54 protein-coding genes and 1 pseudogene (2 of these 55 only partly in view) are annotated in these 57,671 nt (G+C 50.2%); 39 read left to right on the top strand and 16 right to left on the bottom strand.

The genetic code is table 11. The features are described from left to right. From ACR64Q_RS13035 to ACR64Q_RS13015, 5 genes are all read left to right on the top strand, one after another. Positions 1 to 166 carry the final stretch of a flavin reductase family protein gene (locus ACR64Q_RS13035; protein ID WP_313732234.1) on the top strand. 323 nt of this gene lie to the left of the window's left edge, so only the last 166 of its 489 coding nucleotides appear in the window; its start codon lies beyond the left edge, outside the window; its stop codon occupies positions 164 to 166. 219 nt (positions 167 to 385) lie between these two features. After that, positions 386 to 604: a Nif11-like leader peptide family natural product precursor gene (locus ACR64Q_RS13030; protein WP_020482391.1), complete on the top strand. Its 219-nt coding sequence runs from the start codon at positions 386 to 388 to the stop codon at positions 602 to 604. Positions 605 to 738: 134 nt separating this feature from the next. Beyond that, positions 739 to 1,557: a dihydropteroate synthase gene (gene folP / locus ACR64Q_RS13025; protein WP_313732235.1), complete on the top strand. Its 819-nt coding sequence runs from the start codon at positions 739 to 741 to the stop codon at positions 1,555 to 1,557. Beyond that, positions 1,533 to 2,468 (top strand): 1-aminocyclopropane-1-carboxylate deaminase/D-cysteine desulfhydrase, encoded by a 936-nt coding sequence (locus ACR64Q_RS13020; RefSeq protein WP_313732236.1) that lies wholly within the window; start codon positions 1,533 to 1,535, stop codon positions 2,466 to 2,468. The genes folP and ACR64Q_RS13020 overlap by 25 nt, the downstream gene beginning before the upstream one ends. 89 nt (positions 2,469 to 2,557) lie before the next feature. Continuing rightward, positions 2,558 to 3,607 carry a hypothetical protein gene (locus tag ACR64Q_RS13015; protein WP_313732237.1) on the top strand — a complete coding sequence of 350 codons (1,050 nt, stop codon included), beginning with the start codon at positions 2,558 to 2,560 and terminating at the stop codon, positions 3,605 to 3,607. Between the two features lie 4 nt (positions 3,608 to 3,611). On the opposite strand, the gene ACR64Q_RS13010 is transcribed toward ACR64Q_RS13015, so the two are convergent. The 5 genes from ACR64Q_RS13010 to ACR64Q_RS12990 form a co-directional block, all read right to left on the bottom strand. After that, positions 3,612 to 3,821: a dodecin gene (locus ACR64Q_RS13010; RefSeq protein WP_033157405.1), complete on the bottom strand. Its 210-nt coding sequence runs from the start codon at positions 3,819 to 3,821 to the stop codon at positions 3,612 to 3,614. Between the two features lie 5 nt (positions 3,822 to 3,826). Then, complete coding sequence (gene thiE / locus ACR64Q_RS13005) at positions 3,827 to 4,453, bottom strand: thiamine phosphate synthase (RefSeq protein WP_313732238.1); 627 nt, start codon at positions 4,451 to 4,453, stop codon at positions 3,827 to 3,829. Continuing rightward, a complete protein-coding gene (gene thiD / locus ACR64Q_RS13000; RefSeq protein ID WP_313732239.1) occupies positions 4,450 to 5,235 on the bottom strand; it encodes a bifunctional hydroxymethylpyrimidine kinase/phosphomethylpyrimidine kinase in 786 nt (261 codons plus the stop codon). Before thiD ends, thiE begins: the two co-directional genes overlap by 4 nt. Continuing rightward, positions 5,232 to 7,187, bottom strand: a complete 1,956-nt coding sequence (locus ACR64Q_RS12995; protein ID WP_313732240.1) for a BRCT domain-containing protein — start codon at positions 7,185 to 7,187, stop codon at positions 5,232 to 5,234. Before ACR64Q_RS12995 ends, thiD begins: the two co-directional genes overlap by 4 nt. A 194-nt stretch (positions 7,188 to 7,381) precedes the next feature. Continuing rightward, a complete protein-coding gene (locus tag ACR64Q_RS12990; RefSeq protein ID WP_313732241.1) occupies positions 7,382 to 7,894 on the bottom strand; it encodes a transcriptional repressor in 513 nt (170 codons plus the stop codon). Positions 7,895 to 8,092: 198 nt separating this feature from the next. Between ACR64Q_RS12990 and ACR64Q_RS12985 the strand changes: the two genes are divergently transcribed. Further along, the gene (locus ACR64Q_RS12985; protein WP_313732242.1) at positions 8,093 to 9,328 is read left to right on the top strand and encodes a diguanylate cyclase; all 1,236 of its coding nucleotides are present in this window, start codon (positions 8,093 to 8,095) and stop codon (positions 9,326 to 9,328) included. A gap of 42 nt (positions 9,329 to 9,370) precedes the next feature. Here the strand turns inward: ACR64Q_RS12985 and ppdK are convergent, their stop codons facing one another. Then, positions 9,371 to 12,109 (bottom strand): pyruvate, phosphate dikinase, encoded by a 2,739-nt coding sequence (gene ppdK / locus ACR64Q_RS12980; protein ID WP_313732243.1) that lies wholly within the window; start codon positions 12,107 to 12,109, stop codon positions 9,371 to 9,373. 143 nt (positions 12,110 to 12,252) lie between these two features. Between ppdK and ACR64Q_RS12975 the strand changes: the two genes are divergently transcribed. Both ACR64Q_RS12975 and ACR64Q_RS12970 read left to right on the top strand, forming a co-directional pair. Beyond that, on the top strand, positions 12,253 to 13,434 hold the full coding sequence (locus ACR64Q_RS12975) for a BaiN/RdsA family NAD(P)/FAD-dependent oxidoreductase (RefSeq protein ID WP_313732244.1): 1,182 nt from the start codon (positions 12,253 to 12,255) through the stop codon (positions 13,432 to 13,434). Between the two features lie 564 nt (positions 13,435 to 13,998). After that, positions 13,999 to 14,859 (top strand): hypothetical protein, encoded by an 861-nt coding sequence (locus ACR64Q_RS12970; RefSeq protein ID WP_313732245.1) that lies wholly within the window; start codon positions 13,999 to 14,001, stop codon positions 14,857 to 14,859. Positions 14,860 to 15,045: 186 nt separating this feature from the next. Here ACR64Q_RS12970 and ACR64Q_RS12965 read toward each other — a convergent pair whose 3' ends face one another. Further along, a complete protein-coding gene (locus tag ACR64Q_RS12965) occupies positions 15,046 to 15,591 on the bottom strand; it encodes a flavodoxin (RefSeq protein ID WP_020482376.1) in 546 nt (181 codons plus the stop codon). Between the two features lie 430 nt (positions 15,592 to 16,021). Between ACR64Q_RS12965 and ACR64Q_RS12960 the strand changes: the two genes are divergently transcribed. The 8 genes from ACR64Q_RS12960 to queA all read left to right on the top strand — a co-directional run bounded on the left by ACR64Q_RS12960 (position 16,022) and on the right by queA (position 22,340). Then, positions 16,022 to 17,329 carry a citrate synthase gene (locus ACR64Q_RS12960; protein WP_313732247.1) on the top strand — a complete coding sequence of 436 codons (1,308 nt, stop codon included), beginning with the start codon at positions 16,022 to 16,024 and terminating at the stop codon, positions 17,327 to 17,329. A gap of 3 nt (positions 17,330 to 17,332) precedes the next feature. Further along, on the top strand, positions 17,333 to 17,524 hold the full coding sequence (locus ACR64Q_RS12955; protein ID WP_483823333.1) for a DUF1674 domain-containing protein: 192 nt from the start codon (positions 17,333 to 17,335) through the stop codon (positions 17,522 to 17,524). 36 nt (positions 17,525 to 17,560) lie between these two features. Beyond that, positions 17,561 to 17,932: a succinate dehydrogenase, cytochrome b556 subunit gene (sdhC, locus tag ACR64Q_RS12950; RefSeq protein ID WP_036275646.1), complete on the top strand. Its 372-nt coding sequence runs from the start codon at positions 17,561 to 17,563 to the stop codon at positions 17,930 to 17,932. A 13-nt stretch (positions 17,933 to 17,945) separates the two neighbouring features. After that, on the top strand, positions 17,946 to 18,326 hold the full coding sequence (sdhD, locus tag ACR64Q_RS12945) for a succinate dehydrogenase, hydrophobic membrane anchor protein (RefSeq protein WP_313732248.1): 381 nt from the start codon (positions 17,946 to 17,948) through the stop codon (positions 18,324 to 18,326). A 3-nt stretch (positions 18,327 to 18,329) separates the two neighbouring features. Then, the gene (gene sdhA, locus ACR64Q_RS12940) at positions 18,330 to 20,114 is read left to right on the top strand and encodes a succinate dehydrogenase flavoprotein subunit (protein ID WP_313732249.1); all 1,785 of its coding nucleotides are present in this window, start codon (positions 18,330 to 18,332) and stop codon (positions 20,112 to 20,114) included. Further along, entirely contained in the window at positions 20,114 to 20,896 is a 783-nt protein-coding gene (locus ACR64Q_RS12935) for a succinate dehydrogenase iron-sulfur subunit (RefSeq protein ID WP_026601241.1), read from the top strand. Before sdhA ends, ACR64Q_RS12935 begins: the two co-directional genes overlap by 1 nt. Further along, positions 20,893 to 21,135, top strand: a complete 243-nt coding sequence (locus tag ACR64Q_RS12930; protein ID WP_313732250.1) for an FAD assembly factor SdhE — start codon at positions 20,893 to 20,895, stop codon at positions 21,133 to 21,135. The genes ACR64Q_RS12935 and ACR64Q_RS12930 overlap by 4 nt, the downstream gene beginning before the upstream one ends. Positions 21,136 to 21,320: 185 nt before the next feature. Beyond that, positions 21,321 to 22,340 carry a tRNA preQ1(34) S-adenosylmethionine ribosyltransferase-isomerase QueA gene (gene queA / locus ACR64Q_RS12925; RefSeq protein ID WP_313732251.1) on the top strand — a complete coding sequence of 340 codons (1,020 nt, stop codon included), beginning with the start codon at positions 21,321 to 21,323 and terminating at the stop codon, positions 22,338 to 22,340. 20 nt (positions 22,341 to 22,360) lie between these two features. On the opposite strand, the gene ACR64Q_RS12920 is transcribed toward queA, so the two are convergent. The 6 genes from ACR64Q_RS12920 to ACR64Q_RS12895 form a co-directional block, all read right to left on the bottom strand. After that, entirely contained in the window at positions 22,361 to 22,822 is a 462-nt protein-coding gene (locus tag ACR64Q_RS12920; protein ID WP_081733758.1) for a type IV pilin protein, read from the bottom strand. A 183-nt stretch (positions 22,823 to 23,005) separates the two neighbouring features. Continuing rightward, on the bottom strand, positions 23,006 to 28,048 hold the full coding sequence (locus ACR64Q_RS12915; RefSeq protein WP_026601237.1) for a PilC/PilY family type IV pilus protein: 5,043 nt from the start codon (positions 28,046 to 28,048) through the stop codon (positions 23,006 to 23,008). Positions 28,049 to 28,100: 52 nt separating this feature from the next. Further along, positions 28,101 to 28,601: a pilus assembly PilX family protein gene (locus ACR64Q_RS12910; protein ID WP_026601236.1), complete on the bottom strand. Its 501-nt coding sequence runs from the start codon at positions 28,599 to 28,601 to the stop codon at positions 28,101 to 28,103. Between the two features lie 8 nt (positions 28,602 to 28,609). After that, positions 28,610 to 29,650 (bottom strand): PilW family protein, encoded by a 1,041-nt coding sequence (locus tag ACR64Q_RS12905; RefSeq protein ID WP_026601235.1) that lies wholly within the window; start codon positions 29,648 to 29,650, stop codon positions 28,610 to 28,612. Next, positions 29,647 to 30,117, bottom strand: a complete 471-nt coding sequence (gene pilV / locus ACR64Q_RS12900) for a type IV pilus modification protein PilV (RefSeq protein ID WP_026601234.1) — start codon at positions 30,115 to 30,117, stop codon at positions 29,647 to 29,649. Before pilV ends, ACR64Q_RS12905 begins: the two co-directional genes overlap by 4 nt. A 6-nt stretch (positions 30,118 to 30,123) precedes the next feature. After that, positions 30,124 to 30,756, bottom strand: a complete 633-nt coding sequence (locus ACR64Q_RS12895; protein WP_313732253.1) for a GspH/FimT family pseudopilin — start codon at positions 30,754 to 30,756, stop codon at positions 30,124 to 30,126. A 413-nt stretch (positions 30,757 to 31,169) separates the two neighbouring features. Between ACR64Q_RS12895 and ACR64Q_RS12890 the strand changes: the two genes are divergently transcribed. The 13 genes from ACR64Q_RS12890 to ACR64Q_RS12830 all read left to right on the top strand — a co-directional run bounded on the left by ACR64Q_RS12890 (position 31,170) and on the right by ACR64Q_RS12830 (position 43,681). Then, positions 31,170 to 31,532 carry a response regulator gene (locus tag ACR64Q_RS12890; RefSeq protein WP_026146892.1) on the top strand — a complete coding sequence of 121 codons (363 nt, stop codon included), beginning with the start codon at positions 31,170 to 31,172 and terminating at the stop codon, positions 31,530 to 31,532. A 39-nt stretch (positions 31,533 to 31,571) separates the two neighbouring features. Continuing rightward, on the top strand, positions 31,572 to 33,650 hold the full coding sequence (locus ACR64Q_RS12885; RefSeq protein ID WP_483823332.1) for a chemotaxis protein CheA: 2,079 nt from the start codon (positions 31,572 to 31,574) through the stop codon (positions 33,648 to 33,650). A gap of 19 nt (positions 33,651 to 33,669) precedes the next feature. Then, the gene (locus tag ACR64Q_RS12880) at positions 33,670 to 34,185 is read left to right on the top strand and encodes a chemotaxis protein CheW (RefSeq protein WP_020482360.1); all 516 of its coding nucleotides are present in this window, start codon (positions 33,670 to 33,672) and stop codon (positions 34,183 to 34,185) included. A gap of 42 nt (positions 34,186 to 34,227) precedes the next feature. After that, the gene (locus ACR64Q_RS12875) at positions 34,228 to 36,573 is read left to right on the top strand and encodes a methyl-accepting chemotaxis protein (RefSeq protein ID WP_313732256.1); all 2,346 of its coding nucleotides are present in this window, start codon (positions 34,228 to 34,230) and stop codon (positions 36,571 to 36,573) included. Between the two features lie 45 nt (positions 36,574 to 36,618). After that, entirely contained in the window at positions 36,619 to 37,125 is a 507-nt protein-coding gene (locus ACR64Q_RS12870; protein WP_020482358.1) for a chemotaxis protein CheW, read from the top strand. After that, the gene (locus ACR64Q_RS12865; protein ID WP_020482357.1) at positions 37,122 to 37,883 is read left to right on the top strand and encodes a ParA family protein; all 762 of its coding nucleotides are present in this window, start codon (positions 37,122 to 37,124) and stop codon (positions 37,881 to 37,883) included. Before ACR64Q_RS12870 ends, ACR64Q_RS12865 begins: the two co-directional genes overlap by 4 nt. Next, positions 37,883 to 38,392, top strand: a complete 510-nt coding sequence (locus ACR64Q_RS12860; RefSeq protein ID WP_313732257.1) for an STAS domain-containing protein — start codon at positions 37,883 to 37,885, stop codon at positions 38,390 to 38,392. The genes ACR64Q_RS12865 and ACR64Q_RS12860 overlap by 1 nt, the downstream gene beginning before the upstream one ends. 24 nt (positions 38,393 to 38,416) lie before the next feature. Next, entirely contained in the window at positions 38,417 to 39,253 is an 837-nt protein-coding gene (locus ACR64Q_RS12855; RefSeq protein ID WP_026601228.1) for a CheR family methyltransferase, read from the top strand. Next, on the top strand, positions 39,250 to 39,888 hold the full coding sequence (gene cheD / locus ACR64Q_RS12850; protein ID WP_020482354.1) for a chemoreceptor glutamine deamidase CheD: 639 nt from the start codon (positions 39,250 to 39,252) through the stop codon (positions 39,886 to 39,888). The genes ACR64Q_RS12855 and cheD overlap by 4 nt, the downstream gene beginning before the upstream one ends. A gap of 9 nt (positions 39,889 to 39,897) precedes the next feature. Further along, the gene (locus tag ACR64Q_RS12845; RefSeq protein ID WP_020482353.1) at positions 39,898 to 40,959 is read left to right on the top strand and encodes a protein-glutamate methylesterase/protein-glutamine glutaminase; all 1,062 of its coding nucleotides are present in this window, start codon (positions 39,898 to 39,900) and stop codon (positions 40,957 to 40,959) included. Between the two features lie 4 nt (positions 40,960 to 40,963). Next, on the top strand, positions 40,964 to 42,166 hold the full coding sequence (locus tag ACR64Q_RS12840; RefSeq protein ID WP_020482352.1) for a methyl-accepting chemotaxis protein: 1,203 nt from the start codon (positions 40,964 to 40,966) through the stop codon (positions 42,164 to 42,166). Positions 42,167 to 42,211: 45 nt separating this feature from the next. Further along, positions 42,212 to 42,511 carry an STAS domain-containing protein gene (locus ACR64Q_RS12835; protein ID WP_026601227.1) on the top strand — a complete coding sequence of 100 codons (300 nt, stop codon included), beginning with the start codon at positions 42,212 to 42,214 and terminating at the stop codon, positions 42,509 to 42,511. 72 nt (positions 42,512 to 42,583) lie between these two features. Next, positions 42,584 to 43,681: an AI-2E family transporter gene (locus ACR64Q_RS12830; protein WP_020482350.1), complete on the top strand. Its 1,098-nt coding sequence runs from the start codon at positions 42,584 to 42,586 to the stop codon at positions 43,679 to 43,681. A 5-nt stretch (positions 43,682 to 43,686) separates the two neighbouring features. On the opposite strand, the gene ACR64Q_RS12825 is transcribed toward ACR64Q_RS12830, so the two are convergent. After that, entirely contained in the window at positions 43,687 to 45,099 is a 1,413-nt protein-coding gene (locus tag ACR64Q_RS12825; RefSeq protein ID WP_026601226.1) for a PhoH family protein, read from the bottom strand. A 323-nt stretch (positions 45,100 to 45,422) separates the two neighbouring features. Between ACR64Q_RS12825 and ACR64Q_RS12820 the strand changes: the two genes are divergently transcribed. The 9 genes from ACR64Q_RS12820 to rluB all read left to right on the top strand — a co-directional run bounded on the left by ACR64Q_RS12820 (position 45,423) and on the right by rluB (position 53,479). Further along, positions 45,423 to 45,962: a hypothetical protein gene (locus ACR64Q_RS12820; protein WP_313732258.1), complete on the top strand. Its 540-nt coding sequence runs from the start codon at positions 45,423 to 45,425 to the stop codon at positions 45,960 to 45,962. 106 nt (positions 45,963 to 46,068) lie between these two features. Beyond that, positions 46,069 to 46,710 carry a tetratricopeptide repeat protein gene (locus ACR64Q_RS12815; protein ID WP_313732260.1) on the top strand — a complete coding sequence of 214 codons (642 nt, stop codon included), beginning with the start codon at positions 46,069 to 46,071 and terminating at the stop codon, positions 46,708 to 46,710. Then, positions 46,710 to 48,668 (top strand): DNA repair helicase YoaA, encoded by a 1,959-nt coding sequence (gene yoaA, locus ACR64Q_RS12810; RefSeq protein ID WP_313732261.1) that lies wholly within the window; start codon positions 46,710 to 46,712, stop codon positions 48,666 to 48,668. Before ACR64Q_RS12815 ends, yoaA begins: the two co-directional genes overlap by 1 nt. Positions 48,669 to 48,729: 61 nt before the next feature. Continuing rightward, positions 48,730 to 49,416, top strand: coding sequence for a tRNA (adenosine(37)-N6)-threonylcarbamoyltransferase complex dimerization subunit type 1 TsaB (gene tsaB / locus ACR64Q_RS12805; protein ID WP_313732262.1), 687 nt, complete (start codon positions 48,730 to 48,732; stop codon positions 49,414 to 49,416). Between the two features lie 101 nt (positions 49,417 to 49,517). Further along, positions 49,518 to 50,138 carry an L-threonylcarbamoyladenylate synthase gene (locus ACR64Q_RS12800; protein ID WP_026601221.1) on the top strand — a complete coding sequence of 207 codons (621 nt, stop codon included), beginning with the start codon at positions 49,518 to 49,520 and terminating at the stop codon, positions 50,136 to 50,138. Between the two features lie 7 nt (positions 50,139 to 50,145). Beyond that, positions 50,146 to 50,799 (top strand): site-2 protease family protein, encoded by a 654-nt coding sequence (locus ACR64Q_RS12795; protein WP_026601220.1) that lies wholly within the window; start codon positions 50,146 to 50,148, stop codon positions 50,797 to 50,799. A gap of 2 nt (positions 50,800 to 50,801) precedes the next feature. Continuing rightward, positions 50,802 to 51,623: a segregation and condensation protein A gene (locus ACR64Q_RS12790; RefSeq protein ID WP_313732263.1), complete on the top strand. Its 822-nt coding sequence runs from the start codon at positions 50,802 to 50,804 to the stop codon at positions 51,621 to 51,623. Positions 51,624 to 52,032: 409 nt separating this feature from the next. Beyond that, on the top strand, positions 52,033 to 52,731 hold the full coding sequence (scpB, locus tag ACR64Q_RS12785) for an SMC-Scp complex subunit ScpB (RefSeq protein ID WP_483823331.1): 699 nt from the start codon (positions 52,033 to 52,035) through the stop codon (positions 52,729 to 52,731). A gap of 25 nt (positions 52,732 to 52,756) precedes the next feature. Next, positions 52,757 to 53,479 (top strand): 23S rRNA pseudouridine(2605) synthase RluB, encoded by a 723-nt coding sequence (gene rluB / locus ACR64Q_RS12780; RefSeq protein ID WP_081733903.1) that lies wholly within the window; start codon positions 52,757 to 52,759, stop codon positions 53,477 to 53,479. Positions 53,480 to 53,546: 67 nt separating this feature from the next. Here rluB and ACR64Q_RS12775 read toward each other — a convergent pair whose 3' ends face one another. Further along, positions 53,547 to 54,653, bottom strand: a complete 1,107-nt coding sequence (locus tag ACR64Q_RS12775; protein ID WP_313732265.1) for a hypothetical protein — start codon at positions 54,651 to 54,653, stop codon at positions 53,547 to 53,549. Between the two features lie 424 nt (positions 54,654 to 55,077). Between ACR64Q_RS12775 and ACR64Q_RS12770 the strand changes: the two are divergent. Beyond that, positions 55,078 to 55,597, top strand: a pseudogene (locus tag ACR64Q_RS12770) (REP-associated tyrosine transposase). Positions 55,598 to 55,644: 47 nt separating this feature from the next. Here ACR64Q_RS12770 and ACR64Q_RS12765 read toward each other — a convergent pair. Next, positions 55,645 to 57,671, bottom strand: the 3' portion of a protein-coding gene (locus ACR64Q_RS12765; protein WP_313732266.1) for an error-prone DNA polymerase. 1,261 nt of this gene lie beyond the right edge of the window; the window shows 2,027 of its 3,288 coding nt (coding positions 1,262–3,288); its start codon lies beyond the right edge, outside the window; its stop codon occupies positions 55,645 to 55,647.

Raw genomic sequence — 57,671 nt, 5'->3', positions numbered from 1 at the left:
GATTTTGAGCGAAGCCCTGGCGGTACTGGAGTGCCGGGTAGTGCAGCAAGTTCAGGCCGGTAGCCACTGGGTGATTATTGGTGAAGTCGATAGTGTGGTTTGCCGGGAAGGGGATCCATTGTTGTATTACCATTCTGCGTATCGCACGGTTGCTATACAAGGCTAAAGATTTACTGTCGTTGGCTACGTCTATACGCTCCGACAATTGTTGTATTTGCTACAAATGCCGCATGAATTGTAGGTGAATAGCTGTCGTTTTTGGCGACACTTTTTTGGTAATGTCTTGAACTGCAAACGAAATAACGGCTTTTAAAAAAACTGGCCGTTATTTTGCTTAGATAACTTTGAGTTTTATCCAACCTTCAGAGTTATCACGGAGTTATCAATGTCAATTAAGGTCATCAAAGAATTTTCTGAAAAAGCCAAAGGCGATGAGGGGCTGAAAGAAAAACTGAAAGCCTGCGTCAAGATTAAGGAAATGCTGTTATTGGCTAAGGAAAGCGGGTTTGAAATTGAGGAGGATGAGCTGTATCCACCTAACGAACCACAATTTGTTGAAGAGCAGCTTTCAGAAAAATTGGCTAAAGCGCTACTAAGAGTTTAACAATTGAGTGCCATCCTGCCCTCGGCGGGATGGCCGCCCGTTATCGGCATAGCGTAAAACGGTAGCCGGTAAATTCTAAAAACGACTCGACAACGGTAAACTACGCGTTTGCTGCTATCGAGGAGTTTTCAAACATGTTCAATGCTGTCAATAGTCCCCAACTGATGGGGATACTCAACGTCACCCCCGATAGTTTTTCCGATGGCGGTAAATTTACCGGTGTGGCGGCAGCTATAGCTCAAGCTGAAAAAATGATAGCCGAAGGTGCCGATATTATCGATGTCGGCGGTGAGTCGACTCGGCCCGGTTCCGATCCTGTTGCCGCGGACGAGCAAATTCGCCGGGTGGTGCCGGTGATTACTGCGATCCGTGCAAGCTATCCTCAAGTGCAAATCAGTATAGATACCACGTTAAGCCAGGTTGCTTCAGCAGCGGTGGTGGCGGGGGCGAATATCATCAACGACGTCTCGGCCGGTCAGGGCGATCCCAATATGTTGGCTTTTGCGGCATCCGCTCAAGTTCCCATCATACTGATGCATATGCAGGGTACGCCGAAAACCATGCAGGACCAGCCGCATTACGACGATGTGTTAGTCGATGTGATCGCCGCTTTGCAACAACGTATTGCCGAAGCGTTAGCGGCCGGCGTGTTGGCGGAAAATATCGCGATAGATCCCGGTATTGGTTTTGGCAAAGGTAAGCAAGACAATATCGATCTTTTGGCGCATTTGCCCAGTTTTGTCGATTTGGGTTACCCGGTGTTGCTGGGCACCAGCCGCAAGCGTTTCATGGGCAGTATCTGCAATGTCAGCGAACCTGCCGAATTAGTCACTGCGACCGCGGTAACCACTGCGTTGGGCGTGATGGCGGGGGTGCAGATGTTCCGGGTTCATGATGTCAAAGCCAATCGTCAGGCTGCGGATGTGGCGTGGGCTATCAAGCAGGCGCAGTGACCGATTTACATCCGCGTCTACAGGTGTTGCAGGCGAAATTGGCCGCTTCGCCGCTGACCAGGATTAACAACCCGGAATTAACCGACCGGCAGTTAGAATTGTGGATCAAGCGCGACGACTTGCTGCATCCGATTATCTCCGGCAATAAATGGCGCAAACTCAAATATATCCTCAATCATGCCTTATATGCTGGCGCCGATTGCATCGTCAGCATGGGCGGAGCCTATTCGAATCACCTACATGCCCTGGCTTTTAGCGGTAAAGCTTTGGGATTGAAAACCATAGGCTATATTCGTGGCGAGCGGCCCGCGCAACTCAACGCTACGCTGCATGATCTGCTTGACTGGGGCATGGAGCTGCGTTTTGTGTCACGTAGCCACTATCGTCAGTTGCGTGGCTATCAAGGCCACGACAGTTTACCGGAACTCCAGCCCGGCCAATATTGGTTGCCGGAAGGTGGAGCCACATACTTGGCTTTGCAAGGCGTTGCCGAGCTGGTCGATGAAATCGAAATCGATTTCGACATACTGGCCGTAGCATGCGGTACCGGCACCACTCTAGCAGGCTTGCTGGCCTCGCCGTTAGCTCAACACGCTATCGGCGTAGCCGCGATGAAGGGTGGCGACTTTCTAATTAACGATGTTGAGCAATTACTGGAAATGCAGGGAATGTCCAGTCACGCAGACCGGCGAATTCTAGTGGATTACCATTTCGGCGGTTTCGCCAAAACAACGCCGACCTTGCTGGCGTTTATGCAGGATTTTCAGCAGCGGCACGGCATCGAATTGGAGCCAATCTACACCGGAAAATTGCTGTTTGCGCTCTACGATTTAATCCGGCGGGACTATTTCCCCGCCGGGCAGCGGATAGTAGCAATCCACACCGGCGGTTTGCAAGGCAAGCGCAAGTAGTATTCCCGGTTAAAAATCAGATAGATATTGAGTCATTACTCAAAATGGTGATAATAGCCGCTGCCTAAAAATAATAAAAAGGTGGCACCGTGGTTGCGCAGATCATTTCATTCCCCGAGCAAAAAAGTAGCAATAAACTGGCGGTGTCTTTCCGCTTTTTACTGAGTTTGTATGCCATTGTGCCGCTGTGTTTAGTGGTGCTTTGGCTAGACAAATTCGGCTTTAATTTCGCGCTACGCAATATGCTGCCCAGTAGCCCGACCCACTTTTTGTTGTTTCAAATTTTGTTCGGTACCCCGCATATCATCGCCAGCAATCTATTGTTGGTAGGTCACCCTGACTATCTGCAAGCCTTTAAACGCAAATTAATCGCCATGACTTTGTTTATCATGGTTTTTTTTGGCATCGGCAGTTTGTTTATTTCCTACCGTGCGCTATACATCATTACCGCGTGCTGGACCGTGTATCACGTTTTGAAGCAACAGCAGGGCATCGCCAAGGCGGTGTGTCGGTTGCCGAGTTGGGCGTTTTATCTGCAATTGTGGCTCAGCGTTAGTGCCGGGATTTTTATCTATATGGGGATATTTCTAAAAAATAGTCTGGAGCCGGAGCAAGCGGCGTTAGTTTTACAGGTTGCTAGCTTGCTGACTTTGGGTTTATTGCTGAGCACCTTATGGTGTCAACGCTATGTTCCTAGTCGATTTGGATTGTATTTTCTGTGGGCCAATACTCTACTGGTCGCCAGCAGTTGGTATGTTTACAGCCAGCAGTATTATTTTCTGGCGATCTTGATGCCGCGCTTGGTGCACGATATTACCGCGTATAGTTTTTACGTGACACACGATGTGAACCGTCACGGCGAACAGCCGCAGAATAGTTTGTTCCGGGCGGCATCGGCGATTCGATTACCGATTTGGCTGGTATTGCCGTTGTTATCGTTTGTTTTGACCTATCTGTTGCAAGCTTATGGCGATGATTTGGTCAATCTATTGCTGCAAACCTTGTTTTCCACGCAAATCTATAAAGCCGTAACCTTGGGTTTTCTGGGATATTTGGCCTTGATGCATTACTACACCGAGGCCTTCGTCTGGGCCGCCGGCTCGCCGCTAAGGCGCTACATTCGGTTTAGCGGCATCTAGTGGCTTAATGCGGCAGCGTGTAACCCACTTTAATGGTCACCTGCCAATGCGCTACTTTGCCATTGTCGATATGACCGCGGGTTTCTACCACTTCAAACCAACGCATATTCTGGATAGTCTCGCCGGCTTTGGCGACGGCGTTCTCGATGGCTTGCTGGATGCCTAGGCTGGATGAGCCGGTTAGTTCGACTTTTTGATAGACATGTTCTGGCATGCGGTTTACTCCGGTTGATGGTTGAATAAGGCTTGGTAGGCGCGCGCAGCGCTTTCCGGTTCACGGTCGAATATACCGCCTATTACAGCTAATAAGTCTGCCCCAGCGGCTAATAGCTGTCCACCGTTTTCCGGCAGAATGCCGCCGATAGCGACTATGGGCACACCTATCGATTGTTTGGCGCGTTGCAGGCTGACAATCTCGGCGGGTGCAGCCAGAGGTTTCGATCCGGACGGGAAGAAGCGGCCAAATGCCACGTAATCCGCGCCGGCCTGGGCCATACTCTGCGCTTTTTCCACGTCGTTATAACACGATACGCCTATGATAGCGTTTGGTCCAAGCAAGCGTCGTGCTTCGGAAATATCGCCGTCGTCGCGGCCCAGATGAACGCCGTCGGCACCGACCGCCAATGCCAGTTCGATACTATCGTTGATTAACAGCGGAGCATCGTAGGCATGGCAAACTTCCAACAAACGACTCGCTAGTTGTCGCGCGTCCAGCGGATTTTTATCGCGGTATTGAATCACTGTTGCGCCGCCGCGCAAGGCAGCCTCTACGTCTTTCACCACTTGGGCAATAGTTTTGTTTTCGGGTTGGGTAATGGCGTACAAACCCTGGCGCGGAAATTTCATGCTTCCACCCAAAATAGCCGATCCGGATTGTATTGACCTTGACCGGGACGATAGGCTGCGGCCAACGATTGCCAAGTGAATTCCTGGGCTTCGCTAACGGCAGTAAACACATCCAGACCTTGGGCGAGGAGCGCGGCGCTGGCGCTAGCCAGTGTGCAACCCGAGCCGTGATAGCTGTGTGGTAAGCGCTCCCAGTTGAAGGTTTCTTGAAGATTTTCTGGCATGTACAAGCGGTTATGCACCAGCTCCGAGCTTTCGTGGGTGCCGGTAATCAGCACGTATTCGGCGCCCTTGCTTTGCAAGAAACGGCCGCAGTCGCCAAGATCGTTTTGCTCGGACAAGCGGCGGGCTTCTTCGCTGTTGGGGGTTAATAAGGTGGTCAACGGCAGCAGTTGCTCGACGATGACATCAAGCAATTGCTGGCCGGCCAATACGGTGCCGCCGCCCGCTGCCAGTACCGGGTCTAGTACTACCGGAATAGCTGGATGTTGACGCAAAATTTGCGCTATGGCTTCGGCAACGCCGGCATCGCCGATTAGGCCGATTTTGAACGCGGAGACTTTAAAGTCAGCCAACAACGTTTGGGCTTGATTGATAACTTCCGCAGGCTGTTGTGGAATCAGCTTGTTGACGTTGCGGCTGTCTTGTTCGGTTAATGCAGTAATCACACTAGCCGCATGGCATTGGTGGCTGACGATGGCTTCGATATCGGCTTGCACGCCGGCGCCCCCGCTAGGATCGTGGCCGGAAAAGCAAAGTACCACTGGGCGGTTGCGGCTCATGCGTCTGCTCCTTCCAGTAATTTTAGAAATTCCTGCTCGGTAATCACACTGACGCCTTTCTCGCGAGCGGCGTTGGTTTTGTTGGCGCCCACATTATCGCCGGCTACCAAATAGTCGGTCTTCGCCGATACCGAGCTACCGACTTTGGCACCTTTGGCTTTGGCTTGCTTGCTCAAGTCGTCGCGGCTGCCGCTGTGTAAGGTGCCGGTGAATACCAAGGTTTTGCCGGCTAGCGGATGGCCGTTGTCGGTGGCTTGGTTTTGCGTCGGGGTGAGATTGAAGCCCAGCGACATCAGGCTATCGAACAAGGGTTTGATCTTGGCAAAGCCTTCCGTGATTACCGCCGCGGTTTTTTCCGCGAAACCTTCGATAGCGACGATGTCAGCTTCGCTTAGATTGAAAATCTCCGCCAAGGTGTAATGCGCCAACAGCCGTTCGCAGTTGCCCAAGCCCATCCGAAACACGCCGAATGCGGACAAGAAACGCCAGTCCTCGACGGCTTCGTTGCGGCTGCGCACCAATTGATCGACCAGGTTTTGCGATTGCTTGGGGCCGAAGCCCATACTTTCGAATTGCTCGGCGGTTAAAGCATAAATCTGGTCGACGCGGCGGATGCCATGTTCGTAAAGTTTTTTGATGGTGGCAGCGCCGAAGCCGTCGTTGTTTTTAAGTACCCGGAAGAAATGCTCCATGCTGTTGCTGATTTGCGCCGGGCATTCCAGGTTGTTCGGACAGATCAGGTAGTCGTTATCCCAAATCAATGCATGGCCGCAGCTAGGGCAGGCGCTGGGTATTGCCGGCTCGGCTGGACGTAGCACTTCCTCGATTTTGGGGATGACCTCACCGGAGCGGGCCAAACGGATCAGCGCGCCGGCGCCTATGCCTTTATCCAATACCATTTTGTAATGATGGGCGGTGGCTCTGGATAATAACGCACCGCTAAGGCGCACCGGTTCCAGCTCGGCGACCGGGGTGATGCGGCCGGAGCGCGAGGTTTGCGGGGTGACGCCAATGACGGTGACTTCGGCGGTTTCCAGATTTTCTTTGTAAGCCAGTTGCCAGCGGTGATGGTGGCGGGTGGCGCCCATCGCTTGTTTCAGTTGTTCATCGACGATTTCCAGGATGACGCCGTCGACGTCGTAATCCAGCTTATGCCAGATGTCTTTGACGATGGTTTCGAAGTTGTCGATCAGATCCTGCCAGACGCCGTTCCAGCAGGGCAGGATCGCAAACGGATAAAACACCGCCGCATGATCGGCGATGGCGCGTTCGGCGTGCTCGTCAAGTTCCTTTTCCTTGATGACGCTGGCCTGGAAGTTACGGGCGTTGTCAAAAAACTCGGCCAGATTGGCGTCGAAATAACTGAGGCTGACGACGATTTCGCCGGCGCCCAGGCCGCGTTGGCCTTGGTTAGCGACTTGCAAGCCGCGCTCGAATACGCGGGTAATGTCGGTGCCTTTGCGGCCGTCACCACGGGTATACAGCATCTGGCCGTCGTCGTAGGCGGCGTAGCCATCGAGTTTGGGAGTGACCTTAAAGAGCAATTCGGCAAAGTTTTTGTCCAGATCGCCAGCGGCTTTTTCGATGCGGCCGGCCCAGCGTTCCACCTCGTCGCGGCTGTAGGCTTTGTCGGTGGAGAGCATGATGGTCGGCAGATCGACGGTTTTGCCGGCGAATGCCGGCTCCGGCTCGACAGTGTGCAGCAGCGGATGCTCAGGCTGACGTTTTTTCAGTTCCGCCAAGTACACAAAATCGTAATCGGTATCGGTGATAATCGGTTCGCCGCCGCGATACAAAGCGTTGGCAATTTCCAGGAATGCGACTAATTCGTTGTCCGTGACGGTATTCAGCAGATCCGCTTGTTCGCACAATTCGCAAAAACGTTGCTCACCAATATCGTTAGGATCTAATGTGGTTTGCAAAAGAATGGCTTTTTGACTGTCGGTAAGCATGCCGGAGATAGATGTGTCGGGTAGGGCGGCGATTATAGAGGATAATATCGCAAAAAAAAGGCGGGAGAGAGAACTCGCCCGCCGAAGCATCTATCTTTCAAGAGGATCATGTCGACGGTAGGAAAACGCGTGACATGGGCTTAATATAAAGTTTTCTGCCGGACAAGCGTTGATCTAGGTCAATATTTATCGGGTTATTGAGTGGCCTGTTCATCCACAGTATTGGTGGTGGGGTTGCAGGTTTTGCATAAGCCATGAATTTCGATGGTTTTACGCTGCGGTACGAAGCCGGCGTCGCCAAGCTCTTTGGACAGCGCGCTGAGTACCGAAGGTGCGGCGCGTTCCTGCACCGTATGGCAGGCGGTGCAGATTAACAACAGTTGATCGTGTTGGGTGCCGGAGCAGTGGCAGCCGACGAATGCGTTTAAACTTTCCACCCGATGAATCAGGCCTTGCTCCAAAAGAAAGTCCAAGGCCCGGTAAACGGTCGAGGGTTTTGCGGCGTCGTTTACCGGCCTGATTTGATCCAGCAAGTCGTATGCTTTAACAGCCTTATGACTGTTCCAGATCAGCTCCAAAATCTTATGGCGGATGGGGGTCAGTTGCACGCCGCGTGTTAAGCAAAGTTGTTCGGCTACACTTATCGCCTTGTGGATGCATACGTTATGGTCATGCTCGGGTGCCGGGAAGATTGCTTTGTCGGTCATTTTACAAAGGGTGATTAGGTTCATTCATTTTGTGGGCGCGGTAAGTTATAGTGCCAGCATAAACAACCCATTTCAAATCGGATTACCAAATAGAGTTTGTGTAATTTTAAGGCGCGCGCTTGAGCGCCATAGTATGGTTGTTTGGCAGTTTCTCGGCGGACTTTTGCGAAGCGGCTATAAGTATTTTTGAGGCAATTAATGAGAAGGATTACATTCCTGGTTTATGCAGTGCTATGGATTTTGTTGATTAGCCTGAACCTATACCAGCAAGTAACGGATACTAAACAGTACGCGCAAAAAATTGCCACGCGGCAGGCGGAGATGTTTTTCGATCACATCGTGTTGATCAGAAAATGGAATGCGTCGCACGGTGGCGTTTATGTTCCTATTACGGAGACTACCCAACCGAATCCTTATTTGGATGTTCCGTACCGGGATGTCGAAACCACGGATGGCAAGCGCCTTACTTTGATCAATCCCGCCTATATGACTCGGCAACTCGCTGAAATGAGCGACGACTCGGGCATTGCCTTTCACATCACCGGTTTTAATCCGATTCGCCCGGAAAATCGGCCGGACCAATGGGAGTCCGAAGCGTTGTTGGCCTTTCAACAAGGTCAAAAAAGCGTGAGTAGTATCGGTACTATCAACGGGCAATCTTTTTATCGTTATATGGCGCCGCTTCATGTCGATCAGAGTTGCCTCGTTTGCCATCAGCGGCAAGGCTACAGAGAGGGGGATATTCGCGGCGGCATTAGTGTCAGTATTCCCAGCGCCAGTATCGATGCCTTTGTGAACGAGCGCCTGGAGCATCTGACGATCACTCATGCGATTGTGTCGTTCGTTGGTTTGATCGTGTTGCTGCTGTCATATTTGGCGCAAGCCAGACTGAGCCAGCGCCTGGATAAGGCCAAAAGCCGCATGCAACTGGCTTATCTGGATTCTTTGACGTTGCTACCCAATCGTCGTTACTACGATGCCTTTGTAAAAAGGGAATGGAAGCGGGCCTTGCGGCATAAATATCCCATCTCGATGATCATGATAGACATCGATTTCTTTAAGCTATATAACGACAATCTTGGACATATCGAAGGCGATCATTGCTTGCGGCAAGTGGCTAGAACTTTGAAGCGTTTCTTTAGAAGGCCGGGCGATTTGATTGCCCGTTACGGCGGCGAAGAGTTTTGTGTAGTCGCGGCCTGTGATGCCGAGCAAATCATGGTGCTGGCGGAGATTCTGCGTAAAGCTGTCGAGAATATGCGTTTACCGCATCCGGCTTCTAAAGTTTCCGAATTTGTGACTATCAGTCTTGGCGTTGCCAGTATCGTACCGGGTGACGACCTGTCTTTCGAAAGTTTGCTACATGCGGCGGATCAGGCACTTTACGATGCCAAGGCCACCGGTAGAAACCGGGTTGGAAAAGGCCGGATTTGAACTGATGGGCCGGGGTTAACCGGCCCTTGCCATGCTGTGTATTTACGAGTGCTTTTCCAATAGTTTGGCATGAGCTGCCGCCAAGCGAGCGACCGGAATCCGCGGTGCCGAACACGATACGTAATTCAAGCCTAGGTCGTGAACGAATTTAATCGAACGCGGATGCCCGCCGTGCTCGCCGCAAATGCCGATTTTCAAATCCGGCCGTTGCTGACGACCCAGTTCCACGGCCATTTTCATCAGTTTGCCCAAACCCTCGACGTCCAAGGTTTCGAACGGATTGTCTTCCAGCAATCCGGATTCTTCGTACAGCGGCAGGAATTTGTTTTCGGCATCTTCGCGCGAGAACGAGAAGGTGGCCTGGGTTAAATCGTTGGTACCGAATGAGAAGAAGGCTGCTGTCACTGCCAGTCGGTCGGCACGGGTACAAGCCCGCACCGTTTCTATCATCGTGCCGAATTTGAAGTTGAGCTTGAGTTTGTATTGCGCTTCCACTTCGGCTTGAATCTCGTCGACATAGGTTTTCACGGTTTTCAATTCTTGCGCGGTGATCACTTGCGGCACCATGATTTCCGGTTCGACTGGTATTCGCTGTTTGACGCACAGTGCCGCCGCTTCCAGAATCGAGCGGATCTGCATTTTGTAGATTTCCGGATAGCTCATGCCCAGCCTGACGCCGCGATGACCCAGCATCGGATTCACTTCGTACAGCTCCAGCACTTTGTCCAGCATCATTTGTTTTTTGCTGATCGCTTCCAAAATCACGTCTTCGTTCAGCATATTGAACGGCGCCGGCATTTCCGCCGGATGGGCCAGAGTATCCAGCGTGACGCGTTGGCCTTTAACGATGGTCAGATAATGTTTCAGCGCATCCAACTCATCGATTAACTGGTGCTCGTTGGGTAAAAATTCGTGCATAGGCGGATCGAGCAGGCGCACGGTAACCGGATGCGGCGACATGGCTTCGAATAGCTGTTGGAAGTCGTCGCGCTGAATCGGGAACAGCTTGGCCAACGCGGCTTCGCGTTCTTCGGTGTTGTGCGCCAGAATCATATCCACCACCAGCGGCAAACGGTCGGCGGCGTTGAACATGCGTTCGGTACGGCACAAGCCCACGCCTTTGGCACCGTAACTGACGGCCAATCTAGCGGTTTCCGGCGTATCGACATTGGCATGCACCCGCAAACGGGCAATGCTGTCGGCCCAGCCCAGCAAGGTTTTCAGTTCCTCGGAGAAGGAGGGCGGAATCGTGGGAATGCGGCCCAAATAGATATTGCCGTTGCTGCCGTCGATGGTGATTAAATCGCCTTCTTTAATATGAATGTCGCCGACGATGGCCAAGCGGGCTCGCACATCGACTTTAATATCTTCGGCGCCAGCCACGCAGGCTTTACCCATGCCACGGGCCACCACGGCTGCATGCGAGGTTTTACCGCCGCGGCTAGTCAGGATACCCTGTGCGGCAAAAAAGCCATGAATGTCTTCCGGTTTGGTTTCCTCACGGAGCAGGATCAAATCTTGGCCGGTTTTGCCCAAACGCACGGCAGTATCGGCGTCGAATACGCAATGGCCGCAAGCAGCGCCGGGTGATGCCGGTAAGCCCTGGGCAATGGCTTTGACTTCGTGATTGGGAGCCAGTTGCGGATGCAGCAATTGTTCCAACATGTCGGGGTTGATCCGCAGCAACGCTTGTTCCTTAGTAATCAGGCCTTCCGAAACCATGTCGATAGAGGTTTTTACCATCGCAGTCGCGTTCATTTTGCCGTTACGGGTTTGCAGGCAATACAAAACGCCGCGTTCGATGGTGTATTCGTAGTCCTGTACCTCGTGATAATGCGCTTCCAGCTTATTCCGCAACTCGACCAGTTGCCGGTATTGCTCCGGCATTTCCTTGGCCATTTCCTGCACCGGCTTAGGCGTGCGGATGCCGGCTACCACGTCTTCGCCTTGCGCATTCACCAAATATTCGCCGTACATCTCGTTGATGCCGGTGCCGGGGTTGCGGGTAAAGCCAACGCCGGTGGCGCAGTCGTCGCCCATATTCCCAAACACCATCGTGACGATATTAACCGCTGTGCCATTGGCAACGTCCGGTGTGATGTGAAACTCACGGCGGTAATCCACCGCGCGTCTACCCAGCCAGGAGTTGAATACCGCACGAATGGCGATTTCCAGCTGTTGGTAAACGTCTTCCGGAAACGGCCTGCCGGTTTCTTCATGGACAACGGTCAGGAACAGTTCGCTAATTTCCTGAAGTTGGTCGGCGGTCAATGCCACGTCCGCTTTGATGCCGGCGGCGCGTTTGACGTTGTTGAAATGCACATCGAACTTCTCGTCTTCGATGCCCAGCGCAACCTTACCGAATAATTGAATGAAACGCCGATACGCATCGTAAGCAAAGCGCGGGTCGTCGGTCATTTCGATCAAGCCGGCCAGGGTTTGCTTGTTCAAGCCCAAGTTTAGAATGGTGTCCATCATGCCCGGCATCGAGATGGCCGAGCCGGAACGTACCGAAACCAGTAGCGGGTCGCTGGCGCCGCCAAACGATTTACCGCTCAGGCGTTCGATCTCGGCGATTTGCTGACGAACTTCGTCCATTAAATCGCTGGGTAATTGCTTGTTTTCCAGGTAGGTCAGGCAGGTTTGCGTGGTGATGACAAAGCCAGGTGGCACGTTAAAGCCCATTTGTGTCATTTCGCAAAGGTTTGCGCCTTTGCCGCCCAGTAATGCCTTGTTTTTGCCGTCGCCCGTGTTGAATGAATAACTGTATTTTGGAGTCATTATGGCCTTGTCGAAGTGTTGAAGTTGGGTGATGGCTGCTGGAAACGCCTTGCGTACCTTGTTGGCGTCTCGGGATGCCGGGTATTGCGGTTAGAATACCCCACTTTTTACCTATTTTTTCGAGTCATTACAAGTTATGCGCCATGGATAAATTTGATGTCATCATCGTCGGAGCCGGCGCGTCCGGTTTAATGTGCGCCATCGAAGCAGGGAAACGCGGCCTGCGCGTGAAAATAGTGGAACACGCCAACAAGCCGGGCAAGAAAATTCTGATGTCCGGCGGCGGGCGGTGTAATTTCACCAACTACAGCATAGCGCCGGAAAATTACATTTCCAATAACCCGCATTTCTGCAAGTCGGCGCTTAGCCGCTTTACACAATGGGACTTTTTGAGCTTTGTCCAGCGCCACCAAATCCCGTTTCACGAACGCCTACACGGGCAATTGTTTTGCGATAACAGTGCCAAGGACATTCTGGATGCGCTGTTGAAAGAATGCGGCCAAGCCGGCGTGACGCTGGAGTTAAATTGTCGGGTGGACCGATTAGAGAAACGCAGCGACGGCGATTTTTTACTGCACACCAGCAGCGGTGTGATTTCAGCATCGGCCTTAGTAATTGCCAGCGGCGGCCTATCCATACCGAAAATGGGCGCCACGCCGTTTGGTTATAAAGTCGCTGAACAATTCGGCATCAAAGTCTGGCCGACGCGAGCCGGCTTGGTGCCGTTAACCCTGCAACCGGACGATTCACAACGCTTTACCCCGCTGACCGGTATCGCGGTGCCGTGTCGGGTAAGCAATCAAACGCAGTCGTTTAAAGAAAATATTTTATTCACCCATCGTGGTCTGAGCGGCCCGGCCATCCTGCAAATTTCCTCGTATTGGCATCCCGGCGAGGCCTTGCAAGTGGACTTATTGCCTGACATGGACTTGTCCGATGTATTGAAAGAAAAACGGCGACAAGGCAGCAAATTAAAAATCCAAAATTTGTTGGCTGAATACTTGCCGAAACGCTTGTTGCAAGCATTGTTGGACGAGCGGCAGCTGGATATAACCGTCGCCAATTACGCCGACAAAGATCTGAACGCGATTGCGGAAAGCGTGCACAACTGGACGATCAAACCCAATGCCACCGAAGGCTACCGCACCGCCGAAGTGACCGTCGGCGGCGTCGATTGCGATGCGATTTCCTCGAAAACCATGCAGAGTTTGCAAGTGCCGGGGCTGTATTTCGTTGGGGAAGTGTTGGATGTCACGGGGTGGCTGGGGGGGTATAACTTCCAGTGGGCTTGGGCTTCGGGGTGGTGTGCGGGGCAGTATGTTTGAGGATTAGTCGTTTAAAACTTTAGCCGCTTTTGAGTATTAAAAACCTCCTTCGCCCTCAGGGAGAAGGTTGGGATGAGGGGGGATCAAAAATTTTCAACATTGCCGTCTGTCAGAGGGAGAAGGGACTCTGAGTAGAGTCGCTGTCGCGACGGATTGTTTTGCAGTCGGTTCTCGGACCGACAACCGAGATACTTTCTTTTGCGTCGCCAAAAGAAAGTATCCAAAGAAAAGGCGACCCGGATGCCGCTTTTATCCTGCGCGCCGAAGGCTTTGAACGGGGTTTTCCGAAGGGGCATCCCAGCCCCTGCGGAAAACGCGATGCATCCCTGCATCGCCCCTCACGGGCTGATCCGTCCAAATCCTCCGGTGCTCGGCGCGGCATAACGGGAGAGAACCCCGCTGCGATATTTGAACCGACTAATATTTGCGAGGCTTTGTGGGGTGCATTAGCTTTAGTGTAATGCTCCGAAAGTTTAAAAGCCAACATGCGGCACAATACGGCTTCGCCTATTGATGCCCTAAGAATGGCGCCTCACGGCCTTGATTATTAAATAGAAACCTAGAATGCCGCAGATCTGTCACTTTTCAAAAATATATGTTTTAGAATCATTACCCCAGAATGAACGGCATACTGGCAAGCTGTTGTGGGAAGATATCGACAACGTGATCTGCTATCACAATCGGCCAGTGAAGACTGAACTGATGCAGGCCATGTCGCGATCTGATTTCCTTGGATGTCTGGCCCGGATACAGATGGCCGCAGAGGGTGGTGAATATCCGATTCTACACATTGAGTGCCACGGTGCGGACGACCAGAGTGGGTTAATTTTGGCGGATGGTCTCTCATTAACCTGGGCGGAGTTGAAGTCATTCCTGACGCGCATCAATGTCGCAACGCGGTGCAATCTACTCGTCGTTATGGCTGCATGTTACGGTGGAAACTTAGGACACCTGATTGTTCCGACTGAGAAAGCTCCGTTCTGGGGCTTTATTGGCCCAACCGGGGAAATTTATCCCAATGAACTTCTATCAACCTTCAACGCATTCTATGGAGAACTATTAGCTTCCCTAGACGGAGATATTTCGCTGGAGGCGTTGTCTGCGAAACCATTGAGCTCCGGAGGATATTATTTCGCATCTGCACTTCACTTTTTCACGGTGGCTTATGCTGGCTACTTGAAAGAATTCTGCTCAGAACTAGCGCTCGACCAGCGAGCGGGAAGAATATCGCGGGAACTTCGTAAGACTGGATCTCAGAATCGTCCTGGAAAAGGTGCATTGAGGCGATGGTTAAAGCAAACAGAAGCCCAATCTTTCTATACCTATCATAGAGAATTCTTTATGCTGGATCTCTTCCCAGAGAATGCTTCAAGATTCGCCCTGTCATTACACGATATAAATGAACTGAAGAAGACTTTAAAATAAGCGCCGCCCGTCTGATCAGCGAAGCGTAAACCGACACATATTGGGGTCGTAGGGTGTGCTGAACAGCGTGAAGCGCACCGATGGCGACAGACGCGCCTCGTTGCGATGGCAGATCCTGTATTGTTGGTAGCGACACTTAAGCGCTGGAACTATTTTACGCGGCTGTGCTTCAATGCCAATGAACAGTCAATTCAACTTCTCCAATAAAGCCGGCTTTACCTGCTCAAGCCAATCCAGAATCCGGGTTTTGGTCAGTTCGGGTTGGTTGTGGTGATCCAGCACCAAGCCGACAAATTTGCCATCGACTACCGAACTGGAGTGGGTAAAGTGATAGCCATCCGTGCTCCAAGCGCCGGTCACCTCGGCACCATAAGACCGAACATGGTGATACAAATGAATTAATGAGCTGGCAAAGCGCGCGTAGTATTTTTGTTGGTTACCCAAACCAAACAGGGCAACCCGTTTTCCGGACAAATCTGCCTCATCCAGGCGGAACAAAAACTCTTCCCAGTTGCCTTCTTCGCTGCCGGTGGTTCTGCCGGGTATTTCGCCGACGCCGTAACTGGGCATGCCCAAAATCAAGGCTTTGTAACCAAGCAGTTCCGTTACTGTTGCTTGATTAACATTCACCGGCTCGCTGGCAATTTCGTCGCCCAAAACTCGGTACATGACCTGCGCCATCATCGCTGTCATACCTTTCTCGGTGCCGTAGAAAATTCCAATCTTGTTCATTGTTAAATCTCCATCGAATTGTCTACAAGCAGCAAAGCAAAATTTAAACCATCAGTTATCTTCGGTTCTGAGTTCTCGCTAAGTCGGTAACTTCAACGCTTTGCGGTAGACTGCCCAGTGGAAAGGAGCGAAACAGTGAATAACGTATTTGGTTATCTTTGTAACAATGAAACAGACACTCTGTCCTTTGCTTACAAAATCTGACAGAAATGTTGCAGTGTTTGGCTAATGCATAACGCTTTTTCTGAACCAAGCGGTGTTTTTATCAATCAGCCGAACAATGGCTTGAACCTTTCCGGGTAATAGGAGCTAATCGCTATGGGCTTGAGCTAAAGATGGATCATGGCATAAGCGGTTGGCCTAATCACATTCGCTGTGTGATAATCGAATTCAACTGCTAAGCTTCTGCTAACAGAAAACTGAGGAAACCATGTCAAACGATACTTTACTGGTCAGGCATAACGCCACCGGAAAAGAAGTTGAATATCCGTTGTTGAAGGGGTCTTTGGGTGCAGATACTGTCGATATTCGCTCTTTAAACAAAGATCTTGGGTGTTTTACTTACGATCCGGGCTTTATTGCCACGGCTGCTTGCAAAAGCAAAATTACATACATTGATGGCGACAACGGGATCTTGTTGTATCGCGGTTATCCCATCGAACAACTGGCGGAGAACTGCGAATTTACTGAAGTTGCCTATTTGCTGATGAACGGCGAGTTGCCCGATGCCATGCAGTTGCGCGACTTTAACGAGGAAATCAGCGATAGGGCTATCATCCACGAAGCCTTGCGCAAATTCTTTGATGGTTTCCATTACGATGCCCATCCTATGGCGATGCTGGTGGGTGTGGTGGGGTCCTTGTCGGCGTTTTATCACAGCGATTTGAACATTAAAGATCCCGCTAGCCGTATGATCTGTGCGACCCGGTTGATAGGCAAGATGCCGACGATTGCCGCAGCGTCTTATCGGCATTCCATAGGTAGACCTTTTGTTTATCCCCGCATGGATCTGAGTTATTGCGAGAACTTCCTGAATATGATGTTCTCGCGTTCCTCGCAAAATTATATCGATCAGGAACATTACATCGATCCCAATCTGGTCCAAGCACTGAATCTGTTGTTTATTCTGCATGCCGACCACGAGCAAAACGCCAGCACCTCTACAGTGCGCATGGCAGGCAGTACCGGTGCCAATCCTTATGCCTGCGTGGCAGCCGGCATAGCGGCGTTATGGGGACCGGCGCACGGCGGCGCTAACGAAGCGGTTTTGAACATGCTGGCGCAAATCGGTAGTGTGGAAAACGTACCCAAATACATTGCCAAGGCCAAGGACCATGATGACCCGTTCCGCTTAATGGGCTTTGGGCATCGGGTTTATAAAAACTTCGATCCTCGCGCTACCATCATTCGCAAAACCTGCTACGAGGTGTTGAGTAGAACCAACACCAGCGACCCCTTGTTTGAACTGGCCTTGGCCTTGGAAGAATATGCGTTGAAAGACGAGTATTTCATTGAGAAAAAACTCTACCCCAATGTCGATTTCTATTCCGGCATTATCTACAAAGCCCTGCACATCCCCGTCGAAATGTTCACCGTAATGTTTGCGATAGCCCGCACCGCCGGCTGGATTTCACATTGGCTGGAGATGATGGAAGAGCCGGCGACGCCGATCAGCAGGCCGAGACAGTTATACGTCGGGCCGCCGCGTCGTGATTATGTGGCTATCAATAATCGCTAAATTATGCAGAAAACAGACATGAAGTCCGCTAAAAATACCAAGCAAGAACCGCCTGAAAGCGCTCAGACAGAATCCGAGAAGACGCCGTCCACGGAGCAAAATCCTGCCCTTCCGACAGAAATTAATGGCCCGAAAGGGCCTGAACCCACTCGCTTCGGCGATTGGGAGCGCAAAGGCCGTTGCGTCGATTTTTGATTACACATTATTTTTCAACTTAACCTAGGGTAAATCATGTCAGCAAACAGACCACTTTCGCCCCATCTGCAAGTCTATCGATTGCCCTTAACCGGCCTGGTTTCAATCACCCATCGCATGACCGGGGTGTTTCTTTCCATGGGCTTGGTGCTATTTGTCTATGTGCTGTTTGTTATTGCCGCCGGCGAAGGCGCTTACGGTGCCATGCAGGCATTTATGTCGTATTGGCTGTTTAAGCTGGTGTATTGGGGCTTTATTTACGCGCTATTTTTTCATTTGGTGCACGGTATTCGCCATCTGATTTGGGATTTTTGCAAAACATTCGAGCGGATGACTTTGGATAAATACGCAGTTTACGAGCTGATTGCTTCCGCTTCGTTGACACTGATTACCTTTGTGGTTTCTTAAAAGAGGGCTGGTTATGGATTACAAAGCAACATTGGAAAAAGCCGCTGATTTTTTCTCGGTACATAGCGGCTCAGGTCATTTTTGGTACCAACGCGTCACCGCAGTAGCCTTGGTGCCGTTGTCAATCTGGTTGATTGTGTTACTAAACAAAGCGTTGAACGCGCCGTATGCCGACACCGTTGATTGGTTGTCTTCGCCGATAAACACCTTGGCGATTATCGCCTGGACCGTGGCAGTGGTTTACCACGCCGCTTTAGGCGTGCAGGTGGTGATTGAAGACTATGTGTCTACTATCCCCGTCAGACACTTGGCGATACGCGCCACTAACCTGATTTTTTTAGTTTTGGGTGTCGCGGCATTACTCGCGATTATCATCATTTTTTTGGCAAGGTAACTCATGGCCTCAGCATATAACATCATCGAACACCAACATGACGTAGTGGTGGTTGGCGCCGGCGGAGCCGGCTTGCGAGCGACCTTTGGCATGGTAGAAAAAGGTCTAAAAACCGCTTGTATCAGTAAAGTGTTTCCTACTCGTAGTCATACTGTGGCTGCACAAGGCGGGATTAGCGCCGCGCTGGGTAATATGGGCGAAGACGATTGGCGTTTTCACATGTACGACACGGTGAAAGGTTCGGATTGGCTCGGCGATCAAGATGCCATCGAATACATGTGCCGGGAAGCGATTCCAGCCATCATTGAATTGGAACACTACGGTGTACCGTTTTCCAGAACCGCGGAAGGTAAAATCTACCAGCGGGCTTTTGGAGGTATGTCCACTCATTATGGCAAAGGTCAGGCACAAAGAACTTGCGCGGCGGCAGACGTGACCGGGCATGCGATTCTGCACACTTTGTATCAACAGGCTTTAAAGCACAACGCCGAATTCTTCGTCGAATACATCGCGCTGGATTTGATTATGGAAGAGGGCGAGTGTCGCGGTGTTCTGGCCTGGTGCCTGGATGACGGTTCGATTCATCTGTTTCGCGGGCATCAAACAGTAATGGCAACGGGCGGCTATGGTCGTACCTTTCTATCTTGCACCTCGGCGCATACGGTTACCGGCGACGGCAATGGCATGATCTTGAGAGCCGGTTTGCCTTTGCAAGATATGGAATTCGTGCAATTCCACCCAACCGGTATTTACGGTTCCGGCTGTTTGATGACGGAAGGTGCGCGCGGGGAGGGTGGTTATTTGACCAACTCCGAAGGCGAACACTTCATGGCTCGTTACGCCCCGCATGCTAAAGACTTGGCTTCACGCGACGTAGTCAGCCGGGCGATTACGGTGGAGATTAACGAAGGACGCGGCATCGGTCCCAAGAAAGATCATGTGCATTTGCATTTGGAGCATCTCGACCCGGCCATCATCCATGAGCGTCTGCCAGGTATCACCGAAACCGCCAGAATTTTTGCCGGTGTCGATGCGACCAAGCAACCGATTCCGGTGTTGCCGACCGTGCACTACAACATGGGCGGCATTCCGACCAACTACAAGGCCGAAGTCGTTACGTTGAAAGACGGTAACCCTGATTATGTAGTACCGGGCTTGATGGCGATCGGCGAAACCGCCTGCGTTTCGGTGCATGGCGCCAATCGTTTGGGTTCTAACTCTTTGTTGGATTTGGTGGTATTCGGCCGCGCGGCGGCGATTCGTTGCACAGAGCTGATCAAGCCGGGCATGCCGCATAAGCCCTTGGCAAAAGACGCCACGGATCAAGCGCTATCGCGTTTCGACAAAATCAGAAATGCCAATGGTAGCCGCACAACCGCGGAAATCCGTATGGATATGCAAACCACTATGCAGTCTAAAGCGGCGGTATTTAGAACTGAATCCACGCTAAACGAAGGGATCAAGGCGATAGGTGAGATTGCCGCATCGTTTGACGATGTCAAAGTGGGTGATAAGTCACTGATCTGGAATACCGATTTGGTGGAAACACTGGAACTGGATAACCTGCTCGGTCAAGCGCAAGTTACTATTACTGCCGCCGGTAATCGTCAGGAAAGTCGCGGTGGTCACGCACGCGAGGACTATCCGAAACGCGATGACAAAAACTGGATGAAGCACACTCTGACCTGGCGGGAAGACAATAAAGTCAAAATAGACTACCGCCCCGTCCACCTGTATACGCTCACCGACGAAGTAGAAGTCGTTGCGCCTAAAGAGAGGGTTTACTAATGGTTGAATTTACACTCCCCAAAAACTCGGTCATAAAAAAGGGTAAAACCTATAAAGCCGAAGGCGCGACCAACATCCGCAATTTCGAGGTTTATCGCTGGGATCCTGACTCCGGAGAGAATCCCCGCATCGATACCTATGAGATCGATATGGACCAATGCGGGCCCATGGTGCTGGATGCGATTCTCAAAATTAAAAATGAAATCGACAGCAGTCTGACGTTTCGCCGCTCCTGTCGCGAAGGCGTCTGCGGCTCGTGCGCGATGAACATCAACGGCAAAAACACGCTGGCCTGTACCAAAGCGATTAGCGACTATAAAGGCACCGTGAAAATATTCCCGTTGCCGCATATGTCGGTGGTCAAGGATTTGGTCGCAGATATGACGCATTTCTTTGAGCAATATACGTCTATAAAGCCCTGGTTAACCACCGAGTCCGCAGCACCCGAGAACACAGAACGTCTGCAAAGTAGAGATGAGCGGGCTAAGTTGGACGGCCTGTACGAATGCGTACTCTGCGCATGCTGTTCAACCAGTTGCCCAAGCTATTGGTGGAACAGCGATAAATATCTCGGACCGGCGATTCTATTGCAAGCCTATCGTTGGTTGGCCGACAGTCGTGATGAAAATGATAAGGAACGTCTAGACGAGCTCGATGAGTCGTTTAAATTGTATCGTTGTCACACCATCATGAACTGCACCGATACCTGTCCTAAGGGGCTTAATCCGGCTAAGGCTATCGCCGAAATAAAGAAGCTGTTGGTGGAACGCGATCATCTGTGAGCGAAAACATCAATAAACTGCGCTGGCGCTGCCGGCGCGGTACCCTTGAGCTGGATTTGATGCTGCTCAGGTATTTAGAAAATCGTTATCTCGCCGCCGAGCTTTTGGAACAGCAGACATTTTTGCGAATGCTGGAACTTGAAGACACGGATCTGATGCGATACTTGATGGGTGAACAATTGCCGAACGACGACAGTATGAAAAACCTGGTCTTGGTAATAAGGGCTTTGCCGGTTTAAGCTTTGCTAAAATGCTATCTGGACTGCTTATAGATGATTGAGGCTACAATCTGGCTTCAAAATCGATGCTTTCCATCATACAAACTGATCTAACGTATTAAAAAACCCCAAATAAATTCTCCTCACCTGTCTTGTGGCTGATAAAGTCCCAAGATTGTTCAAAAGTCATTTAAATACTATTCGGAATGAAAAAGAGCGACTTTAATTACCAGTTGCCGGAGCAACTTATTGCCCAGTATCCGCTGCCGGAACGGAGCGCCAGTCGATTGCTACGTCTGGATAGACAAAGTGCGGCAATTATAGACTGCCAGTTTGCCGATTTTGTCGACATGATAAGCAGCAACGATTTATTGGTTTTTAACAATACCAAAGTAATGCCGGCTCGCTTGTTCGCAAATAAGTCAAGCGGCGGTAAAGTCGAAATATTGATCGAGCGTATCGAGGATGCTCATACAGCGCTTGCTCATGTTAAAGCAAGTAAGTCGCCAAAGACCGATGCCTTGTTGACCTTGGAGAATGGCGCGGTATGCAGGGTTATGGGTAGACATAACGATTTATTCAGGCTGTGGTTTGAAGCGGAAGCAGGCTTGTTGGCGCTATTGGACGAAGTAGGGCATATGCCGCTGCCGCCCTATATCAGCCGTTCTGATGAAGCGAGCGACTTGGATCGTTATCAAACCGTATTTGCCGAGCAATTGGGTGCCGTGGCGGCACCCACTGCCGGCTTACATTTCGATCAAGCAATGTTGGATCGCTTAGATCAAAAAGGCGTAGCGCGCAGTTTCGTCACTTTGCATGTCGGCAGCGGCACGTTTCGCCCGGTACGCGTCGAAGACTTATCCGAGCATGTGATGCATAAAGAATCTTACGCCGTCTCGCAAGCTTGCGTGGACGCGGTAAATCAAGCAAGGGCCAGAGGTGGCAGGGTTGTCGCTATAGGTACCACGGCGGTAAGAGCTTTAGAGTCAGCGTCACGCAACGGCGGATTGCAAGCTGGATTCGGCGATACCGATTTATTTATTACGCCAGGATACTCGTTTAAAGCAGTGGATGCTCTGCTGACCAACTTTCATTTGCCGGAGTCGACATTGCTAATGTTGGTTTCGGCATTCGCGGGTTATGACGCAGTGATGAACGCGTATCGGCATGCTATTGATCAGCGGTATCGATTTTTCAGCTATGGCGATGCGATGCTAGTTATCTGAGCGCTTGCTCAGCCAGGGTTTTATCTGCTCCAACATGTGGAGGCATCTAATGTTGCGCTCGCTACCGTTTTGCTGCCGGTATTGTCTATTAATAAGGTACCGCATTTGTCACCGGCTTGGGCTCCGGCTGGAACCGCGCTCAAGGTATAGCTACTGGAGCTAGCAGCACTAATTGTTACCGTGTAAAAACTGGCGGTTTCGGTTGGGATTGTGAAGATTGACGGTGCGCCAATATCGCCCGTTGTTGTTCCACAGCCGGTTACCGCAGTGCCTCCCGCAGCGGCGTCACAAAAGGTATTGGCTTCCGTAAAACGTCGCTCCATGGCATTGGTTAATCCGAGCAATACGCCTTTGACATCCGCTCTTCGCGATTTGCGTACACTCTCTTGATAGCCAGGTATTGCGACGCCGGCAAGTATGCCGATGATCGCCACTGTAACCATTAACTCTATAAGAGTTACGCCTTGTTGTGTTTTGTTCATTTTAATTTTGACCGGTTTGGGTTTTATCGTTTATTGAAATATGTAAGCCTGTTATCTCATATCGGTTTAATTCAGTGAATACAGGCAAATTCGTACGACTAAACCCCGATTAACCAAAAGTCACAGGCATTAAATTCTTAGTATCAGACTAATTCCAAAATAAGCTCTCAACAACTTAGCTATTTATCTCAATTGGCGCCAAGAAGTTCTTTTGCCGCCACCTCCTCCGCCTCCGGGGGGATTGGGCGTTTTAAATGACTTTTCACCCGTTCCGTCACTGCCGGATCCGATGGCGTGATTTTCAACAAAACTTAGGTTTGTAACTAAGCCAATGCCCATGTCCCAACCTGAAGCGGCAACTAATTTACCATTGATTAACATATAATCATTCACGTCAACCTTACCATCATTACCGAATAGATCGAAAGCGGGTGTTGCCGGGCGTTTTCCTGTAGTTGCCTCAATGGACATCTCGCGGCTTACGCCGCCACCAGAGCATGGATCAGCGCTGGGAATCATCGTTGAAAAAATAACCAAATCTTCATACATCACCGGTGGACTAACCACTCTTTCACCTTGCAAGATATTGGTTGGTTTTACGAGATTCATTACCCAACCTTTTTTGAGATTGGTTGCACTACAGGTGGTGGTGAGAGTGTCGTCGTCTGTTGAAGGACTTGTAGCCGCCGAATAACACACGGTATTTCTGGAAGTTACCCGTACCACTCCTGTGCCCGCAGTGCCAGTAGAGTTAACCGGTACGCTTTCGTAGGTAATGGTTTGTTCTTGTAGCTTTGCTCTGTCCGTAATAGTGCCAGAGTTATCATCCCACAGACCGTAAAAAGACTGAATTTGCGGACTGGCTGGCAAGACATTGTCTGTGGTTTCAAAGTATTTGCCAGTGCCGAAATAAACCATAATTCCACCGGTTTGCTCTGCACCAACTGCGCCGATATTTGGTTTTCCTGTAATTGGTTGACGGTTTGCCGACGGGCACGAAGTGCCTGAGGTTGTGCATGCTACAAAGAGCGGCGAATTACTGTTGGCAATAGCCCAGCTGGTTGCGGAAGAAGCGCTCACGTCGAATTCCCAGAAGTTTCCGTAGAGATCTCCAGCGTATATGGTGTCGGCAATTTTGTCACCGTCAGTATCTACAGCTTTTGGTGATGAAAGACCATTTTTTTTCGCGGCGTCACCGACACCGGTATCAAGTTTTTTGATTAATACGCCGGTTTTGGCGTTGAGTATATATAGCACTGCTTTACCCGCATCGCTGTTATAACCATTCGCAACGATAACCGCCCAAGTGCCGTCTTTCATTCTAGCGATAGCGGGTTGACCTATTGTATAGCCTAGGTCATTGTCATCCGTGCTAGTGAACTCCCATAAAACGCTGCTGGCGCCAAACGTATCCGGATTAGTGATGTCGAGAGCGAATGCGGCTCTGCCTCCGGCTCCTGTGACACCTGCGAGAAGGGTGTGCCAGCTTGAGTCGTAATATACGTCTCCAAAGCTTGACTTACCGTCAACAAAATACTGATGGGTGTATGTGAGTGATGTCAGCTTACTTAATTCCGGAAATAGAGCATTCGGAATATAGGCAAAAACTTCTGTACCGCCGGAAGTAATCGATCCGGCGTTCTTTTTGGCGTCGAACCCATGCAGCATGCCGTCATTGGCACCTACGTAAATCATGGGTCTGCGATTTTGGTAACTCGTGCTGGCTCGAAATGAAGTGTAGTCGCTACCTTCTGCACCGGGTAAGGAGCTGTATCCGAAGTCATCGGTTCCAACATAGATGGGGTCGGAGTTTACGATGTCGCCGAGCTTATTGGTATCAATCGAGCCATTTGCCAGATCAGTGCTGTTTTCCAGGAAGGTGCCATCAAATTGCTTGATTCTGTTTCTAAAGTTTTCGCTGCCTAAACGCAGTTCTTTTGAGTTATCCCCTCGCAGCCAATTCAGTCGTAATTCTCCTTTGCCGTCAGCTGTGCCGAAGACTTGGTTGAGATAATCCTGTTGCGAACTACCGGTCGGCGTAGTGGTCAAGTTCGCCCAAAGAAATTCCATACCGCGTGCACCACTGGTTACAGTTGGATTGAGGGTATAAATTTTACGACTACCGGCTGTTGGTAATTTTGTAGCAGCATCCCAATTAAGATTATTTGTTTCAAGTTTGCCTGTAGTTTGATTGAGTGGTATGGCCAACAAATGACCACTCCAGTCACGTGGGTCGAATTTGGCTTGATAAACCAATGTCCCTGAATTTAATTTTGCGGTATTGGCGGCTACTGCCGAGGACGAACTCACGTTGCTGAGTATTTTGGCGAAAGCTTTTCCCAATTGTTCGGAAAGTTTACCTGCATTGGTTACCAGAAAATAACCGTCCGGAATACCATTTTTATCTTCGTCCCATTCATTTTGGTCCAGAATACCATCTTTGTTTTTGTCGCTTACGCCCCATTTCGCTGCATACCATAGCGGGTCGTGTTTCACGAAACTGGCTGAAGTTGTAGTGCCGACGGTAAAAGTCCGGGTTGCAGTTAGCGGCAAGGCTGTGTTGTCCGACCAAGTGCCACCAGGAAATTGGCCGGGAGGCGTATCAAGGAAATAGTCGGTATCGCTTCCTGAACCAGTGTCTTTGTCACGGACTTCCAAGTAGACCCCGTCCTTGGTGGTACCGGAAATAACGTAACCCATATGCTGGACTATACCGCCAGCAGCATAGGTTGAATTAAGTTCAACCACTACCTGATTTGATGCATTGACCGTAAATGTGTATTCCACAATGGCATCCATATCATGATCGGCGGCTTGCTCGACGTCCTCGTAATTTATGCGAAATTTTCCGTACGGACGTCCGCCGTTAATGGAGGTATCTTTATTCCCTGTTGTCACACCGGATACAGGTTCTACCGTGTTGACAATCTTTTCCACATAAAAGTCTACGATCTGATTGGTGGGTTGAAAGCTGGTTGAGGTCGCGGTGATGCTGGAGCCCGCTACGGATTTTGCGAACGGTACCAAGGTTACTATCTTACCGTTTACCGGTATTTCGATTCTGGGGAGCGGTGAAGCCAATGCGACGGCCAAAGTATCGGTCTTCTGGTCGCCGGTAGCGGCATTTAAGTCGGTTTCTCTGCCGTGCAGAGCAATGCTGCCAGCGTAAAAGCCACCTAATTTGGTAGGTTCTTCCGGCGCTAAGCCACGGATATTTTTAAAGCTGCTTGCCGATTTTGCCGTGGGGGCACCGTCGCTGACAATCCCCGATTGACCGATAAAAATATTGCTCGATTCGGATTCGTTACCCCATATTGTATCGGCTAAGGTCGATACATTCAGACCAGACAAATCACCTGAGAACGACGAGTCAAAATAGCTGCCGGGCAACTGATTGGTATCGTAGGATGCGTTTATATCGCTTATAACCAGTTGCATCGGTTTCGCACAGCTCAGATATTTACCGCCTGTATTTGAATATGGATCAAGCCAAGTCGGCAAAGGCAATCCCAGTGTTGCATCAGGGGTATCCGTGGCTGTGATGGAGTAGGCTGAGGTGGGGGCTGCTTTACCAGCAAAATAGCGCAAACCCTCGTACATCATTTCCGCTATAGGGTTACCCCATTCGGCTGCTTCACCTTCCGTTATTGCGCGCGTGGTAATCCACCCAGAAGCGTAAGCGTGATCCGAGTAGTTGAAGGTGTTGATACGGAGGTTGTTGATTGTCTTGACGATACCGTTGGTTGTCGTAAATATGCCTGTAGTAGGGTCTACTTCGTTGGTGAAAGATTCTATGTTTTTCCTGAGTACGCCGCCTGAGATGTTCTTTTTATAAGAACCGGTCAGCAAGCCAAATGCCATCGAGTCATTTTCGCCATAGGTGTGTAGCAACCCTGTGGGTTTATAGGTTGTGGTTGATCCACTTTTGTAGGCTTTGCAGTTGGCTTCCAATTTGCCGGTTTCGCAGACGTTAACATTGACACTGTAGTCGGTGATGCTAGAGGCGGTATTCGAGGTGTCCCAGCGCAATACGAAGCTGTCGTCGCCGTAAGCCTCCTCGTGGTGGTATTCAATATCGTAAGCGACACCAGCGGTGAGATGAATAGTGCCATTATTAGTATTGCAATTGCAGACGCCATGGCCTCCGTAATATCCTGCCACTACCGTACCGTTAATCAATACTTCTACTGCATCGTCGCCATCTACCGAAAACTTGTAATTGAGACTGGCAGGAACAGTGATTTTTCCTTTTACAACGGTTAAATAACGTTCGGTACGTTCAGGATTACCATTGGCCTCCAGTCTAGTCATATTGTCAGTGAGGCGTAAGTTACCGGTGGTGCCGTAATTAGTAACAAATGTTGCATACTCCGCAGCGCTCGATGGATGGGCGGGAGCAGTATCTCCGGTTCTATAAGTTTTTCTCACCAAATTGCTGAATACTATATCGGGAACTACCGACCAGTTAGAGCTACCCGTGGTTGCACAGGCTGTACGGCTGCCGTTATCGCAATCGCTACCGGCCACGGGCCGTTCGATGGAAAGCCATTCCCAAACGCGGTAGGAAGTATTATTTAAGACGCGCATCAAGGGTTGGCCGGTGTAACTTAAGGACACATTTGCAAATAGGTGGCTTTTCCCCGTAGCGGGCTCGGCCAACGGTGTGTAGTCTGAGATAAGGTATCCCGGGTTATTGCTAGGATTGTATTCCTTACCCCATGAATGGGCATCTTGAGGGATAAATGAGCGTTTGAGTACGGTCTTCGAGGTGGTGTCGTCGCCTCGGTAACCGCCATATAGTACCTTGCGGAGAGCGTCAATACGCGCGGTTGTAATGTAGTTAAGAAAATCACCGCTCCAGTCGCCGTCCACCGATGAACAGGTTTTATCAGTAGCTGATGGTGTTTTTGCTTTCGGTGTAAAGTATCCTCCGTCGCTGTCCGCGTAATCGTAACAACGATGCGAGTCAAAATACCCGAAGTAGTCGATGCTTGGTTTATAGCCAACGTCAATTAACCCATCGCCGTTAAGGTCAGAAGCATCGTTATAGGCTTCGTAATAGAGCTTGTGGTCGCGACCCATGGTCAGCATGACAATAGGTGGAACGCTCGAGGTTAGAAATAAGGGTTGTTGAGAAATACCTGCCGAAGCGTTGAAGCTTGCTAGCAATGTCTGAGACAGAATCAGCAAAAAATAGGCTTTTACTTGGCGTTGCTTAGTTTTCATGATTTTGCCCTCTGCGTGTTTCTGTTTGCATATAAATAGTCAGTATGACTAACTAAATTTGGTAAATAGACTGGAGCATGACGATAGTGTCTGCTGTGCCGCCGGTTGCTCTGGCGGTAATTCGATAGTTATGTGTGCCGGGACATGCCGCAGGTGCGGGTAAGCAGCCCAAATCTTCAATTATGTAACGGGGATTAGCGCTGAGGTTTGACAAAACGCCTGTGTAAAGTACCGAATCATTGTCGTCCCAACTTATGCTGTCCCAAACTTCCAAGGTTTCCGCAGTAGCTGTGTTGCAATCTTTATCGCGTGGATTGAATCTGCCGGCGGCTTTGCTGCAGGTATAGGTATGTGTATTTAGCCAAGTTTCCCCGGCTTGCAAGGCGGACTCCGCCGCTTGAAAGGCAAGATTACGGTCACGCATATTGCCGGCCATTTTTTCTTCCAGACTGGTGACATTGGTGCCCGTCACGCCAATGATCGTCAGAAGCATCAGCATGATTAAGCTGACGATTAGCACCGCACCAGTTTGTTTTATTTTCGAATTATTCATGGTGCCACCTATTGCAACCGATTACGCACTGCAAGCGTCGCGTTGAACACGCGGCGAATTCGCCGGTCGCCGGGGTTGATGCCTGTGTTCCCGTTGTAATCGTAAGTGAGGGTTTGCGAGGCTAGATTCTCGCTGGTGCGCGCCAAGAGTGAGATACGCACGCTGGCGACATCGGTGATATCGGTGACGTTAGCTGCGGTTTTATATTGGTTGGCTACACCGTCGGCATCGGTATCTTCGCCATAGAGAATTTGCAGGTTTTCTATGCCATCCAATATTTCAACAGGATTGGCGGCACTTGCGGCTTTGGTGTTGTCGTATCGCCAAAGAGCCGGTTCGCCGCTTGCGCCTGGGCGGATGAAATAGCTGTATGCGCGGTACGCAAAGACTTCCGAGCTGGTTTTGTAGCACGGTGGGGAAGCGCAAGTTGCCGGCAAAGACACCGCATTGTGCTTAATAAGTGTCGAGGTAGTGCCTGTGGTGGCCCGGAAAAGGTCGGCGTTGCTACAGCTGGATATTAAAACCGGATCACCATCAGCTATGCCGCAGGTATTGGAACTGGAAATTTGTATATCCGAGGTTGCGCTTGCCATATCTGCTGACAAATAACCGCCGCAACTTTCACCGTAAACCACCGTTATTACATCGGTGCCAGGGGTAATCGGAGTGGTTAAACCTGACAAGGCCGTCGGTAAGGCTGGGGACCAAGTAGCCGTGGCCGGAGATGCCTCACTGCCGTTGTAGCCGACGATAACAGAGGTGGGCGTTGGTGCAATAATCGGCGCGGCAGCCGTATTGGTGGGTGTTAAATCGGTGATGGAAATACAGCCTTGAAAACCGCTTAAACGTAAGTCTTTGCTGAGTATTTCCAACGCATAACGGCTGTTTTCTTGTAACCGGGACAAACCTTCCTGCATCCCGTAAGTCTGCTTTGCGTTAACGAAAATCTTAATTACTCCGCCTAATAGGAATGCGCCAAGAAGCAGCGCAATCATAATTTCTATGAGAGTCATGCCTGTTTGCAGGAAATGGATCTGATTTTTTTTCATGGCTGAAAACTCATTACAAACCGTTGCGTCGCAGCCCCATCGTGGTCGTCATCCCACCAAATTTTTACCGCATACGCATCGCCGATCCCGTCGCAGTTATGAGCGGATTTTGAATTTCCGTCCCCCGGGGTTTTGTCCTTACACACTACACCTTCGCCGCTAGGTAATTGATTTCTTAACTGGTCGTTCCATTGTTTTAAATCGTAACCAGCCATTTGTGCTGGTGTGCAAGTGTTCGTCAAGCAATCGTTATTGGTTTCTGCTTGATTGTTGTAGTTACCCACTGCATTTGCTCGTACTCGGTCAGCTATATCGTAAGCAAGCAAAGTGGCCTGTGAGCGAAAATATGCACTTTGATTGTTTCGTAGGCTTGTGGATTGCAAGCCAGCCAGGCCGAGCAAACCCAAGGCAAGTATCACCACTGCGATCAAGACTTCTATTAACGTGAAACCGTTGGCTGTTTTCATGGGTGACTAAAATGGGGGTAAGCAAGATGTAATATTCGAGGCGGTGCTCGCTACTGTGTCAGTGTTGGGTATGCCGTCATTGTTGGCATCTAGGCCCATGCGCACTCGACCTATGGAGTTGACAATAATTAATCGGGAAGTGTTTGCTTCCGGCGTGTTGTTACCGTCGCTGTTGTTACAAATCACAAAGCTGCCATTGTTATTGCTTTGCCCGGATGGAGTAAATCGAATGAAGTTGCTGAAATTATTTCCGCGTAAGGTATAGGACGGTGTTAACGCTGCATAAGTCTTGAGAAGCACATCGTTTCCAGTGTCGAACTCTCCATTGCCATTTGCGTCCGTGAAAACATCCCAACCTTGCTCCCAATTAGCTGAGGCCCACGCAGTTTGACCGACGTTAGTCGATGATTTGTCGTCAACTTTGCGCACAGTCACCGATCTGCCACGTTTTACCGCTTCGCTTCGAGCCAAATTCAATGCTGTGACCAATTCGTTCGCTGATGTGGTTAAACGGTTGTTGCTGATAATCGATGTAAAGCTTGGAATTGCAATACCCACCAGAACGCCGGCGATAGCGATGGTCACCATCAGCTCGACCAGCGTGAATCCTTTAGATGTTTCGGTGAATAATTTTTGCATAATTTATTGGATTGTGACTCACGTGGTTGGGCGGAAATGAACTCAAACTCTGTTGCTGTTATTTGCCGCTCCGACCCACGATAAGTGCATTTCTACTGCGCGAACGGGGAAGCGGTGGCTCGTCAAAATCGAATTTGAAGATAGCACAGGATTTAACAAAGTTATGCGAGTTAAACCACAATCGCAATGTGAGTGTTTACGGATTTTCGCCAAAATGGCGATCTCGGCAATGAAGTGTCTTAGATTTTTAAAATGAGTGTTTTTCGGCAAGATCAGCTTTCTCTAACTACAATCTTAACGGAGCTTAGCTACAATCACAGCAATGTAAAATTCTAATCAGGTGAACTGGCAATCGCAGTTTGCACTGGTTTGACAGTTTTAAATTATGTTCGATAAATTTGGAGGAGAAAATTGTGGCAACAATTCTTGCTGTAGACGATTCCGCATCAATGAGGCAGATGGTGGCGTTTACCTTAAAAGGCGCGGGTTATAACGTGGTGGAAGCTGTTGACGGAGCGGATGCCTTGAACAAAGCCAAAGCGCAAGCTTTCGATTGCGTGGTTACCGATGTAAATATGCCAAACAAGGACGGAATTGAGTTGATTAGAGACTTACGCGCTTTGCCCAACTACAAGTTTACGCCAATGTTGATGTTAACCACTGAGGCGGGAACGGATAAAAAGCAGCAGGGCAAAGATGCCGGTGCAACCGGCTGGATAGTGAAGCCATTCAATCCAGACCAGCTCTTGAAAACGATCAAAAAAGTGATGGGCTAAATATCCGCCTCTTCAGAGACATCAGCACCGGGTAATTCTATGTCAATCGATATGGCGCAATTTCATCAGGTTTTTTTCGAAGAAAGTTTCGAAGGGCTTGACGCGATGGAATCTGGATTGCTCAATCTTGATTTGGGGGATGTTAACGTCGAAGACATCAACACCATTTTCCGCGCCGCGCATTCTATAAAAGGCGGTAGCGGGACTTTCGGTTTTACCGCGGTTTCCGACTTTACCCATGTCATGGAGACCTTGCTCGATGAAATGCGCGACGGCCGTAGAAAAATCACCCAACCCGCGGTTGATGTGTTGTTGGGGTCAGTCGATTGCCTGAGAGATATGCTGCAATCGATACAAAACGGCAGTGAAGTAGACCAATCCGATGTGGCTGAGCATAAATTAGCCTTGGATAGCGAACTGAATAACGCTGTTCCGAACATTCCCTCGGTTGGAAAACAGACAGCAAAAGCCTCTGAGGTTCTGTCTGCTGATGATGTTAAGCAAATAGCGGGTTGGGTTATCGCATTCAGTCCGCACTTACATCTATTGAAGACCGGCAACGAGCCGGTGCGGATGTTTAGGGAATTAGCGTCGCTGGGGAAGTTGACCACAACCGCAGACTTGCAAGGCGTGCCGAATCTTTACGATTTGGATCCTGAAGAGTGTCATTTGTCGTGGAAGTTGGAGGTGTCGGGCGATATCCCGGAAACGGAAATCGACGAGATTTTCGATTGGGTTGAGGACGATTGCGATTTGGCTAAACAACCGATCTACAAAACGTCCACAAGTTCTACACAAGCCGAGGTGTCAGCAGACATAGCGATAAAACCCGTTACAAATAGCGTTGCTAGAGAAATAAGCGCTGAGTTTACAAGTACCGAAGAATCCGAGGCTAATGCGGTAGACCGTAAAAACGGTAAAAAAGAGGACGCAAAAGCCGCACCGAAAGGTTCAAGTTCCATTCGTGTGGATACTAGTAAAATCGATACCTTGATCAACATGGTCGGGGAGTTGGTCATTACGCAATCCATGCTCAGTTTGTTAGGTGAACATTTTGAACTTAATAAATTGGATCAATTGAAAAACGGTCTTTCCCAGTTAGAGCGACATACCCGCGAGCTGCAAGAAAGCGTGATGAACATTCGCATGCTGCCTATCAGTTTCGTGTTTAGCCGTTTCCCGCGATTGGCGCATGACATCAGCAGCAAACTCGGCAAAAAAATCGAACTTAAATTGGTGGGTGAAAACACCGAAGTGGATAAGACAGTTGTCGAATTGCTCAGCGATCCTCTGGTTCATTTAGTCAGAAACAGCCTGGATCATGGCATTGAAATGCCGGATGTCAGGCTGGCGGCCGGAAAGCCCGAAACGGGTACGGTGACCCTTGAGGCCTATCATCGCGGCGGCAATATCGTGATTGAAGTGACTGACGATGGTAAAGGCCTCGACAAAGATAAATTACGGGCCAAGGCAATTGAAAAGGGTTTGATCGATCCCGATGCAATCTTAAGCGATAAGCAAACATACGAGCTTATTTTTATGCCTGGGTTTTCTACGGCCGAAAAGCTTACCGATATTTCCGGTCGCGGCGTAGGCATGGATGTGGTACGACGTAATATCCAGGCCTTGGGCGGCAACATAGAAATCCTTTCCGAGTTGGGCAAAGGATCTACCATTTCCATTCACCTCCCGCTTACGCTGGCTATCCTGGATGGTCAGTCGATTGCGGTAGGCGACGAAACCTACATCTTACCGTTGGGCTCTATTATCGAGTCACTCCATGTCAAGGAAGACAGGCTCAATCGAGTGGCGGGCAAAGGGGAAACTTTCCTGTTACGCGGCCAATATCTGCCGATTATCAGAATGCATCAAATTTTTAACGTACCCACCGCGAAAACCACCAAGCTAACCGAAGGTTTAATTGTAGTTGTCGAAGGGCAAGGTTTGCGTTGCGGATTGTTCGTAGATGATTTACTTGGGCAACAGCAAGTGGTGATCAAGTCGCTGGAAGCGAATTATCGACGGATTGAAGGTGTATCTGGTGCAACTATTCTGGGTGATGGTTCCGTGGCCCTGATTCTTGATATCCCCGGTCTCGTGCGTTTGTCCAATCAATAAACCTAATCTAAAGCGTGTCATGTCGGAAATAATCGAACACAGCATTACAGACCAGCAAGATGCAAAGCGGTTGGACACTAGTTTGCAGTTTTTAAGCTTTACCTTGGGCCAGGAAGAATATGGTGTAGATATTCTAAGAGTTCAGGAAATTCGCAGTTGGGAACCGGTATCGCGAATTCCTAATGTGCCTGCTTATGAAAAAGGCGTAGTCAATCTTCGCGGCGCGATTGTGCCTATCATCGACTTACGTGAGCGCTTTCAACTGGGACACAGTGACTATTCGCCTCTGACGGTAGTTGTGGTTTTGCAAGCGCGTATGGCCGATAAAACCAGGATCATCGGGGTTGTGGTGGATTCTGTTTCAGATGTTGTCGATGTGAATAAAAAAAGTATCCAAAGCGCGCCGAATTTTGGTGCAAAAGTCAGTACTGAATTTATCAATGGCCTGGTTTCAGTAAACGGCCGAATGGTGATGCTGTTGGATGTAGATAAATTATTAAAACTTGATGGCCTGGATGGTGAAGATGAAAGTTGAAAAAAGAGCTGTTTATGGCTGGGTTGTAACGGAGGATATGCAATGAAACTCAATCACCCTGTGACCGATCGCGAAGTCTTAATGAAGCCAGGCACCATTTTGGTCACGCGCACCAATTTGAAAGGCATTATTACCTATGCAAACGACGCTTTTATCGAAATCAGCGGCTTTAGCAAGGATGAGCTTGTGGGGGCTAATCATAATATGGTTCGCCATCCTGACATGCCGCCGGCAGCATTTGAAGATTTATGGACTTGTTTGAAGGCTGGACGCCCTTGGACCGCACCCGTTAAAAATAGGACCAAGACCGGAGATTATTACTGGGTAGAGGCAAACGTTACACCGGTGTTCAAGAATGGCAAAGTACAGGAATACCTGTCGGTTCGTTACGCGCCATCCCGGGAGCAAATTCAGCAGGCAGAATCCTTATATGAAAAACTGAATGCCAATAAAGCCACAATAAGGCCCAAGGGAATTAGTGCGGTAATCAAGAAATTATTGGAATTGGGCCTGTGGAAAAAAGTCGGGATTATCTACCTGATCTTTTTGTTGCCGACAATCAATTCCATTTACGACCATTACATGGAACAAAAGTACCCGGAGATGTTCCTGTTTTTGGGCTTGGCGGGATTTGCCTCAATATTGGGATACTCGGTGATTCGTAATGTGGTCAAGGCTTTAGAGAAGTCGATTAGTATTTCCTATCGCATGGCGGATGAGCAATTCCGGAATACGATAGATTTGGACCGTGGTGATGAGATCGGCGATTTCTATCGGGCTTTATACGGCATGCAGGTTAAATTGAATTCTGATTTGGCATATTCCAAACAAGTAGCATCAGAAGCGATGCGGATTAAACAAGCGCTCGACAATGTGCAGTCCTGTGTCATGGTGGCTAACAATGATTTAGACATCATTTATATGAATAAGACCGTGGCGGAAATGTTTCAAAATGCCGAAGCGGACATTCGTAAACAATTGCCTGACTTCAATGCCAGCAAGCTGATGGGCGCGAATATCGATCAATTCCATAAAAAACCCAGCCACCAACGCGGCCTTTTGGCAAATCTATCCAGCACGTTTAGTTCGGCGTTAGTGATTGGTGGTCGACACATGAATATTGTTGCCAATCCGGTTAATAACGACGAAAACGAGCGTATCGGCATCGTGGTCGAATGGTTGGATAGAACGCATGAAGTAAAAATCGAGCAGGAAATTGCCAGCATAGTGGAGGCGGTCAAGGCCGGTGAATTGTCCAGCCGGATCGAGATGGCCGATAAACAAGGCTTTTTCGAAACGCTTAGCGAAGGCATCAACGAACTAACCGATGTGATCGAAAACGTCTTTAGAGATGTTGGCAGTACCATGCAAAGTATGGCCTCCGGGGATTTGACCAATCGAATCACCAGTGATTACCAAGGCGTATATTTAAACTGTAAGAACGATATTAATACCACTATCGATAAACTGAACGAGATTTTCGGTCAAGTTAGCGAGTCCGCCCATTTTATTAATAACTCATCCCAAGAAATTGCCAGCGGTAACAACAATTTGTCGCAACGCGCCGAACAACAGGCCGCGAATTTGCAGGAAACTGCCGCCAGCATGGAGGAACTGACCAGCACTGTGAAAAATAATGCCGATAATGCCCAGCAAGCCAATGCAGTAGCTAATAACGCCAGAGAGTTGGCTGAAAAAGGTGGGAATGTCGTCAAGGCGGCCGTTTCCGCCATGCAGGAAATCAACGAGAGCAGTAATAAGATTGCCGATATCATTAGCGTGATTGATGAAATTGCCTTCCAAACCAATTTGTTGGCCTTGAATGCGTCAGTGGAAGCAGCTAGAGCAGGCGAGCAAGGTAGGGGCTTTTCAGTCGTGGCCACAGAGGTGAGAAATCTGGCACAACGCAGTGCCACTGCGGCCCGGGAGAGTAAAGAGCTTATTCAAACCAGTGTGCAAAAAGTCAGAGCTGGCACCGAGTTTGTGAACGAAACAGGTAAAGCTTTGAACGAAATTGTGGCTGGTGTGCAAAAGGTAGGGGATATTGTCGCGCAGATTGCCGACGCAAGTGTCGAGCAATCTGCGGGAATAGGCCAGGTGAATCAGGCAGTAGCGCAAATGGACGAAATTACCCAACAAAACGCGGCCTTAGCCGAAGAAGCATCCGCCGCCAGTGTTTCAATGAGCGACTTGTCGACGAATATGGTCGAAATGTTGGCGTTTTTCAAAACAGAAAAAAAATCCGGGCAGCAAAAAGTTGTTCATCATGCCGATAGTTCCAGCGTCGTTCGTGCAGAGGCCAATAGAGCGGCACCATCGCAACCGGTTCGTCAGCCGAGTAGTTTTAAGCAAACCTCGCAAGCCGACGACGAATGGCAGGATTTTTAGCGGAGTTGCTTGATTGACCAAACCATTAGATAGGGAATAGCCGCCATGACAGCCGATTTAGAATCCAATCAGCACGTTGAGCAATTTCTAACTTTCGAGTTAGAAGGCGAAGCATATGGCATCGAAATTTTGAAAGTCCAAGAAATCAGAGGCTGGGAGCCGATTAGAAAAATTCCCAATACGCCTGATTTTGTTAAAGGTGCGTTGAATTTACGCGGTTCCATTGTGCCGATTGTCGATCTGCGCGAACGTTTTCAGATGCAAAAAGTTGAATATACGCCGGTGACGGTCGTTATTGTGATGAGTGTCAATACTGCTTCGGGTGCTTCGGTGATGGGTATCGTCGCCGATGCGGTATCGGATGTGTTGGATATTAAGCTGTCCGATATAAAAGAAGCGCCGAATTTGGGTTCGAGAATCAATACTCAATATATGCGCGGCATGTTCGTCGGCAAGAAAAATATGGTGATGTTATTGGATGTCGATAAGCTTTTAAATCCGGAGGAGTTTGTCGATATTGCCGGGCTTGCTGCTATGTCAGAGGGTAAATGAGCGCGAGGATTGTAGCGGTCCTTAATCAGAAAGGCGGGGTAGGAAAAACCACAACTTCGGTCAATTTGACTCACGCGCTGGCTAAACTGGGTAAGAAAATTACGGTGATAGACTTTGACCCACAGAGTCATTTGGCCGTTTCGCTAGGTTCGGTAGATCCGCAAAAGAGTGGGATTGATAAGGTTTTGTTGGAAGGAGTAAGTCTCGCGGAGCAATTAATTCCGGTTAGAAAGAATCTGAATTTGGTGGTTGCCGGCCCTAGATTGCAGGAAATTGAGCAATTGACGGATGGTGGGGCCAGACGCGGCGATCTCCTCCGCAGCGCTTTGCTTGATGGCAATCGCGATGAAGATTTTATCTTTATCGATTGTCCCCCTTCTTCCGGGGTATTGGTAGCCAATGCCTTGTTTGCCGCCGATGAAATATTGGTGCCGATGACCAGTGATTATCTAGCATTACAAGGCTTGTCGCATTTGGTGGGAACCATCAAGAAATTCGAAAGCGCTTTGAAAAGGCCCTATAAATTTTCTCTGGTCATGTCCAGGTATATTCCGACCAGACGTATTTCAAAGGAGGTGTTGAGTGTCATACAAAAATACTTCCCAGGGCAAATTTTGGCGACCACCATTCGGGAAACTGCCTTACTTGCCGAGTGCCCCAGTTTCGGTAAAACCATTTTTGAATATCGCCCCGGCTGCCGTTCCGCACGAGATTTTACGGCACTTGCTAAAGATTTTTTGGAAGGGAGAATGATGTAATGGCGGAACAAGATGAAGATAGTTTGATCGGTTACGATCCTTTGGCTTGGATGCATCGATCAGATTTCAAGCAAGACTCACAAAAAGCCGAAGTTGCCGAATCAGCAGCGGATAGTTGGACAGAACTTGCGAGCCCGACAGAGGTGTCGTCAAACCTTGAGATGGATCTGAGTCAAGCGCCGGCCGATGTTTCTGAGCTATCTACGTCCGAAGGTGAGAGAGCAGTTTTGGTATTGGAACCGGTACTGAATATTCAAAATGTGGCGGTTCTCCACCAACGCCTGACGCAGATGCTCAGCAATTTTGAGGCTATCGATATCGATGCTTCCGGTGTGACGATGATAGATACTGCGACTTTGCAACTGTTATTGATTTTAAAGCAAACCGCAATTGGCTTGCAGAAATCCATTTCTATCGATTTTCCTTCCGATAAATTTATTGAAGCATCGGAGTTGTTGGGGATTGCCGAAATGCTGGAAGTTGATCAGGCGGCATCCGGCTTCTTTTGATGGGGCACTACCCGAATATACAAAATGAAAGAAAAAGCGCGCGAGTTTGAATATACCCAAGCAGATTTTGATGTTCTAAGGAAAATATCCAACCAATATTCCGGAATCTTGGTGCCGGACGATAAATTTGACATGTTTTATTCGAGATTGTCGAAACGGGTCCGCATGCTGGGCTTCACCAGCTTCAAACAGTATTGTCACTATTTGAAACACAACCCGGATACTGAGTTTACTGAATTTATTAATGCTGTCACCACTAACCTCACTTCTTTTTTTCGCGAAAATCACCACTTTGAATATTTAAGCAAGACGGTTGTACCGGGTTTGCTTAAAAAACATGCCGGGACTAAACAGATTAAAGTTTGGTCCGCAGGTTGCTCGACAGGTGAGGAGCCTTATTCTTTGGCGATGACCTTGAAGGAAAGCGTCCCGGCTGATTGGACTGTAAATATTCTGGCTACCGATCTTGATACGAATGTCTTGGCCACCGCCGCAGCCGGCATTTACATGGCTGATCGCGTGACAGGAATAGCCGAGCAACGCCTCAAACGCTGGTTTCAAAAAGGTGTGGGTGGACAAGCGAACAAGGTGCGAGTTAAACCGGAATTGAAAGAATTGATAGAGTTTAAACAATTGAATTTGATGCAGGAGTGGCCCTTGAAAGGGTATTTTGATTTTATTTTTTGCCGAAACGTTTTGATTTATTTTGATCGGGAAACCAAGGCGATGTTAGCGAATCGTTACTGCGGCTTATTGGAGGAGGGCTCATATTTGTTCATTGGCCATTCAGAATCCTTGCATCAGCTCGATACCGGATTCAGTTTAGTAGGTAATACTATCTACAGGAAGTCGAGTAAGTGAGTCATGTGCCCCATGTGGAAAGATCGCTTATCGCCGGCTTCGAAAATGTTAATCGGTATTGGGATCAAGAAAATCAAATAGTGGCGGCAAAATTGATGCCCGGTGACTACTACGTCACCAAACAGGATGAAATGATTACTACCGTGCTGGGTTCTTGCGTGGCAGCTTGTATAAGGGATGTGGTGACCGGCGTCGGGGGGATGAATCATTTCATGTTGCCGGAGACCAGTAAAAGTCGTTTGAACGACAGAGACGAAGCCGTCGTTGGCAATGCCTCGCGCTATGGCAATTACGCGATGGAACATTTGATCAATGCTATTTTGAAAAATGGCGGTAAGCGTAAAAACTTGGAAGTTAAGTTGTTCGGCGGCGGCAAAATCATCGCTACCCTGGGTGATGTGGGAGCCAGAAACATTCAATTCGTTTTGGATTATGTGGATACTGAAGCGTTGAATCTGGTTTCTCATGATTTGGGCGATATTTATCCGCGTAAGGTGAATTTTTTTCCGCACACCGGACGGGTCAGAATGAAAAAAATTAAAGATTTACACAACCAAACTATCTTCCTGCGCGAGAAGCAATATAGTTCGAGTATCAAGGACGCACCGGTTGAAGGTAGCGTAGAGCTATTTTAGGAAACCAGGATGACAAAAATTAAGCTATTGATTGTTGATGACTCGGCATTAATTCGCCAAATGCTGACGCAAATTTTTAATGAGGCAGGCGATATTGAAGTAGTCGGCACGGCTAGCGATCCGATTATTGCTAGGGAAAAAATAAAGGCCTTGAATCCCGACGTATTAACATTGGACGTAGAAATGCCGCGAATGGATGGGCTGACATTTTTACGTAATTTGATGCGCTTAAGGCCTATGCCGGTGGTCATGATTTCAACGTTGACCGAAAAAGGCGCCGAAGTGACCCTTGATGCGTTGGCGCTCGGCGCGGTTGATTTTGTGGCGAAACCAAAAGTCGATGTCTCCCATGGCTTACGAGCCTATGCCGATGAGATTATCGGTAAAATCAGGATGGCCGCTCAGGCAAAAGTCAAAGCTTTGGAAACCAATCGGGTTGATGTCCCTACCCTTAGTTCAGTGAATGAGAATGCAATTGGTACGATGAAAAAGCATTTCAAAACGACTCATAAAATCGTGGCGTTGGGTTCTTCAACGGGCGGCACCGAAGCGGTCAAGGAACTGGTAAAAAGTCTGCCGAGAACGGCGCCGGCGATTGTCATTACCCAACATTTGCCCCTCGCCTTCAGCGCTTCGTTTGCCAAACATGTAAACGAGGCTTCCGACATGACTGCCTGCGTGGCTAGCGATGGGCAGCTGATATTGCCCGGAAATATCTATATAGCGCCAGGTGATCAACATCTCATGGTTGTGAGAGATGGCGCTCGTTACGCGTGTCGCCTTGATGATGGTCCGCCTGTCAACAGACATAAGCCTTCCGTGGATGTTCTGTTTCGATCAGTTGCCGAAAATGTTGGTAGCAATGCGGTCGGGGTTATGTTGACGGGCATGGGGGCGGATGGTGCCAGAGCCATGCTTGAAATGCGTGAGGCCGGAGCCATCAATATAGTGCAGGATGAAGCATCCAGTATAGTTTGGGGTATGCCTGGCGAAGCCTACAAACTGGGGGCCGCGCATCATGTGTTATCCTTGGGGAAAATAGCGGAAAAAATCCTGGCCCTGGTGGATTGAAGATATGTTGCAGTTCCTAAAAGATAACGCGCTCCTGGTTTTATTCACGCTGGTAGTTTTGTTATTGCCTTTGTTTTCGTCCAATGCGCTGGTTTATTGGCTAGCGGCCCCAATTGCAACGATATTGTGGATGGTCAATGCATTTCGTGCTCAACGTGCGCAAGAGTCAGCCTCGACAAATAGCAAGGAGCTAAGCGAAGCCGAATTGGTGCGTGCGATTGATGACTATTTATTACATCTAAAAGATTGTATTGACCAAGAAGCATCCTATTTCCGCGCGGAATTGGAACAGCTCAAATCCATGCTCGCCGATGCGGTGAGCACGATGTCCAACAGCTTCAATAGCTTGGCTAGTTTGACGTCCGGGCAGTCATCGATAGTATATTCGTTGGTAAGTGATCTGGAAGGAAGTACCGACAAAGGGCGTAGTAGTCTCAATTTCACGAGTTTTGCCCAGGAAACCGATAATGTCTTGCAGTTTTTTATCGACCATATTCTGCAAATCAGTAAGCAGAGCATGGAGATGGTTGCGGTTATCAATGACGTTGGCGGCCATATGGCTCATGTCGAGAAACTGTTGGGCGATGTGCAAAAAATTGCCGATCAAACCAATTTGTTGGCGCTGAATGCCGCCATCGAAGCAGCCAGGGCAGGAGAAGCCGGTCGAGGTTTCGCGGTGGTTGCGGGAGAAGTGCGGAATCTATCGAAAAATTCCGATAAGTTCAGTGAAGAAATTAAGCGCGTGGTAAAGGCTTCCAAGGATAATATCCACGAAGCGCAAACCATGATTGAAATAATGGCCTCCAAAGACATGAACGTGGCGATTAGTTCCAAGGCCAGTATCGACAAGATGATGGATGATATCGCCGTCATTAATGCCAATATCTCCAGCAATGTCGGCGAAATTTCCCAATTGACAAATAAAATTGAGTTCAGTGTCGGTAATGCCGTGCGAGGGCTGCAATTTGAGGATATGGCTCGGCAATTGATCGAATATTTACAGTTCAATTTACAGCATTTCGGCTCGCTATCCGACGAGGTAAGCATAGGGTTGGGTGTATTTAAAACGGGTAGCGATGCAAATTGGCGCGATCAATTACAGCAAGGTTCTGACCGTTTGAAAATCATGAAGCAGCAGTGGCAAGTCAGAAAATCGCATATTGTTTCGCAATCTTCCATGGACGAAGGCGATGTGGACCTGTTTTAACGTGAATGTATGGTAATGACATGATAATTTGTGAGGCTAGAGAATATGGGTATTGAGGCACGCGTTGATGGGGGAGTGCTGTCGATAAAAATAAGCGGCCGGTTCGATTTCGGTGTGCACAATGAGTTTCGCGAAGCAACCAAGCTGGTTGAAAATGGCGTAAAACTGATAGAGGTGGATTTGAACGGCACTGAATACTTAGATAGTTCTGCCCTTGGGATGCTGTTAGTTCTACGAGATAAGATGGCTGGCGATAAGTCGGCCATACGGATTAAAAATTCGCGTACCGAAGTAAAAAAAATTTTGGAAATCGCTAATTTTGATAAATTATTTACACTGTCCTGAGCAATCCCGCTTTTTTATATAATCTAATGGCGCGATCAAACCGGCAACGGGTTGCGTAGCCGCCAACACTCCATGAACCAACAGACTGACTTTTCCAGTTCCGATTTCATTAGAAATTTTTTCCAGCGATTTCTACCCAATTCCCAAGTTGTCTCCCTAGCCATAGTTTTGCTGGGCGGCTTTTTATTGATATACGGCTTGTTGGATTTGCTGATGCCGGTCTTCGTGGCGATTGTGTTGGCGTATCTATTGGAAGGGCTGGTGGTTAAAGCCGAACAGCGCCAATTGGGGCGTTTAGTTTCCGTGCATCTGGTGTTCTTTGCGTTTATGGCTGCGCTGGGCTTTGTGTTGTTCGTACTAGTGCCGATAGTGTCCGAGCAAACAGTGCAACTGGTGCAACACATTCCGGAAATTGTCTCCAGCACCCAAGCCGAAATTATGCGTTTCCCTGAGCGTCATCCCGAACTCATTTCGGAAGTTCGAATTCGGGAAATCATGTTTTCCATTCAGCAAGACTTGCTCAAGTATGGTCAGGATTTAATCTCCGGCTCTGCTCAATCGTTTGTAGGATTGGTGGCGGTGATTATTTATTTGTTTTTGGTGCCGTTGATGGTGTTTTTCTTTCTGAAGGATAAACAGGTTTTATTAGGTTGGTTTGTGCAGTTTCTGCCGAAGGATACCAGTCTCAGCTTGCGGGTCTGGCATGAGGTGGATAGGCAAATCGCCAATTACGTTAGAGGCAAATTTCTTGAAGTGTTTATCCTGTGGGCGATCAGTTACATAGTCTTCTGGTTGTTGGGCTTGAATTACGCGATGTTGCTTGCGGTACTGATGGGATTGTCCGTGATGATTCCTTATGTCGGCGCGACATTGGTGACTTTTCCGGTGTTGGCTGTGGCCTACGTTCAGTGGGGTGTGGGTGGCAACGATCACTTTATGTACGTATTTATCGCTTATTCGGTGATTCAGGCTCTGGACGGCGTGATATTGGTGCCGTTGCTGTTTTCTGAGGCCGTAAATTTGCACCCTATCGCGATTATCGTCGCCATTCTGTTTTTTGGCGGCTTGTGGGGATTTTGGGGGGTGTTTTTTGCGATACCCTTGGCCACGCTGGTTAAAGCGGTGTTAATGGCGTGGCCAAAGGCTGAAATCAGTCAAGCATTAGTCTGATAGCTTTACAAATTGTCCGATGCAAAATCCGCCAGCCGCGAACGCTCGCCGCGCCGCAACGTAATATGGGCGCTATTCGGCCAAGATTTGAAACGATCAACCACATAGGTCAAACCGGAGCTGGTAGCGGTTAGATACGGCGTATCGATTTGTGCCAGATTGCCGATGCAGATAATTTTTGTACCCGGTCCTGCCCGGGTAATCAAAGTCTTCATCTGTTTAGGCGTCAGATTTTGCGCTTCGTCGATAATCAAATAGCGATTCAGAAAAGTCCGGCCGCGCATAAAGTTCAGCGAACGAATTTTTACCCGGTTCATCATCACGTTTTGCGACGCGCCTTGTTCCCATTCGGTCGTGCCGGAGCGGCTGCCCAGCAATTCCAGGTTGTCCATCAACGCCCCCATCCACGGTGCCATTTTTTCCTCCTCCGTGCCGGGTAAAAAACCAATGTCTTCGCCAACCGGCATGGTCTCCCGCGTCATGATAATTTCCAGATAGGCTTTGCTTTCCAGTGTCAAAGACAAGCCGGCTGCCAGTGCCAGCAAGGTTTTACCGGTGCCGGCCGAACCGATCAGCGTCACGAAATCCACGTTCGGATCCAGCAGAGCATTCAACGCAAAATTTTGCTCACGGTTTTTGGCGGAAATGCCCCAGATACTATTGTGCTTAGTGCGGTAATCGCGGGCCAATTGCAACACCGCCGTGTCGCCTTCACGGCTTTTCACAATGGCTTCGAAATTATCTTCGCCTTCCATATACAGATATTGGTTGGGATACCATTCTGCAACCAGCGGACCATTCACGCGGTAGTACGTATGGTCGTTTTCCTGCCACGATTCCATCTTGCCGCCGTGTTCCTCCCAAAAGTCGCTGTCCAGCGCCATTGTGCCGGTGTAGAGCAGGTCTATGTCTTCAATGGTTTGATCATTATGGTAATCCTCGGCACTGATCTGTAGCGCGGCTGCTTTGATGCGCATGTTGATGTCTTTGGAGACCAGGATTACCTTCACATCCGGGTATTCCTTACCCAAGGCCAATACGATACTCAGGATGGAATTATCGGCAATTTGCCCGGGTAGGTCGGCGGGTAGCAGATGCGACAATTGCCGGGTTTGAAAATACAGACGGCCGTCGAATTCGCGTTCGCCGTTGAGTGAATGTTCGATGCGCGAAAGCGGCAAGCCGGCATTGATGGTTTGCTGATCGGCATCGCGGATTAATTCGTCCAAAAATCGGCTGACTTGGCGGACGTTGCGCGATACATCGGATAAGCCTTTTTTGGCGTGATCCAGTTCCTCCAGCACCACCATCGGAATGAAAACATTGTGTTCTTGAAAGCGAAAGATGGACGTTGGGTCGTGCATCAGTACGTTGGTGTCCAACACGAACAATTTTTTGCCGGCGGATTGAATATTCATATTATCCTTGTAAAAAGCGTGGAAAGACGGTTTCAGCAGAAACCCGGTGCTGCGCTGAATGTATTTCTACTCTATCTGTGGAGTTATCGTCAACCGAGCTATCGCTTGGTCTGTGTCCGATAAGTGCTGATGCCTTAGAGTCAAAGGACTAGTGCGATCTCACCGTCAATTCCGGCTTTTTTAAAAATCCTTGTGCCAATAATCGACTACTCTCCAGGTTCTCTATACTTAAGCCGTCGTCATTGCCTTGGTATAGTCGGTTACAATAGAGCGCATATGTCGCGACAACTTAATTTGTATCGGTATTTTTAGGATAGCTATTTATGACATTCTCACCCTCAAGCCAGCCAGACTTGGATTGGAGCCAGATTAGGGAAACCATCAAACTGTTGACCGTCTCGGTTGCTCAGGTTGAAGGCAGTATGAAAGCCGGCGACGAGTCGGTTTCAGCCTTGGCCGACTCGTTTACCGGTATGGTTGAAGAGATGAAAAATATCCATCAGATACTGAGCGGTTTTCAGCAGAGCGAGAGCCGCGACCAGGCTCTGGCGCATTGCGAGGCGACCCAGCATAAAATCTATTCGGCGATTGTGGCGTTCCAGTTTTATGATCGCCTGCAGCAATGCTTGCAACACGTGACCAACAATCTAAAAGGCTTGTCGATCATCATCGATACGCCGCACAGGTTATATAATCCTGCCGAATGGTATAAGTTTCAGGAAAGCATTCGTAACCAGTACACTATGGAATCTGAAAAAGTGATGTTTGATGCTATCCATCAGGGTAAAAGCGTCGATGAAGCGCTAGCCTTGTTTCAACAAGCAAACCAGCAAAGCGACGATGATGAAATCGAACTGTTTTAATTTTACTTGGCTACTTAAATCGTAAATGAAAAAAAAATCTCTGTTAATTTTGTGCCCTCTGTTACTGATATTAACGGCGTGTAGTAATCCAGGCTCAGAACCGCCTGTGGCGGGAAGTGTACCGGCCAAAAAAGCCCCGTCTAAAAAATCGGCGGCAAACAAAGTACCTGCGGCCACTGCAAAAAAACCGGCGTCTCCCCCCGATACCGCGACCTATCCCATCGAAAGCGTTAGCAATAACTTTAAAGATGAACCGAATCTGCCGACCTTTCGCGCCGAGCCGTTGATGCCGCCGGCCGATATTCCGCCGCCTGCGCCAGCCAGTCCTGCTCTGACAGCACCCGCTCCCGCGGCGGCGGCTACGGCAACTGCGCCGGCACCGAGGTTTGTCATAGAAGACGCGCGCATCCCCAGCGGCACGCCGCCGGCGGTGGTGGCTTTAATTAGCGAGTCCGACCGCAGCCGCAACAGCGGCGATCTCGATGCGGCGGTGGTGGTGATGGAGCGCGCCTTACGTATCGATTCGCGCAATCCGACCCTGACCTATAAACTGGCGCAGCTCAGAATCAAACAAAATAAACCGCAACTCGCTGAAGAGCTGGCCGGCAAGGCGGCTTTGCTGGCAGGTGGCGACCTCGATCTGAAACGCAAAAGCTGGTTGCTGATCGCCGAAGCGCGGCAAATGCAGCAAAATTCTCAAGGCGCCAGAGAAGCTAAAGCCAAAGCGGACAGCTTTTTCGGTCGCTAGTGGCTGAGAGTTCCAAGCCGGCGCTGTCGAGCGCCGCCGCAAAATTGGCGGATATTTTCGGCGAAGGCGGCGCCTTAGCCGAGATTATCAACGGCTACTCGCCGCGCGCCGCGCAAATAGAGATGGCAGAGCAGATTGTTTATGCCATCGAGTCGCAGCAAAATCTGATTGCCGAGGCTGGGACCGGTACCGGAAAGACCTTTGCTTATCTCATTCCCGCGATTCTATCCGGCAAGAAAGTCATCGTTTCCACCGGTACCAAAAATCTACAAGATCAATTGTTCAACAAGGATTTGCCGGTGATACGCAAAGCCTTGAGCAAGCGGCCGTTCAAGGCCAGTTTGTTGAAAGGCCGCGCCAATTATTTGTGCACATATCGATTGGAACAGGCACTGAATTCCGCGTTCGGTTACAGTCAGGAAGACGCGGCGGCGCTGGCGCAAATCAAGGCTTGGTCGAAACGCACCAAGGCTGGTGACGTTTCGGAAGTGGCCGATGTGCACGACGGCGATCCCGTCTGGTTTCACGCGACTTCGACCACCGACAATTGCTTGGGCCAAAATTGCCCGGATTATGCCGACTGCTTTCTGACCAAAGCCCGCAAGCAGGCACAGGAAGCCGAAATCGTCGTGGTCAATCATCATCTGCTGTGCGCCGACTGGTCGATTCGCGAAACCGGTTTCGGCGAATTATTGCCCGATGCCGAAGTGGTCATCATCGACGAAGCCCATCAACTGGCTGATACCGCCTCCAATTTTTTGGGGGTGACGATCAGCGGCAAGCAGTTGGTCGATCTGGCCGACGACAGCTTGGCCGAATATTTTACTGACGCCAAGGATATGCCGGACTTACGTACCGCCTGCGAAGACTTGCAACACGAAGTGAAGGATTTGCGCTTGGCGTTTGGTCTGGAATTGCGGCGCGGCGATTGGCAGGACATCGAAACCAATCCAAAAATTGCCGGCGCGTTGGAATCCTTGCAAAAGCAACTGGCACGACTGACCGATCAACTGGAGCGCGCCTCGGTGCGCAGCAAAGGTCTCGAATCCTGCTTTGATCGCGCCGAAGCGCTAGACGCGCAACTGGAAACGCTGATTAACGACAAGGATGGACAGTGGATCAAATGGTACGAAACCTACAGTAAGTCATTTACCCTCAGCCGTACTCCGCTGGATATTGCCAAGGAATTTCGCGGCTTCATGGCCCGGCATAAAGCTACGTGGATTTTTACCTCGGCCACCCTGAGTGTGGCGAATAATTTCGTGCATTTTTCCAAGAATCTGGGTTTGAGCGGAGCGCTCAGCCAGAGCTGGGAGAGTCCGTTCGATTACCCGAATCAGGCCCTGTTTTACCATCCCAAAGGTCTGCCGCAGCCCAGCGATCCGGACTTTACCGACAAAATTGTCGAGTTTGCCTTGCCGGTGCTGGAAGCCAGCCGGGGCCGGGCGTTTTTCCTGTTTACCAGTCACCGCGCCTTGCAACGCGCCGCGCAATTGCTGGAAGGCAAGCTCGACCATCCCATCCTGGTACAAGGTACCAAGTCCAAAGGCGTATTGCTGGATCAGTTCAAGGAACTGGGCAACGCAGTATTGTTGGCAACCGCCAGTTTCTGGGAGGGCGTGGACGTGCGCGGCGATGCCTTGTCCTGTGTCATCATCGATAAACTGCCGTTCGCTTCACCCGGCGATCCGGTGCTGAAAGCACGCATGAATGCGATGGAAAAGCAGGGTCGCAACCCGTTTTTCGAACATCAACTCCCCAGCGCCATCATCATGTTGCGCCAGGGTGTGGGCCGCTTGATTCGCGACGTCAACGACCGCGGTGTGCTGATGGTCTGCGACCCCAGATTATTGAAGCGCTCCTACGGCCAAATGTTTTTAGATAGCGTGCCGGCGATGAAGCGCAGCCGCGAGATCGAGGATGTGCGGCGGTTTTTTGCGTTGGATGAATCACATTGAACATTGCGTAGGCCGGAATAAGCGTTAGCGTTTCCGGCATCTTGTTGACAGAGGTACAGATTTGAAATTATTGGCAGTAGAAACCTCCACCGACGCCTGTTCGGCGGCTTTGTTTATCGATGGCGAGATTAGCGAAAAATTTGCCGTCGCGCCTCGCGAACATACCAAATTGATTTTACCGATGATCGACGAATTGATGGCCGATGCCCAGCTCAAACCGCAACAACTGGACGCTATCGGTTTGAGTCGCGGGCCCGGTTCGTTTACCGGTGTCAGAATTGCCGGCGGCGTGGTGCAGGGCATTGCGTATGGTGCCGATTTGCCGGTGGTGCCGGTTTCGACGTTGGCGGCAATCGCCCAAGATTTTTTTAATCGTCGCGCCGATGCTGAGCTGAGTTTTACGGCGATGGATGCACGGATGGACGAAATTTTTTGGGGTGTGTATCAACGTAACGAATTAGGTTTGGCGGAGTTAAACGGCGCAGAAGCCGTGACGCCCGCCGGCGACGTGATATTTCCCGACCGCGCTGGCTTTGGCGTCGGTTCCGGCTGGGACGTTTATGCGGAGCAGTTGGGCCAACGTTTAGCCGAGCGTGTGCTGGGAGTTGAGGTCGAAGTCTGGCCGCGTGCCGGCTGTGTCGCGCAATTAGGCGCTTACGGTTTTGCCAATGGTTTGACCGTGGCTGTCGAGCAAGCCATGCCGGTTTATCTGCGCGATAAAGTGGCAAAAAAACAATCGGAAAGATAAGTGAGCTAGCCTCTTTGACCAGCCGCTAAAACTGCGTCGCGACGTTTTTAAGTGCCTTCTAAGGTACAATGGCGTTTTACCTAAGCCGATATTTTTAGCCCATGGCGCAATATTTCGAAATTCATCCGAAAAACCCGCAGCCGCGCTTGATTCAACAAGCCGTTAATATTTTGCGGAACGGCGGGGTCATCGTTTATCCCACCGATGCTTCCTACGCACTGGGCTGCCAGATTGGCGATAAGGCGGCGATGGATCAAATTCGCAGCCTGCGCCGGCTGGATGATAATCATAACTTCACGCTGTTGTGTACCGACCTGTCGCAGGTTTCCAACTTTACCAAAATGGGCAATGAAGCTCATCGCTTGATCAAAAAGCTGACGCCCGGCCCATTTACGTTTTTACTGGATGCCACGCGCGAAGTGCCGCGCCGTTTGCAGCATCCGAAAAAGAAAACCATAGGCGTCAGGATCACTGATCATCCGGTGGCTCAAGCCTTGGTCGAGCAGCTTGGCGAACCGTTGTTGACATCCACCTTGATGATGCCCGGCGATAGCGAGCCCTTGGCCGATCCTTACGAGATCAGAAAAAGGCTGGAAAAAGACTTGGCCCTGGTAATAGATGTCGGGGTGATCGAATATCAACCCACTACCGTCATCGCGTGCGGCGACAAGTCGATTGAAATTGTTCGGCAAGGTATCGGTATTGCGCCGATGTTGGAGTGAAAAACAAATGATGGACGAATTAACCCTGATACAAAGGATCGTAGTTTGGATTTTACCGGTGATTTTTGCGATTACCGGTCATGAAGTGGCGCACGGTTGGGTGGCGAAGAAGTTGGGCGATAACACCGCCGCCGACCAAGGCCGTTTAACGCTGAATCCTCTCAAACATATCGACGTGCTAGGCACGCTGGTTATTCCCGGTTTATTGTTGCTGACCTTTACCGGTTTTGTGTTCGGTTGGGCCAAGCCGGTACCGGTCGATCCTCGCGCGTTTAAAAAGCCGCGCCAAGCTATGGCGATCGTGGCGGTAGCCGGTCCTTTATCCAATTTGTTGATGGCGGCGGCCTGGGCTTTGCTGGCTAGAATCGGCGTGATGCTGGAAATCGAATATATCTCCTTCCCGTTGATCTACAGCGGTGTTGCGGGGATCAGCATCAATTTGGTTTTGGCTTTGATCAATCTTTTGCCTATTCCGCCGTTGGATGGCAGTCGGATTTTATCCGGATTGCTGCCGGATTATTGGGCTTGGCAGTACAATCGATTGGAACGGTTTGGTTTTATTTTTTTGTTGATATTACTTGCTACCGACGTGTTGCAATATTTGCTGGCTTATCCAATGTACTACGCCCAACAATTATTTTTTAGTTTGGCGGGCATGTAGTTTTGAACGAAGTAGCATTAGCGGTTGAAGCCGCGCTGCCGCCGCTGGCGCTGGTTCAAGGCCAGCCCTATCAGGATTTACCGGACGATCTCTACATTCCGCCGGATGCGCTGGAAGTCTTTCTGGACGCGTTCGAAGGACCGCTGGATTTGCTGTTGTATTTGATTCGCCGGCAGAATCTGGATATTCTCGACATCCCCATCGCCCAGATTACCAAGCAATATATTGCCTACATCGACATGATGGAAAATATGCGTCTGGAGCTGGCCGCCGAATATCTGGTGATGGCCGCGCTGCTGGCGGAGATCAAATCGCGGATGCTGCTGCCCAGACAGCCGGAAAGCGAGGAAGAAGAGGAAGACCCCAGAGCGTTTTTGATCCGTAAATTACAGGAATACGAAGCGATCAAAAAAGTCGCCGAAGAGATCGATCTGTTGCCCAGAAACGAGCGTGATACCTTTGAATTCGCTGTCGATACCTCGACCGTGGATATTAAGCAAATTCTGCCGGATGTGCAGCTCAAGGAACTCCTGCTGGCCTTCCAGGATATATTGAAGCGTGCCGAGAGGCTTAGTCACCATCAAATAACCAAAGAACCCCTATCAGTCCGTGAACGAATGGCAGCCATTTTGGAAAAACTTAACGGAGCAAATCAGCTCCCTTTCGCAGCGTGTTTTACCCGAAGTGAAGGAAAAAACGGAGTGGTTGTCGCGTTTCTTGCCATCCTTGAACTCTCCAAGGAACGCATCATCGACATCTTCCAGCCCGAACCTTACGCCGGCATCCAGGTCAGAATCCGCGTCGATAGCGGCACCGGGGACTGATTCACAGTTAGCTGAAACCGTCGTCGATGATGTTATTCCCGCAGCCAAACCCAGAACGCCCCGCAAACCTCGCATCAAGCCTGAGCCGGTCACGATATTTGTCCCGGTCAAACGGCGCGCCGTGCGTTTTCCTTTGGCCTGGTCCGGTAAGGCACGCATTCCGGTTTTACCGGCCAGCGAACCTAGCGAACCTGTCCCTGTGGCCAAGTTTCGTCGGCAAGCGGTACGCTTGCTGCCTGTTTGGCAGACTAGCTGGCAGCCAGTTGCGCCGGAGGCCACGGCCGTTAGCCAGGCTAGGCGTGCAATCCGCTTGCCGCAGCGCTGGTCTGAGGTTATTCGCGCCAGCACTGTCGAACCCATCCTGGTCGAACGCCACCGATTACAGCCCGACATAATTAAAGAGTGCGACATGAACACCAAGCGCATTGTGGAAGCCATTTTGTTTGCCGCCAATCGGCCGATGACGATTAAGCAGATCCAGGAAACCTTTCCGGAACTGGAGCAACCCGATACTTTGTCGGTGCAAATGGCCCTGGATGAAATCGCCCGCGACTACGCCGATCGGCCCATCGGACTGCGGCAATTGGCCAGCGGCTACCGGTTTCAGGTGCGCGAAGGTCTGTCGCCTTACGTGACGCGCTTGTTCGAGGAAAAGCCGGCTCGCTATTCACGCGCGCTGCTGGAAACCCTGGCCATCATCGCCTACCGCCAGCCGGTGACGCGCGGCGAAATCGAGGACATTCGCGGCGTTAGCGTCAGCAGTTCCATCATTCAAACCCTGTTGGAGCGCGAGTGGATTCGCGTCATCGCCCATAAGGAAGTACCGGGCCGGCCGGCCTTGTTCGGCACCACCAAACAATTTCTGGATTATTTCAATTTAACCTCATTGAGCGAATTACCGACGTTGGAAGAAATCGTCAATTTCGATTTCGGCAACTCGCCTCAACCGCAACCTGAGCAGGACCACAGTGAAAGACCGCAAACCGCCGAGATCGAACAACCCGTCAGCCCCACAGGACAAACGGACCCAGAAACCGCAGGCTCGGAAACCGAGTTCGACGCCCAAATCGAAGCCGGCCTCGGCGCCGAAAACCTTACCCTCCACTAAAGCCGCACCTGCCGGCGGTGAGCGCATCCAGAAACTACTGGCGAGGGCCGGCGTCGGTTCGCGGCGCGAAATCGAGCGCTGGATAGAAGAAGGCAAACTCACCGTCAACGGTAATCCGGTACAGCCGGGTTACCACTTAAAACCCGACGACCATCTTCAAATCAATGGTCGGGTGGTGAAATGGGAAAAATACGCCGAGCAGCCGACCCGGGTACTGGTGTATCACAAGCCGGTCGGCGAACTGGTTACCCGCCGCGACCCGGAAGGCCGCCCGGTGATTTTTACCCAACTGCCGCGCCTGCAAGTGGGTCGCTGGATTGCGGTTGGCCGTCTGGACATCAACACCTCCGGCTTGATTTTAGTCACCAATAACGGCGAACTCGCCAACCGCTTGATGCACCCGTCGCGCGAAGTCGAACGTGAGTACGCGGTGCGGATTTTAGGCGAAGTGGACGATGCCATGCTGGCGCGCTTGAAACAAGGCGTGGAACTGGAAGATGGCCCCGCGCATTTCGAAGACGTCAGCTTTTACGCCGGCGAAGGGGCTAATAAATGGTTTTATGCCACGGTGAAGCAGGGGCGGAATCGTCTGGTACGGCGTTTATGGGAATCTCAAGGCGTTAAAGTCAGCCGCTTGATTCGGGTCCGTTACGGTGATGTCGGTTTGCCGGAGCGGGTTAGGGCGCATTCGTTTTACGAGCTGGAGGCCAAGGAGTTGGCCGCTTTGATGGAATTTGTGGGGTTGTAGTCGCGTTGAACTAATCGATACCGCAGTTGGCAAGCCGTGTCCGCCGCGGAGTGATGATCTTAATAGTTCAGTGGAGTTTTGAGGTCGGATTCTCTTCGGTCAGCGTTGCGATCACTCCGTTAATGATTTCGTTGATTCGAGTCTTTTCTTGTTCCGGAAGATTTTGTAGTGGGGGGCACGTCAGGGTCATGGTGAATACGCTTCGCTTAGTGCCGATCGTGAAATGAAAAACCTGAAAAAATTGGTCGCGTTCTTGTTTTATTAAAGGCGGGACTGGAATTATCGCCTTGCCGTCGGCAGAGTAGTTGACCGTCATCCCTTGCTTTGCAGCAGATTGTTTGACCAGATATACTCCAAATTCTTCGGGATATTCCGGACCATCTGAGTGGACTCTCGAAATTTCAAGCCTACAGATGTAATCCTCGCCAAAGGTTGCGTCGATCTGGTCTGCGGGCGTTTTTGAAATACGCACGTAGTTCGGGAGCACCACAGATACCGATTCTTGTTGGAATTTGACCTTTACGGTTGCCGGTCTATCAGGCCTGCCGAACAAGAGTTCGTCGGTATCACTTAGGAAGTATTTGACGTTTTCGGGACTTGTGCTGACAAGTCCAGCACGCAAACTACGTTGAAAATCCAAAATTTGAGCCGCCGATCTCATAGCGGCCAATGCTCGCCTTTGCACGCTGTTCTCGCTATTGGCTAAGGTTTCGTCATGGTTGTTCTTGATGTTTCTTAGAATTTTTGCCACGAATTGGCAGTAGGCTTGGTATGGTTCGTCGCTGGCCGAATGAATTGCGGCAAAGATGCCGGGCTTTTGCTTTCGTTCCGCGTTGCTCGTTGGTAGAAACACTAAATTGTCCAGCGAATTGAGATCCCAAATGAATGGTCCTCCTGGAAAAGTCAGCGACGCGGTACGGATATATAGTAGAAATTCGGCAATATCCTTTGTAGTTGCGACCTCGTGTGGGATTAGGTAATGCAATTTGCCGGACACCCATAAATCCGGATCCCAAGACCAAGCAAGTGGGTTATTTTCTGCTTGGATATTCGGAAGTGCCGCTCTTAATATCTTTTTGAGTTCTTCTAAGTCGGTTGGCGTGAGATTGACCGCTGGATAGTCAGTTGTGGACTCAATAGCCGAAACTTTTTTCTTAAACAAATTCTTCAACATTTCTCAGCTCTATATGGCTTGATATTATCCTTATACGGCGCTTAATTGCGGATGAGAGCTCTTGGTTGGCGCTTGCAAAACAATTACCAGCAAAGTTGCTGCAAAGGTTGCTCGCAACTCACTATAGTTGGTAGTTTTCCAAAGTCAAAAACAACGCTCCCCTATTGCGAAGCTTAATTGAATGCCGGTTCTTGCGCCTGCGGGCGAGAGCTTTCGCTACGAAAACCATCCCCGGTTTTCGCCCTTCGGGCCAGCCTGGCGGCTGTTCAAATTAGCCATGTAGGCCGGAATAAGCGTTAGCGTTTCCGGCAAGCGTGTAATTGCCAGAAACGCCTATCGGCTTATTCTGGCCTACACTAGGACGGTGATTTTTGTCGGAAATGTCTGCCCTGGACTAGGCTGAAAAATAATCTTAAAGCGGGTTATGAGCAATTATAGGCGGTTGTATGTTCCTGGCGGCTTGTATTTCTTTACGGTTGTGGCATATCGTCGCCAACCGATTTTCGCCGGTATTCAGCGGGTTGCGTTGCTTCGTCAGGCGTTTCAAGAGGTTAAATGCAAACGACCTTTCGACATAACCGCTGCCGTCATTTTGCCTGATCATTTGCATTGCCTCTGGCTATTGCCGGAGGGCGATTTCGATTATTCAACCCGGTGGCAAATGATTAAAACTGCTTTTTCTCGAAAGAGTTTCGGCGAGTGTGAAAAAAGACGGTGCAAAAACCATTTGGCAACCACGTTTTTTCGAGCATTGCATCCGTGACGAATCCGACTTTAATAAGCATTTGGATTACATCCATTACAACCCCGTCAAACATGGTTTGGCCTTGTCTCCCGGGGAATGGCCGCACAGTTCGTTTCAACGTTTCGTAGATACTGGGTTTTATCCCGCCAGTTGGGGGTGTGCCTTGGCTGCGGATATTGCGGACTTGGACTGCGAGTAGTCGAGTTGGGTTAAGGGATAAAAACTATTCTCTTAATATTTGGCGCTTTAATGAAAATCCCGCGATTTACTCGCCAATTCTCCAATCCAACTGCTCCAGTCCTCCAACTTGCCGGCGACCAGATGCAACACGCCGTCTTCTTGCTGGATGGTGCCGGTTACCGACAGCAGACGAGCTTTGAGCAAGGGTTTGCGTTGTGCCAGAGCGGTGGCGGGCCAGACCACCAGATTGACTTGGCCGGTTTCGTCTTCCAGGGTGACAAAGGTCACGCCGGCTGCGGTCATCGGTCGCTGCCGGCATATCACCAAGCCGGCGACTTGGGCGATGCTGCCATTGCGCCGTTGCCATAAGGAGGCGGCGGTGGTCACACCTCGGCGGCGCAAGCGTTCGCGCAGCAGGCCTAACGGATGCTCGCGGAGGCTGAGTCGGGTGCTGGCATAGTCCGCCAATACCTCTTGGCCCGGTTTGGGGGCTTTTAATAGCGGCGTCGCTTCGGTGATTTCCGCTACCCCAAATACGGGTGTGGCTGCTTCCACTCCGCTGGCCGCCCAAAAGGCACGATGCCGGTTGCCGGCCAGACTTTTCAAAGCATCGGCCGCTGCCAAGCATTCCAAATCTTGCCGATCCAGACCGGCACGCGCGGCGAGATCGGTAACATTGGCAAATGTTTGTCGGCCTTGGGCCTGGATAATCTTTGCCGCCGCGATTGCCGATAAACCCTTGACTTGATTAAATCCCAAGCGTATGGCCGGCGCGGCGTTGGCGGGAAACTCCAATGAACATTGGCTTTGACTGGCTTGCACATCCACCGGGCGCACTTCTACGCCATGGCGGCGGGCGTCTTGCACCAATTGCGACGGTCCGTAAAAGCCCATCGGTTGGCTATTCAACAAAGCGCAACAAAACGCCGCTGGATGATGGTATTTCAACCAGGCCGAGACATACGCCAGCAAGGCAAAGCTGGCCGAATGCGATTCCGGGAAACCGTAATCGCCAAAGCCTTTGATCTGCTGGAAAATCCGCTGGGCGAACTCCTGGCTGTAACCGCGCGATCGCATACCGTCCAGTAATTTGCGCTCGAACGGCTCCAGGCCGCCCTTGCGTTTCCACGCGGCCATGGCTCGGCGTAGTTGGTCGGCTTCGTCGGCAGTAAAACCGGCGGCGACCATAGATAATTGCATGACTTGTTCCTGAAAAATCGGGATGCCCAGGGTGCGCTCCAGAACGGCTTTAACTTCCGGGCTGGGATAATCGACCGGTTCCAGGCCCTTGCGCCTCGCCAGATAAGGATGCACCATCTCGCCTTGAATCGGGCCGGGGCGGACGATGGCGATTTCGATGACCAGATCGTAATAGTTTTGCGGCTTCAGGCGCGGCAGCATGGTCATCTGCGCCCGCGACTCGACTTGGAACACGCCGATGCTGTCGGCTTGTTGCAGCATGGTGTATACCGCCGGGTCTTCGGCGGGAATATCGGCCAGGGTCCAAGCGATGTTAGGTGAGCCTGTTTCTTCGGTAGGGGTGATAAAAGTCGAAACAGTCCCTTCTCCCTCCGGGAGAAGGTTAGGATGAGGGCGGTGGTTATGATTTGAATATCCCCTCACCCCAGCCCTCTCCCGGCGGGAGAGGGAGTTTTTGCAATTCTCTTCAACAAAGGGATATTGGTGCTGGGGCGGCCGGCAATATTGACCAAGATATTCCAAGGCCTTACGAATCGCGCTGAGCATGCCCAACGCCAGCACGTCCACCTTCAACAGGCCCATCGCTTCCAGGTCGTCTTTTTCCCATTGAATCACGGTGCGGTCGGTCATCGCGGCATTTTCTACCGGCACCAGGCGTGAGAGCTCGTCGCGAGCGATCACGAAGCCGCCGACGTGTTGCGACAGATGGCGTGGAAAGCCTTTGATTTGCTCGACTAGTACGGCCAGGCGTTGCACTATGGGGCTGTCCGGGTCGAAACCGCATTCTTTCAGCGATTCCGGCATTAGCTGATAGCCATCCCATCGATCCACGCTGTCGGCCAGGCGTTCGACTTGCGCCAGATTCAAGCCCAAGGCTTTACCGACATCTCGTA

The organism is Methylomonas sp. 2F7, assembly GCF_057126975.1.
This window is presented reverse-complemented; position numbering and strand designations above follow the sequence as displayed.

Excerpts from the sequence above, each read along its gene's own strand:
- ACR64Q_RS13030 (WP_020482391.1), top strand. The coding sequence starts at position 386 with ATGTCAATTAAGGTCATCAAAGAATTTTCTGAAAAAGCCAAAGGCGAT.
- folP (WP_313732235.1), top strand. The coding sequence starts at position 739 with ATGTTCAATGCTGTCAATAGTCCCCAACTGATGGGGATACTCAACGTC.
- ACR64Q_RS13010 (WP_033157405.1), bottom strand. The coding sequence starts at position 3,821 with ATGCCAGAACATGTCTATCAAAAAGTCGAACTAACCGGCTCATCCAGC.
- thiE (WP_313732238.1), bottom strand. The coding sequence starts at position 4,453 with ATGAAATTTCCGCGCCAGGGTTTGTACGCCATTACCCAACCCGAAAAC.
- thiD (WP_313732239.1), bottom strand. The coding sequence starts at position 5,235 with ATGAGCCGCAACCGCCCAGTGGTACTTTGCTTTTCCGGCCACGATCCT.
- ACR64Q_RS12995 (WP_313732240.1), bottom strand. The coding sequence starts at position 7,187 with ATGCTTACCGACAGTCAAAAAGCCATTCTTTTGCAAACCACATTAGAT.
- ACR64Q_RS12990 (WP_313732241.1), bottom strand. The coding sequence starts at position 7,894 with ATGACCGACAAAGCAATCTTCCCGGCACCCGAGCATGACCATAACGTA.
- ACR64Q_RS12985 (WP_313732242.1), top strand. The coding sequence starts at position 8,093 with ATGAGAAGGATTACATTCCTGGTTTATGCAGTGCTATGGATTTTGTTG.
- ppdK (WP_313732243.1), bottom strand. The coding sequence starts at position 12,109 with ATGACTCCAAAATACAGTTATTCATTCAACACGGGCGACGGCAAAAAC.
- ACR64Q_RS12975 (WP_313732244.1), top strand. The coding sequence starts at position 12,253 with ATGGATAAATTTGATGTCATCATCGTCGGAGCCGGCGCGTCCGGTTTA.
- ACR64Q_RS12970 (WP_313732245.1), top strand. The coding sequence starts at position 13,999 with ATGCCGCAGATCTGTCACTTTTCAAAAATATATGTTTTAGAATCATTA.
- ACR64Q_RS12965 (WP_020482376.1), bottom strand. The coding sequence starts at position 15,591 with ATGAACAAGATTGGAATTTTCTACGGCACCGAGAAAGGTATGACAGCG.
- ACR64Q_RS12960 (WP_313732247.1), top strand. The coding sequence starts at position 16,022 with ATGTCAAACGATACTTTACTGGTCAGGCATAACGCCACCGGAAAAGAA.
- ACR64Q_RS12955 (WP_483823333.1), top strand. The coding sequence starts at position 17,333 with ATGCAGAAAACAGACATGAAGTCCGCTAAAAATACCAAGCAAGAACCG.
- sdhC (WP_036275646.1), top strand. The coding sequence starts at position 17,561 with ATGTCAGCAAACAGACCACTTTCGCCCCATCTGCAAGTCTATCGATTG.
- sdhD (WP_313732248.1), top strand. The coding sequence starts at position 17,946 with ATGGATTACAAAGCAACATTGGAAAAAGCCGCTGATTTTTTCTCGGTA.
- sdhA (WP_313732249.1), top strand. The coding sequence starts at position 18,330 with ATGGCCTCAGCATATAACATCATCGAACACCAACATGACGTAGTGGTG.
- ACR64Q_RS12935 (WP_026601241.1), top strand. The coding sequence starts at position 20,114 with ATGGTTGAATTTACACTCCCCAAAAACTCGGTCATAAAAAAGGGTAAA.
- queA (WP_313732251.1), top strand. The coding sequence starts at position 21,321 with ATGAAAAAGAGCGACTTTAATTACCAGTTGCCGGAGCAACTTATTGCC.
- ACR64Q_RS12920 (WP_081733758.1), bottom strand. The coding sequence starts at position 22,822 with ATGAACAAAACACAACAAGGCGTAACTCTTATAGAGTTAATGGTTACA.
- ACR64Q_RS12915 (WP_026601237.1), bottom strand. The coding sequence starts at position 28,048 with ATGAAAACTAAGCAACGCCAAGTAAAAGCCTATTTTTTGCTGATTCTG.
- ACR64Q_RS12910 (WP_026601236.1), bottom strand. The coding sequence starts at position 28,601 with ATGAATAATTCGAAAATAAAACAAACTGGTGCGGTGCTAATCGTCAGC.
- ACR64Q_RS12905 (WP_026601235.1), bottom strand. The coding sequence starts at position 29,650 with ATGAAAAAAAATCAGATCCATTTCCTGCAAACAGGCATGACTCTCATA.
- pilV (WP_026601234.1), bottom strand. The coding sequence starts at position 30,117 with ATGAAAACAGCCAACGGTTTCACGTTAATAGAAGTCTTGATCGCAGTG.
- ACR64Q_RS12895 (WP_313732253.1), bottom strand. The coding sequence starts at position 30,756 with ATGCAAAAATTATTCACCGAAACATCTAAAGGATTCACGCTGGTCGAG.
- ACR64Q_RS12885 (WP_483823332.1), top strand. The coding sequence starts at position 31,572 with ATGTCAATCGATATGGCGCAATTTCATCAGGTTTTTTTCGAAGAAAGT.
- ACR64Q_RS12880 (WP_020482360.1), top strand. The coding sequence starts at position 33,670 with ATGTCGGAAATAATCGAACACAGCATTACAGACCAGCAAGATGCAAAG.
- ACR64Q_RS12875 (WP_313732256.1), top strand. The coding sequence starts at position 34,228 with ATGAAACTCAATCACCCTGTGACCGATCGCGAAGTCTTAATGAAGCCA.
- ACR64Q_RS12870 (WP_020482358.1), top strand. The coding sequence starts at position 36,619 with ATGACAGCCGATTTAGAATCCAATCAGCACGTTGAGCAATTTCTAACT.
- ACR64Q_RS12865 (WP_020482357.1), top strand. The coding sequence starts at position 37,122 with ATGAGCGCGAGGATTGTAGCGGTCCTTAATCAGAAAGGCGGGGTAGGA.
- ACR64Q_RS12860 (WP_313732257.1), top strand. The coding sequence starts at position 37,883 with ATGGCGGAACAAGATGAAGATAGTTTGATCGGTTACGATCCTTTGGCT.
- ACR64Q_RS12855 (WP_026601228.1), top strand. The coding sequence starts at position 38,417 with ATGAAAGAAAAAGCGCGCGAGTTTGAATATACCCAAGCAGATTTTGAT.
- ACR64Q_RS12845 (WP_020482353.1), top strand. The coding sequence starts at position 39,898 with ATGACAAAAATTAAGCTATTGATTGTTGATGACTCGGCATTAATTCGC.
- ACR64Q_RS12840 (WP_020482352.1), top strand. The coding sequence starts at position 40,964 with ATGTTGCAGTTCCTAAAAGATAACGCGCTCCTGGTTTTATTCACGCTG.
- ACR64Q_RS12835 (WP_026601227.1), top strand. The coding sequence starts at position 42,212 with ATGGGTATTGAGGCACGCGTTGATGGGGGAGTGCTGTCGATAAAAATA.
- ACR64Q_RS12830 (WP_020482350.1), top strand. The coding sequence starts at position 42,584 with ATGAACCAACAGACTGACTTTTCCAGTTCCGATTTCATTAGAAATTTT.
- ACR64Q_RS12825 (WP_026601226.1), bottom strand. The coding sequence starts at position 45,099 with ATGAATATTCAATCCGCCGGCAAAAAATTGTTCGTGTTGGACACCAAC.
- ACR64Q_RS12820 (WP_313732258.1), top strand. The coding sequence starts at position 45,423 with ATGACATTCTCACCCTCAAGCCAGCCAGACTTGGATTGGAGCCAGATT.
- ACR64Q_RS12800 (WP_026601221.1), top strand. The coding sequence starts at position 49,518 with ATGGCGCAATATTTCGAAATTCATCCGAAAAACCCGCAGCCGCGCTTG.
- ACR64Q_RS12795 (WP_026601220.1), top strand. The coding sequence starts at position 50,146 with ATGATGGACGAATTAACCCTGATACAAAGGATCGTAGTTTGGATTTTA.
- scpB (WP_483823331.1), top strand. The coding sequence starts at position 52,033 with ATGAACACCAAGCGCATTGTGGAAGCCATTTTGTTTGCCGCCAATCGG.
- ACR64Q_RS12775 (WP_313732265.1), bottom strand. The coding sequence starts at position 54,653 with ATGTTGAAGAATTTGTTTAAGAAAAAAGTTTCGGCTATTGAGTCCACA.